The 57,671-nt window shown below is 48.1% G+C and carries 58 protein-coding genes and 1 pseudogene (2 of these 59 running past the window's edge); 2 read left to right on the forward strand and 57 right to left on the reverse strand.

What is annotated here, in order from left to right:
• The 35 genes from codY to BV455_RS03360 form a co-directional block, all read right to left on the reverse strand.
• A protein-coding gene (gene codY / locus BV455_RS03190) for a GTP-sensing pleiotropic transcriptional regulator CodY (RefSeq protein WP_218687751.1) crosses the window boundary here: on the reverse strand, positions 1-523 show its 5' portion. 257 nt of this gene lie to the left of the window's left edge; 523 of the gene's 780 nt are visible here — the first part of the coding sequence; the start codon lies at positions 521-523; its stop codon lies beyond the left edge, outside the window.
• 37 nt (positions 524-560) lie between these two features.
• A complete protein-coding gene (gene hslU, locus BV455_RS03195) occupies positions 561-1,958 on the reverse strand; it encodes an HslU--HslV peptidase ATPase subunit (protein ID WP_218687752.1) in 1,398 nt (465 codons plus the stop codon).
• A 19-nt stretch (positions 1,959-1,977) separates the two neighbouring features.
• Positions 1,978-2,520 carry an ATP-dependent protease subunit HslV gene (gene hslV, locus BV455_RS03200; protein WP_017437095.1) on the reverse strand — a complete coding sequence of 181 codons (543 nt, stop codon included), beginning with the start codon at positions 2,518-2,520 and terminating at the stop codon, positions 1,978-1,980.
• 28 nt (positions 2,521-2,548) lie between these two features.
• Positions 2,549-3,451 carry a tyrosine recombinase XerC gene (gene xerC / locus BV455_RS03205; protein WP_017437096.1) on the reverse strand — a complete coding sequence of 301 codons (903 nt, stop codon included), beginning with the start codon at positions 3,449-3,451 and terminating at the stop codon, positions 2,549-2,551.
• A 39-nt stretch (positions 3,452-3,490) separates the two neighbouring features.
• Complete coding sequence (trmFO, locus tag BV455_RS03210; RefSeq protein ID WP_017437097.1) at positions 3,491-4,810, reverse strand: FADH(2)-oxidizing methylenetetrahydrofolate--tRNA-(uracil(54)-C(5))-methyltransferase TrmFO; 1,320 nt, start codon at positions 4,808-4,810, stop codon at positions 3,491-3,493.
• 21 nt (positions 4,811-4,831) lie between these two features.
• A complete protein-coding gene (topA, locus tag BV455_RS03215) occupies positions 4,832-6,907 on the reverse strand; it encodes a type I DNA topoisomerase (RefSeq protein WP_017437098.1) in 2,076 nt (691 codons plus the stop codon).
• Positions 6,908-7,009: 102 nt separating this feature from the next.
• The gene (gene dprA, locus BV455_RS03220; RefSeq protein ID WP_017437099.1) at positions 7,010-7,891 is read right to left on the reverse strand and encodes a DNA-processing protein DprA; all 882 of its coding nucleotides are present in this window, start codon (positions 7,889-7,891) and stop codon (positions 7,010-7,012) included.
• Between the two features lie 76 nt (positions 7,892-7,967).
• Complete coding sequence (sucD, locus tag BV455_RS03225; RefSeq protein WP_017437100.1) at positions 7,968-8,870, reverse strand: succinate--CoA ligase subunit alpha; 903 nt, start codon at positions 8,868-8,870, stop codon at positions 7,968-7,970.
• 17 nt (positions 8,871-8,887) lie between these two features.
• Complete coding sequence (gene sucC, locus BV455_RS03230) at positions 8,888-10,048, reverse strand: ADP-forming succinate--CoA ligase subunit beta (RefSeq protein WP_017437101.1); 1,161 nt, start codon at positions 10,046-10,048, stop codon at positions 8,888-8,890.
• 141 nt (positions 10,049-10,189) lie between these two features.
• Positions 10,190-10,462, reverse strand: coding sequence for an EscU/YscU/HrcU family type III secretion system export apparatus switch protein (locus tag BV455_RS03235; protein ID WP_017437102.1), 273 nt, complete (start codon positions 10,460-10,462; stop codon positions 10,190-10,192).
• On the reverse strand, positions 10,459-12,048 hold the full coding sequence (locus tag BV455_RS03240) for a hypothetical protein (protein ID WP_218687753.1): 1,590 nt from the start codon (positions 12,046-12,048) through the stop codon (positions 10,459-10,461). The genes BV455_RS03235 and BV455_RS03240 overlap by 4 nt, the downstream gene beginning before the upstream one ends.
• A 19-nt stretch (positions 12,049-12,067) precedes the next feature.
• Entirely contained in the window at positions 12,068-12,850 is a 783-nt protein-coding gene (locus BV455_RS03245; protein ID WP_017437104.1) for a ribonuclease HII, read from the reverse strand.
• 80 nt (positions 12,851-12,930) lie between these two features.
• Positions 12,931-13,782, reverse strand: coding sequence for a ribosome biogenesis GTPase YlqF (gene ylqF, locus BV455_RS03250; RefSeq protein WP_017437105.1), 852 nt, complete (start codon positions 13,780-13,782; stop codon positions 12,931-12,933).
• A 21-nt stretch (positions 13,783-13,803) separates the two neighbouring features.
• The gene (gene lepB / locus BV455_RS03255) at positions 13,804-14,355 is read right to left on the reverse strand and encodes a signal peptidase I (RefSeq protein WP_017437106.1); all 552 of its coding nucleotides are present in this window, start codon (positions 14,353-14,355) and stop codon (positions 13,804-13,806) included.
• Positions 14,356-14,479: 124 nt separating this feature from the next.
• On the reverse strand, positions 14,480-14,827 hold the full coding sequence (gene rplS, locus BV455_RS03260; RefSeq protein WP_017437107.1) for a 50S ribosomal protein L19: 348 nt from the start codon (positions 14,825-14,827) through the stop codon (positions 14,480-14,482).
• A 137-nt stretch (positions 14,828-14,964) separates the two neighbouring features.
• A complete protein-coding gene (trmD, locus tag BV455_RS03265; protein ID WP_026078627.1) occupies positions 14,965-15,699 on the reverse strand; it encodes a tRNA (guanosine(37)-N1)-methyltransferase TrmD in 735 nt (244 codons plus the stop codon).
• Positions 15,699-16,217 carry a ribosome maturation factor RimM gene (rimM, locus tag BV455_RS03270; protein ID WP_017437109.1) on the reverse strand — a complete coding sequence of 173 codons (519 nt, stop codon included), beginning with the start codon at positions 16,215-16,217 and terminating at the stop codon, positions 15,699-15,701. Before rimM ends, trmD begins: the two co-directional genes overlap by 1 nt.
• Positions 16,218-16,232: 15 nt before the next feature.
• Positions 16,233-16,619 carry a YlqD family protein gene (locus tag BV455_RS03275; RefSeq protein ID WP_017437110.1) on the reverse strand — a complete coding sequence of 129 codons (387 nt, stop codon included), beginning with the start codon at positions 16,617-16,619 and terminating at the stop codon, positions 16,233-16,235.
• Positions 16,620-16,668: 49 nt separating this feature from the next.
• A complete protein-coding gene (locus tag BV455_RS03280) occupies positions 16,669-16,905 on the reverse strand; it encodes a KH domain-containing protein (RefSeq protein ID WP_017437111.1) in 237 nt (78 codons plus the stop codon).
• Positions 16,906-16,919: 14 nt separating this feature from the next.
• Positions 16,920-17,192 (reverse strand): 30S ribosomal protein S16, encoded by a 273-nt coding sequence (gene rpsP, locus BV455_RS03285; protein WP_017437112.1) that lies wholly within the window; start codon positions 17,190-17,192, stop codon positions 16,920-16,922.
• 95 nt (positions 17,193-17,287) lie between these two features.
• Positions 17,288-18,628, reverse strand: a complete 1,341-nt coding sequence (gene ffh / locus BV455_RS03290) for a signal recognition particle protein (RefSeq protein WP_017437113.1) — start codon at positions 18,626-18,628, stop codon at positions 17,288-17,290.
• Between the two features lie 14 nt (positions 18,629-18,642).
• A complete protein-coding gene (locus BV455_RS03295; protein WP_017437114.1) occupies positions 18,643-18,975 on the reverse strand; it encodes a putative DNA-binding protein in 333 nt (110 codons plus the stop codon).
• Positions 18,976-19,142: 167 nt separating this feature from the next.
• Positions 19,143-20,144, reverse strand: a complete 1,002-nt coding sequence (ftsY, locus tag BV455_RS03300) for a signal recognition particle-docking protein FtsY (RefSeq protein WP_017437115.1) — start codon at positions 20,142-20,144, stop codon at positions 19,143-19,145.
• A 20-nt stretch (positions 20,145-20,164) separates the two neighbouring features.
• On the reverse strand, positions 20,165-23,728 hold the full coding sequence (gene smc, locus BV455_RS03305) for a chromosome segregation protein SMC (protein ID WP_017437116.1): 3,564 nt from the start codon (positions 23,726-23,728) through the stop codon (positions 20,165-20,167).
• Between the two features lie 81 nt (positions 23,729-23,809).
• The gene (rnc, locus tag BV455_RS03310) at positions 23,810-24,550 is read right to left on the reverse strand and encodes a ribonuclease III (protein WP_026078628.1); all 741 of its coding nucleotides are present in this window, start codon (positions 24,548-24,550) and stop codon (positions 23,810-23,812) included.
• A 131-nt stretch (positions 24,551-24,681) separates the two neighbouring features.
• Positions 24,682-24,915: an acyl carrier protein gene (locus BV455_RS03315; RefSeq protein ID WP_003251806.1), complete on the reverse strand. Its 234-nt coding sequence runs from the start codon at positions 24,913-24,915 to the stop codon at positions 24,682-24,684.
• A gap of 64 nt (positions 24,916-24,979) precedes the next feature.
• On the reverse strand, positions 24,980-25,720 hold the full coding sequence (gene fabG, locus BV455_RS03320) for a 3-oxoacyl-[acyl-carrier-protein] reductase (protein ID WP_017437118.1): 741 nt from the start codon (positions 25,718-25,720) through the stop codon (positions 24,980-24,982).
• Positions 25,721-25,724: 4 nt separating this feature from the next.
• The gene (gene fabD / locus BV455_RS03325; RefSeq protein ID WP_017437119.1) at positions 25,725-26,666 is read right to left on the reverse strand and encodes an ACP S-malonyltransferase; all 942 of its coding nucleotides are present in this window, start codon (positions 26,664-26,666) and stop codon (positions 25,725-25,727) included.
• Between the two features lie 15 nt (positions 26,667-26,681).
• On the reverse strand, positions 26,682-27,671 hold the full coding sequence (gene plsX, locus BV455_RS03330; protein ID WP_061580214.1) for a phosphate acyltransferase PlsX: 990 nt from the start codon (positions 27,669-27,671) through the stop codon (positions 26,682-26,684).
• The gene (fapR, locus tag BV455_RS03335; protein WP_017437121.1) at positions 27,655-28,251 is read right to left on the reverse strand and encodes a transcription factor FapR; all 597 of its coding nucleotides are present in this window, start codon (positions 28,249-28,251) and stop codon (positions 27,655-27,657) included. Before fapR ends, plsX begins: the two co-directional genes overlap by 17 nt.
• A gap of 120 nt (positions 28,252-28,371) precedes the next feature.
• Positions 28,372-30,420 carry an ATP-dependent DNA helicase RecG gene (recG, locus tag BV455_RS03340; protein WP_218687754.1) on the reverse strand — a complete coding sequence of 683 codons (2,049 nt, stop codon included), beginning with the start codon at positions 30,418-30,420 and terminating at the stop codon, positions 28,372-28,374.
• 2 nt (positions 30,421-30,422) lie between these two features.
• Positions 30,423-31,301: an L-serine ammonia-lyase, iron-sulfur-dependent, subunit alpha gene (sdaAA, locus tag BV455_RS03345; protein WP_017437123.1), complete on the reverse strand. Its 879-nt coding sequence runs from the start codon at positions 31,299-31,301 to the stop codon at positions 30,423-30,425.
• Positions 31,302-31,332: 31 nt separating this feature from the next.
• Positions 31,333-31,995 (reverse strand): L-serine ammonia-lyase, iron-sulfur-dependent subunit beta, encoded by a 663-nt coding sequence (gene sdaAB, locus BV455_RS03350; RefSeq protein WP_017437124.1) that lies wholly within the window; start codon positions 31,993-31,995, stop codon positions 31,333-31,335.
• 64 nt (positions 31,996-32,059) lie between these two features.
• Positions 32,060-33,736 (reverse strand): DAK2 domain-containing protein, encoded by a 1,677-nt coding sequence (locus tag BV455_RS03355; protein WP_218687755.1) that lies wholly within the window; start codon positions 33,734-33,736, stop codon positions 32,060-32,062.
• Between the two features lie 17 nt (positions 33,737-33,753).
• Positions 33,754-34,116 carry an Asp23/Gls24 family envelope stress response protein gene (locus BV455_RS03360; RefSeq protein ID WP_017437126.1) on the reverse strand — a complete coding sequence of 121 codons (363 nt, stop codon included), beginning with the start codon at positions 34,114-34,116 and terminating at the stop codon, positions 33,754-33,756.
• A gap of 238 nt (positions 34,117-34,354) precedes the next feature.
• Between BV455_RS03360 and rpmB the strand changes: the two genes are divergently transcribed.
• Positions 34,355-34,540 (forward strand): 50S ribosomal protein L28, encoded by a 186-nt coding sequence (gene rpmB, locus BV455_RS03365; RefSeq protein ID WP_015863405.1) that lies wholly within the window; start codon positions 34,355-34,357, stop codon positions 34,538-34,540.
• A 45-nt stretch (positions 34,541-34,585) separates the two neighbouring features.
• Here the strand turns inward: rpmB and spoVM are convergent, their stop codons facing one another.
• From spoVM to BV455_RS03450, 17 genes and pseudogenes are all read right to left on the reverse strand, one after another.
• Positions 34,586-34,666, reverse strand: a complete 81-nt coding sequence (spoVM, locus tag BV455_RS03370) for a stage V sporulation protein SpoVM (RefSeq protein ID WP_017437127.1) — start codon at positions 34,664-34,666, stop codon at positions 34,586-34,588.
• 80 nt (positions 34,667-34,746) lie between these two features.
• Entirely contained in the window at positions 34,747-35,397 is a 651-nt protein-coding gene (locus tag BV455_RS03375; protein ID WP_017437128.1) for a thiamine diphosphokinase, read from the reverse strand.
• A 44-nt stretch (positions 35,398-35,441) separates the two neighbouring features.
• Positions 35,442-36,104 carry a ribulose-phosphate 3-epimerase gene (rpe, locus tag BV455_RS03380; RefSeq protein WP_017437129.1) on the reverse strand — a complete coding sequence of 221 codons (663 nt, stop codon included), beginning with the start codon at positions 36,102-36,104 and terminating at the stop codon, positions 35,442-35,444.
• Positions 36,101-36,988 (reverse strand): ribosome small subunit-dependent GTPase A, encoded by an 888-nt coding sequence (gene rsgA, locus BV455_RS03385; RefSeq protein WP_017437130.1) that lies wholly within the window; start codon positions 36,986-36,988, stop codon positions 36,101-36,103. Before rsgA ends, rpe begins: the two co-directional genes overlap by 4 nt.
• 4 nt (positions 36,989-36,992) lie before the next feature.
• Positions 36,993-38,954, reverse strand: coding sequence for a Stk1 family PASTA domain-containing Ser/Thr kinase (gene pknB, locus BV455_RS03390; protein WP_017437131.1), 1,962 nt, complete (start codon positions 38,952-38,954; stop codon positions 36,993-36,995).
• 5 nt (positions 38,955-38,959) lie between these two features.
• The gene (locus tag BV455_RS03395; RefSeq protein ID WP_017437132.1) at positions 38,960-39,709 is read right to left on the reverse strand and encodes a Stp1/IreP family PP2C-type Ser/Thr phosphatase; all 750 of its coding nucleotides are present in this window, start codon (positions 39,707-39,709) and stop codon (positions 38,960-38,962) included.
• A gap of 4 nt (positions 39,710-39,713) precedes the next feature.
• A complete protein-coding gene (gene rlmN / locus BV455_RS03400; protein ID WP_042407136.1) occupies positions 39,714-40,808 on the reverse strand; it encodes a dual-specificity RNA methyltransferase RlmN in 1,095 nt (364 codons plus the stop codon).
• A gap of 5 nt (positions 40,809-40,813) precedes the next feature.
• Complete coding sequence (gene rsmB / locus BV455_RS03405; RefSeq protein ID WP_061580216.1) at positions 40,814-42,157, reverse strand: 16S rRNA (cytosine(967)-C(5))-methyltransferase RsmB; 1,344 nt, start codon at positions 42,155-42,157, stop codon at positions 40,814-40,816.
• A complete protein-coding gene (fmt, locus tag BV455_RS03410) occupies positions 42,135-43,103 on the reverse strand; it encodes a methionyl-tRNA formyltransferase (RefSeq protein WP_026078631.1) in 969 nt (322 codons plus the stop codon). The genes rsmB and fmt overlap by 23 nt, the downstream gene beginning before the upstream one ends.
• A 10-nt stretch (positions 43,104-43,113) precedes the next feature.
• Positions 43,114-43,587 carry a peptide deformylase gene (gene def / locus BV455_RS03415; RefSeq protein WP_061580218.1) on the reverse strand — a complete coding sequence of 158 codons (474 nt, stop codon included), beginning with the start codon at positions 43,585-43,587 and terminating at the stop codon, positions 43,114-43,116.
• A 15-nt stretch (positions 43,588-43,602) separates the two neighbouring features.
• Positions 43,603-46,017, reverse strand: coding sequence for a primosomal protein N' (priA, locus tag BV455_RS03420; protein ID WP_218687756.1), 2,415 nt, complete (start codon positions 46,015-46,017; stop codon positions 43,603-43,605).
• A pseudogene (gene coaBC / locus BV455_RS03425) lies at positions 46,014-47,218 on the reverse strand (bifunctional phosphopantothenoylcysteine decarboxylase/phosphopantothenate--cysteine ligase CoaBC). The gene priA and the pseudogene coaBC overlap by 4 nt, the downstream one beginning before the upstream one ends.
• Before the next feature lie 57 nt (positions 47,219-47,275).
• Positions 47,276-47,476, reverse strand: a complete 201-nt coding sequence (gene rpoZ, locus BV455_RS03430; RefSeq protein ID WP_017437139.1) for a DNA-directed RNA polymerase subunit omega — start codon at positions 47,474-47,476, stop codon at positions 47,276-47,278.
• A 3-nt stretch (positions 47,477-47,479) separates the two neighbouring features.
• A complete protein-coding gene (gmk, locus tag BV455_RS03435; protein WP_017437140.1) occupies positions 47,480-48,094 on the reverse strand; it encodes a guanylate kinase in 615 nt (204 codons plus the stop codon).
• 14 nt (positions 48,095-48,108) lie between these two features.
• Positions 48,109-48,372 carry an extracellular matrix/biofilm regulator RemA gene (gene remA / locus BV455_RS03440; RefSeq protein WP_017437141.1) on the reverse strand — a complete coding sequence of 88 codons (264 nt, stop codon included), beginning with the start codon at positions 48,370-48,372 and terminating at the stop codon, positions 48,109-48,111.
• 56 nt (positions 48,373-48,428) lie between these two features.
• Positions 48,429-49,304 (reverse strand): YicC/YloC family endoribonuclease, encoded by an 876-nt coding sequence (locus tag BV455_RS03445; protein ID WP_026078632.1) that lies wholly within the window; start codon positions 49,302-49,304, stop codon positions 48,429-48,431.
• Between the two features lie 88 nt (positions 49,305-49,392).
• Positions 49,393-52,065 carry a calcium-translocating P-type ATPase, SERCA-type gene (locus BV455_RS03450; RefSeq protein ID WP_218687757.1) on the reverse strand — a complete coding sequence of 891 codons (2,673 nt, stop codon included), beginning with the start codon at positions 52,063-52,065 and terminating at the stop codon, positions 49,393-49,395.
• Between the two features lie 112 nt (positions 52,066-52,177).
• Here BV455_RS03450 and BV455_RS03455 point away from each other — a divergent pair, with 112 nt between their 5' ends.
• Entirely contained in the window at positions 52,178-53,890 is a 1,713-nt protein-coding gene (locus BV455_RS03455) for an Rqc2 family fibronectin-binding protein (RefSeq protein WP_042407153.1), read from the forward strand.
• 133 nt (positions 53,891-54,023) lie between these two features.
• On the opposite strand, the gene pyrE is transcribed toward BV455_RS03455, so the two are convergent.
• The 5 genes in view from pyrE to carB are tightly spaced (each overlapping or abutting the next) and all read right to left on the reverse strand, a layout consistent with a single transcriptional unit that may run on beyond the window.
• On the reverse strand, positions 54,024-54,647 hold the full coding sequence (gene pyrE / locus BV455_RS03460) for an orotate phosphoribosyltransferase (RefSeq protein ID WP_017437145.1): 624 nt from the start codon (positions 54,645-54,647) through the stop codon (positions 54,024-54,026).
• Complete coding sequence (pyrF, locus tag BV455_RS03465; RefSeq protein WP_017437146.1) at positions 54,644-55,363, reverse strand: orotidine-5'-phosphate decarboxylase; 720 nt, start codon at positions 55,361-55,363, stop codon at positions 54,644-54,646. Before pyrF ends, pyrE begins: the two co-directional genes overlap by 4 nt.
• Positions 55,335-56,276, reverse strand: coding sequence for a dihydroorotate dehydrogenase (locus BV455_RS03470; RefSeq protein WP_017437147.1), 942 nt, complete (start codon positions 56,274-56,276; stop codon positions 55,335-55,337). The genes pyrF and BV455_RS03470 overlap by 29 nt, the downstream gene beginning before the upstream one ends.
• The gene (locus tag BV455_RS03475; protein ID WP_218687758.1) at positions 56,273-57,046 is read right to left on the reverse strand and encodes a dihydroorotate dehydrogenase electron transfer subunit; all 774 of its coding nucleotides are present in this window, start codon (positions 57,044-57,046) and stop codon (positions 56,273-56,275) included. Before BV455_RS03475 ends, BV455_RS03470 begins: the two co-directional genes overlap by 4 nt.
• A protein-coding gene (carB, locus tag BV455_RS03480; RefSeq protein WP_218687759.1) for a carbamoyl-phosphate synthase large subunit crosses the window boundary here: on the reverse strand, positions 57,043-57,671 show its end. Its footprint extends 2,569 nt past the window's final position; only the last 629 of its 3,198 coding nucleotides appear in the window; its start codon lies off the right edge, out of view — the gene reads right to left on this strand; it ends in the stop codon at positions 57,043-57,045. Before carB ends, BV455_RS03475 begins: the two co-directional genes overlap by 4 nt.

Below are 57,671 nucleotides of genomic sequence, written 5' to 3' on the forward strand. Positions count from 1 at the left end.
CCATTTGCACAACTGCTTTGCTGCGCGCTTCTTCTTCAATTTCTTCCGCTTTTTCCCTTAAAATTTCCATTCCAACAACCGTTGCACCGTACTCCGCCAAAATAAGGTCGTCATCGTTAAATTCGCGATCTAACCGCGATAAAATAAGCGTTCCAAGGCGTTCGCCGCCGCCGTTGATCGGCACGATCGTCGTCAATCCCGTTTTAAATAAGTCACGATTTTCCACTGGAAGTGCGGTATATTCGCTATTAATATCGATATTAGGGGATGTTTCCGTAATGTTAAATAAGTTTTTCGTATATTCTTCCGGGAATTGACGCTCTTCGAGCATTCTTTTCATTCGTTCATTTTCAATCGATTGTTTGATGGCAAAGCCAAGCAGCTTGCCGCGGCGGCTGACGACGAATACGTTTGCTTCGATGACTTCGCAGAGCGTTTCCGCCATTTCTTTAAAGTTTACTGGTCTTCCGGCTGCTTTTTGCAGCATTGCGTTAATTTTTCTTGTCTTTTCTAATAAATTCATTGATTGATTCTCCTCCTTATTTTTTTTGTTACATTTGTTACAAAATAAATTCGCTTAAATCTTTGTTTTTGACAATGTTTCCTAATTTTTGCTCGACATACTGCGGTGTAATCACCACTTTGTCTAGCGTAATATCCGGAGCTTCAAACAATAAATCTTCGAGCAGTTTTTCCATGATCGTGTGCAGGCGTCTTGCCCCGATATTATCGGTCGTCTGATTCACTTCAAAGGCAACCTCGGCTATCTTACGAATAGCATCGTCAGAAAATTCAAGATTTATACCTTCTATTGCCAAAAGCGCCTTATATTGTTTAATCAGCGCGTTATGAGGCTCTACCAATATTCTTACGAAATCGTCCACCGAAAGTTTCGTTAACTCGACACGAATCGGGAAACGCCCCTGCAGCTCGGGGATTAAATCAGACGGTTTCGCCATATGAAACGCCCCGGCAGCGATAAACAAAATATGATCGGTCTTTACCGGGCCGTATTTGGTCATGACCGTTGAACCTTCGACGATCGGCAAAATATCGCGCTGAACCCCTTCCCTTGACACATCGGCGGAAGACGTCGATGTCCCGCTGCGGGCAATTTTATCGATTTCGTCGATGAAAATGATGCCGGATTGTTCGGCGAGGCGCACTGCCTCTTGCGTGACTTCGTCCATATCAATGAGCTTTTGCGCTTCCTCATTCGTCAGCACTTTGCGCGCCTCGCTCACTTTTAGTCTTCTTTTTTTGCGGCGCTTTGGAATAAGGCTGCTAAGCGCATCCTGCATGTTCATTCCCATTTGCTCGATTCCTGCTCCCTGCAGGAAATCAAACAGCATCGGCTGCTGCTCTTCCACTTCGATGGTCACCATTTCATCCTCTAACTGACCGTTGGCAAGCTGCCAGGCGACCTGTTTCCGCTTTTGTTCAATATGCTCGTCTTCGTGTCCGTGATTCGTCTCTTGCTGATACGATTGCCCGCCGCCAAATAATAATTCAAGAGGGTTTTTGATCGTTTGCTTTTGTCTCCCTGGCACTAACAGTTCGACAAGCCGCTTATTGGCCTGTTGTTCGGCTCGATCTTTCACTTCGTTCATTTTCCGCTCTTTCACAAGCCGCACGGAGGTTTCGACAAGATCGCGCACCATCGATTCGACGTCGCGGCCGACATATCCGACTTCGGTAAACTTCGTTGCTTCCACTTTCACAAACGGCGCCCCGACCAGCTTTGCCAGCCGTCTCGCAATTTCCGTTTTGCCGACCCCTGTCGGACCGATCATCAAAATGTTTTTCGGGACTACCTCATCGCGCAATTTTTCGTCAAGCAAACTGCGGCGGTATCGGTTTCTTAACGCAATCGCCACCGCTTTTTTCGCTTCTTTTTGCCCGACGATGAATTGATCGAGCTTCTCGACGATTTGCCGAGGTGTAAGTGTTTCCGACATCGCTGCCCCTCCTCCCGTTTTACAATTCCTCCACAATAATGTGCTCATTCGTATACACACAAATATTGGCCGCTATTTCTAGGGCCGCTTTGGCAATCTCTTTTGCCGACAATTGTTCTCCCGCGTATTGCTTCAACGCGCGCCCTGCCGCCAGTGCATAGTTTCCACCGGAGCCGATTGCTAGAATGTCATCATCCGGCTCGATGACTTCGCCCGTTCCCGATATGAGCAGCAAATGGCGCTCATCCATGACAATCAGCATCGCTTCCAGGCGGCGCAACACTTTATCGCTGCGCCATTCTTTCGCCAGCTCCACAGCAGCGCGCGGCAGGTTGCCATTAAACTCTTCCAGCTTTCCTTCGAACATTTCAAACAATGTAAAGGCGTCGGCTACAGAACCAGCAAATCCGGCCAACACTCTTCCTTGAAATAACCGGCGCACTTTTTTTGCCGTATGTTTCATGACCACCGCGTTTCCAAATGTAACCTGTCCGTCCCCTGCCATCGCCGCTTTTCCATTATGGCGGATCGCAAAAATCGTCGTCGCGTGAAACTGTTCCATTCCCTTTCCCTCCTTGCCGGCGGCAAAGTTATGCCCGCGGATGCGTATGTAAATAAATGTGTCGGAGTCTGTCTTTCGTGACATGGGTATACACTTGCGTCGATGAAAGGTGCGCATGTCCGAGCAATTCCTGGACGGTGCGCATATCCGCTCCTTCATTTAATAAATGAGTCGCAAACGTGTGCCTTAATACGTGCGGGCTAATATGCTGCGTAAGCGCCGCCTTTTTGACGATTTCATCCAAAATATAACGTGCCCCCCGAGGTGTTAACGGATTGCCGCGGGCGTTGACAAACAAATACGCATGCTCGGTTTTCGCGTTTTCAAGAAGCTCTCGCCGCCCCTGACGGATGTAGCGTTCTAACGCCTCTTTCGCAAAACGGCCGAACGGAACATAGCGTTGTTTACTGCCTTTACCATGAATTAAAATCGTTGAAACAGAAAAATCGATGTCGGAAAGCTGAATGTGACAACATTCACTAATACGGACGCCGGTTGCGTAAAGAAGCTCGAGCAACGCTTGGTTGCGCTGTCCGATTGCCGTATTTACATCATTGACATGAAAAAGGCATTCTAATTCCTGCGGGTATAAAAAATTAGGAATTTTTTGTTCTTTTTTCGGCAGCGCTGCAAGTGCGAACGGATTTTCCTTCACTTTCCGCTCCCGCAGCAAAAACTTATAAAAACTGCGCAGACTGGACATTTTCCGTGAAATGGAGCGGCTTGACTGCTTTTGGCCGTAGAGTTTTGTTAAATAAAGACGAACATCGCTATATGTTACTTCATGTAAGTGCTGAATCCCCTGCTCATTCATAAATTCGAAAAACTGTTCGATATCTTGTCGGTAACACACAATAGTATATTGTGAATAATTTTTTTCGATTTGTAAATATTCTATGAACAATTGTAACGCAATTTTCGAATTTTCCATTTTCCACACCTCACAAGGGCTACTAAATAGTAACATATATTAGTAGCCCTTGCAATCATTTTTTATAAAATTCTGAATTGTGTCCAATGCGCGCTGTGCGTAACGTTCGTTGCGCCGCTGTTTATCTTTGATCTTTTCCCCAAGCGGGGCAAATAAGCCGAAATTGGCATTCATCGGCTGAAAATGCTTTGGATCTGCCGACGTAATATAATGGGCCATGCTGCCGATGGCTGTTTCCGGTGGAAAGACGACAAGCTCTTGCCCCAATACAAGCCGCGCCGCATTGATGCCGGCGACAAGTCCGGATGCCGCCGATTCGACATATCCTTCCACACCGGTCATTTGCCCGGCGAAAAATAAATCATCGCGTCCCTTATACTGATACGTCGGCCGTAATAATTTTGGAGAGTTGATAAATGTATTGCGGTGCATCACGCCGTAGCGGACAATTTCCGCATTTTCCAGCCCCGGAATCAGGCGGATTACTTCTTTTTGCGGCCCCCATTTCAAGTGGGTTTGGAAACCGACGATATTATACAGTGTGCCCGCCGCATTATCCTGACGCAGCTGAACAACCGCGTATGGCCGTTTTCCAGTCCGCGGGTCTTCTAAGCCGACCGGTTTCATCGGTCCAAAGAGAAGCGTCTGTTTTCCGCGCCGCGCCATCACTTCAATCGGCATGCATCCTTCAAAATAAATTTCCTTTTCAAATTCTTTTAGCGGCACTGTTTCCGCCGAAATAAGCGCTTCGTAAAAGCGGTTGAACTCTTCCTCTGTCATCGGGCAGTTGATGTAGGCCGCTTCCCCTTTATCATAGCGTGATTTCACATACACTTTTTCCATATTAATGCTGTCTTTTTCAATAATTGGAGCAGCGGCATCGTAAAAGTACAAATACTCTTCGCCTGTCAGCTCTTTAAGCCGCTCCGATAATGCTTGCGATGTTAACGGTCCGGTAGCGATAATCGTCGGGCCGTTTGGAATGTCGGTCACTTCTTCGCGAATAACCGTTACGTTGGGATGGCCTTGCACAAGATTGGTGACGCGTTCGGCAAACTCGTGACGGTCGACGGCCAAAGCGCTTCCCGCCGGGACGGCGCAGGCATCCGCCGCCTGGATAATGACGGAGTTCAGGCGGCGCATTTCTTCCTTCAGTACGCCGACCGCATTCGTCAACGAATTCGCACGCAATGAGTTGCTGCAAACTAATTCGGCAAATTTATCGGTATGATGGGCAGGCGTTTGTTTCACCGGCCGCATTTCATAAAGACGAACATGGACGCCCCGGTTGGCAAGCTGCCATGCCGCTTCGCTGCCGGCCAGCCCTGCACCTACCACATTTACTGTTTTTTCGTTCACGTCATATTCCTCCTTATTCGCTTACGATTGCGGTTCTTCCTCGTAGTCACATGCCGTGCATTGCACTTGCACGCCTTTTTTCAGTTTCTTTTCCACCAATAGTCCGCCGCACTTCGGACAAGGACGGGCGAGCGGCTTATCCCATGAAACGAAGTCGCATTGCGGAAAGCGGTCGCAGCCGTAAAAAATCCGCTTTTTCTTGCTGCTGCGTTCGACAATATTGCCTTCATGGCATTTCGGACATTTGACGCCGATTTCCTTAACGATTGGCTTTGTATTGCGACATTCCGGAAAATTCGAGCAGGCGACAAACTTGCCGAAACGTCCCATTTTATATACCATTGGGCTTCCGCACACTTCGCAGTCGATTCCCGCCGGCTCGTCTTTAATCTCGACTTCTTTCATTTCCTTTTCCGCGATTTGCAGCCGTTTTTCAAATTCGCGGTAAAATTCGTCGACCACTTTGACCCATTCTACTTTGCCTTCTTCAATTTCATCCAAATTTTTCTCCATTTTTGCCGTAAACTCGACATCAATAATTTCCGGGAAAAACTCTAAAATAAGCTCCAGCACGATTTCTCCGAGTTCGGTCGGAACAAAGCGCTTATTTTCTAGCACGACGTAGTTTCGCTTTTGAATCGTATCAAGCGTCGGCGCATACGTAGACGGCCGGCCGATGCCAAGTTCCTCTAGCGTCTTGACAAGCCGCGCTTCCGTATAACGAGGAGGCGGCTGGGTAAAATGCTGCTTCGGTTCAATCTTTTTGCCGACCACCTTCTCCCCTTCCTGTAAATCGGGAAGAAACCGGTCTTGTTCTTCCGTCTGATCGTCCGTTCCTTCTACGTACACTTTCATAAACCCCGGAAATTTGACTTTGGAGCCGCTGGCGCGAAAGACGACCCCCTCATTTTCGAGCTCGACGCTCATCGTATCCAATACGGCAGCGGCCATTTGGCTGGCGATAAAACGTTCCCAAATCAGCTTATACAGCCGAAACTGGTCACGCGTTAAATACGGTTTTACCTTTTCCGGATCGCGAAACGCAGATGTCGGACGGATCGCTTCATGAGCGTCCTGCGCATTCGCACTTTTCTTTTCTTTTCGTTTTTCTTGTGTGACAAATTCCTTGCCAAATACCGATTCAATATACGTTATTGCTTCTTGCTGGGCGCTTTCGGAAATTCTTGTTGAGTCCGTGCGCATGTACGTAATTAACCCGACCGTTCCCTCGCTGCCAAGGTCAATTCCCTCATACAGCTGCTGGGCGATCATCATCGTTTTCTTCGCCCGAAAATTCAATTTGCGCGCTGCTTCTTGCTGCAAGGAGGAGGTAGTAAACGGCGGCACAGGATTTCGCTTTCTCTCCTTTTTCGTTACCGTCTTGACGGTGAAATCATTGCCATTTATTCGCTCGAGCACAGAAGAAACGTCCGCTTCCTTTTTTAAGTCCATCTTTTCCCCGTCGACACCGTAAAAAGAAGCGGTAAATGTTTCGTTTCCTTTCACAAACTCCGCTTGAATCGTCCAATATTCTTCCGGCTGAAACTGTTTAATTTCTTTTTCGCGGTCGATAATGAGGCGCAAGGCAACAGACTGAACGCGTCCCGCGCTTAATCCTTTCTTGACTTTTTTCCAAAGCAGCGGGCTGATGTTGTACCCGACAAGGCGATCTAAAACGCGCCGCGCCTGCTGCGCGTCAACAAGATTCATATTGATCGCACGCGGATGCTGAAACGACTCTTTAATGGCATCCTTTGTAATTTCATGAAAGACAACGCGGCAATCGGAATGTATGTCAAGATCAAGCATGTTCGCTAAATGCCAGGCGATCGCTTCCCCTTCGCGATCCGGGTCGGCGGCGAGAAACACTTTTTTCGCTTTTTTTGCTGCTGTTTTTAATTCTTTAATAATCTGGCCTTTTCCGCGAATCGTAATGTATTTTGGCTCATAGCCGTTATTTATATCAACGCCCATTTGGCTTTTTGGCAAATCTCGAACATGTCCCATGGAAGCTTTTACTTTATATTTTTTGCCTAGATATCGCTCAATCGTCTTCGCTTTCGCTGGCGATTCCACGATGACAAGGTAATCTGACATCCAACTTCCTCCCCTAAGAGGTAAATTTAAATCTTCATTATTATTAATGATTCTTATGATATTTGTCAAACGTGATATGAAAAAAATTGTTGTTGATTTGTCTCAAAGGTAAGGGAATTCCGCCGCTATATCGGCCGCACACTGAACTAATTTTGCTCCTTGCTGGATGAGCATGTTCGGTCCTTTCGCTTGCTCTAAAAAAATCGGTCCGGGCACGGCAAAGACCTCTCTCCCTTGCTCCAAGGCAAAGAGAGCGGTGATTAACGAGCCGCTTCTCGCTTTCGCTTGGACAACAACCGTTCCAAGCGATAGTCCGCTAATAATCCGGTTGCGTGATGGAAAATGCCATTTTTGCGGCCGAATATGCGGAGGATGCTCCGCTAAAACGAGATGTTCCTCCATTAATTGTTTTGCTAGTTTTTCATTTTGCCGCGGATATATATGATCCAATCCTCCGCCAATTACAGCGATCGTCTTTCCGCCGCTTTCGACCGCCATTTCATGGGCCATCGTATCGATTCCTACGGCCAGGCCGCTGACAATGACCCAGCCATCAGCCGCCAGCGGCGGAACTAATTGGCGCAGCGATTCGGCCCCCTCTTTTGTCGGCCGCCTTGTGCCAACGATGCTAATCATTTTTAAATTAGACAAAAGCTTCGTATTTCCTTTTGCATACAGCACCCATGGCGGCTCGTATATATGTTTTAACAAAGGAGGATAGTCTAAGTCAAAAATAGTGATGATGTGAATATTTTTGTCCCTATATGTTTTTATCATACTTTCAATCTGAGGGGAATATAAATCTTGGAAAAAGACGGTGCTCTGCTGCGGGGATAAAGACAGGTATGTTTGTAAAACATCAGGGGATAAGGCGAAGAGGGAGGAAAAGGTTGGATCCATGTCAAATAAACGGCGTATCGTTTTCCATCCCGCTCCGCGGCAATGATGCAGGTGAATGAGCCGTTCGCGAACAGAATCGTACATCTTATTCTCCTTTCTATCAATATTTTATATAAAATATCGTCCCGCATGAAAAACGATGCGGGACGATGAATATTTATTAATGAGTTTTGCATTTTTCGTAAAGTCCGCGTTCTTTTAAGACGGAAATTAGCGTTTCACCGATGACGGCCGGCGTTTCTGCCACTTTAATGCCGCATTCGTTCATTTTCTTAATTTTTTCCGCCGCTGTTCCTTTACCGCCGGAAATGATCGCACCGGCATGGCCCATCCGTTTTCCTGGAGGCGCTGTTTGACCGCCGATAAAGCCAACGACCGGTTTAGTCATGTTCGCTTTTACCCATTCTGCCGCTTCTTCTTCTGCCGTACCGCCGATTTCGCCAATCATGATGACGGCATATGTTTCTTCATCTTCGTTAAACGCTTTTAACACGTCGATAAAGTTCGTGCCGTTGACCGGGTCGCCGCCGATGCCGACTGCTGTCGATTGGCCGATGCCGGCTTGTGTCAATTGATGAACTGCTTCGTACGTTAGCGTACCAGAGCGGGAAACGATGCCGACGTGGCCTTTTTTATGAATGTATCCAGGCATGATGCCGATTTTGCATTCTTCCGGCGTGATGACGCCCGGGCAGTTAGGACCGATGAGGCGCGTTTTTTTGCCTTCCATATACCGTTTTACTTTTACCATATCCAAGACCGGAATGCCTTCGGTAATACAAACGACAAGGTCTAATTCCGCATCGACCGCTTCCATAATCGCGTCAGCGGCAAATGGGGCTGGAACATAAATAATAGACGCGTTTGCTCCTGTCGCCTTTACCGCTTCTTCAACGGTGTTAAATACAGGAACGCCTTCAATTTCCGTTCCGCCTTTGCCAGGTGAAGTGCCGCCTACAATTTTTGTTCCGTACTCGAGCATTTGTTTCGTATGGAATAACCCTGACGAACCTGTAATCCCCTGAACGATGACTTTTGTGTCTTTGTTAACAAAAATGCTCACGTTTCTCCCTCACTTTCTTAACGTACTAGCTCGACAATTTTTTGCGCGCCGTCTGCCATCGATTCAGCAGCGGTAATGTTTAGACCCGATTCTCGCAAAATCTTTTTCCCCAGTTCGACGTTCGTTCCTTCGAGACGGACGACAAGCGGAAGATTGAGACCGACTTGTTTCGTTGCTTCAACAATGCCGCTGGCAATCACGTCGCATTTCATGATGCCGCCGAAAATATTGACGAAAATGCCTTTGACGTTTGGGTCAGAAAGAATAATTTTAAACGCTTCCGTTACTTTTTCCGCGGTCGCGCCGCCGCCGACATCCAAGAAGTTGGCTGGCTCGCCGCCGTAATATTTGATAATGTCCATCGTCGCCATCGCCAAGCCGGCGCCGTTGACCATGCAGCCGATATTGCCGTCAAGCGCGATATAGTTTAAATCATATTTCGACGCTTCGACTTCTTTCGGATCTTCTTCATCTAAGTCGCGGTATTCTAAAATGTCTTTATGGCGGTACAGTGCGTTCGAATCAAAGTTCAGTTTGGCATCCAACGCCATTACTTTGCCGTCGCCGGTGACAACAAGCGGGTTGATTTCGGCGATCGAGCAGTCTTTGTCAACAAACACTTGGTAAAGCCCCATCATAAATTTGACCGCCTGATTGACAAGCTCTTTTGGAATATTGATGTTGAACGCTAAACGGCGCGCTTGAAACGCTTGCAATCCTACGGCCGGGTCAATATATTCTTTAAAAATTTTCTCCGGCGTTTTCGCCGCTACTTCTTCGATTTCGGTTCCGCCTTCTTCCGAACCCATTAAAACAACGCGGGAAGTTGCGCGGTCGACGACTAAGCCGATGTAATATTCTTTTTTAATGTCGCATCCTTCTTCAATAAGCAAGCGCTTTACTTCTTTCCCTTCCGGACCTGTTTGATGGGTGACAAGCACTTTTCCCAACAGTTCGTTCGCATATGTACGAACTTCATCCAAGCTTTTCGCTACTTTTACCCCTCCGGCTTTTCCGCGTCCGCCGGCATGAATTTGCGCTTTAACGACGCAGACAGGAGTCCCTAATTCTTTTGCCGCTTCTACCGCTTCCTCAACAGTGAACGCTACGCGGCCGTTTGGCACGCTAACGCCGTAGCTTCTGAGGATTTCTTTTGCTTGATATTCATGAATATTCATGCGCCAACCTCCTATGTATAAACTAAAAAAATTCTAGCGCTTTCATTTTATAATGACACTTTCTATATTGTCCACCATTTCGACACAAAATTGAAAAATTTAAAAACAGTAAAATCTCCCAATCCCTTGCTGGAAGCAGGTTTATTCCATTTTTGCCTGCCGGTCTAGATGATAAATAAAGGCAAACAATTCGGCAACAAGGACATATAAATCTTCGGGAATCATTTCATTTACTTCCAATTCGCTTAATAATTGGACAAGGGACGGATCTTCCTGGATCGGAATGCCGTGCTGTCTGGCCGCGGCAATGATTGCTTCCGCGACGTATCCTTTTCCTTTCGCCACTACGATCGGCGCCTCCTGCACGTTCGCGTCATAGGAAAGAGCTACCGCCTGCTTTTTTTCGTTTTTCATATGCGGTAATCCACCTCGCTATAGCGCTTGTCAAACGCAGCATCGATAGGCAGCAGCGTTTTTTTTGCTGCCACCGCTTCCACTTTCAAAGCCGACAGCGTATAGCCATGCGCGGCAAGCCGCTCTTTCAGCATCGGTTGCAAGGCGTTTGCCAGCTCGGGCAAGCGCGGGGCAGGATTGAAAACAGAAATATGAACGATCCGCTGCTGAACGCGCACGTCGACAACGGTTTCTTTTAAGTGATCAAGAAATAAGCAAAACACAATATGGCAGTAATCAGGGTCGATTTTTCCATCTCTTTGTCTTTTTCCTTGCCAATAAATCGTTGCATCCGTGTGCTGCCGGCCGAGCTGAAACGGAATTTGCACAAATAGATGCTGGATGGGTCCTTCGATGTCCGATAGCAGCTGTTGGCCATTAATATGGTGCAGAAGTGTTTGCAGCCTTTCTTTTAATGCCGGATCATTCACATCTTCCAACGCTTGCAAAAGGAGCGTCTTTAACGATGAAAACGCCGCTTCATGGAAAGTGTTTGTTTTTAATGCGCGGCGGATCTTCGCTTCATCGCCAACCCCAAGCTTTGGCAACCATTGTTTTAGCAGATGAAACATTGATAACGCAATATCTGCGTCAGCCAACACCGCAGAAAAAAGCCGCTGTTCCTCATTCGGAAGCAAACCGGCCTGATAGGAAGCGAAAACGGTTTGAAAGCGTTCTAGAAACGTTTGTTCATCAAATGGAGAGAATAATAGCTGCAACTGCTGCTTGACTTGCGGGAAATCTCTTTTTTCCATTGCTGCTTGCAGTTTGGCCAGCTCATCTGCGGCAATTTCCGGCACGGACACCCCCAGCCTGTTCAACAGTTGCTGCGCCGCGTTTGGCTCCGGCTGCTGTAGGGATTGCAGCAATTTGACAAGGCTTTCATAGGCATGAACCGGCGTGTGGAACATTTGTTGAATGTAGCGGCGCAGCGCCTCGACCGGCTCCGGCTGGTGCGGCGGCAGCGAAGCGAGGCGGCTTTCAACGTGTTGCAGCTGATAAAAAAGCGGTGGATTCGTTTTCACCGCAAGCAGCGAAAAGAAAATATCTTTTGTCATCGGGAGGCGCTGGACCAACATATATTCCAAAACAGACAATCCCTCTTTTTTATGTTCGACCTTCTCTACTAACGAAGCGATATAAAACAGTTCTTCTTTCGTAATCGGTATTTTTTCCGCCAACGCAAAACGTAATAGCGGATATAAATCTTTTGGCAACTTCCATTTTTGCAGCAAATATTGCGCCGCTTCATCGTTTTGGATGGAAGACGTCAGATGGCGCTTCGGCTGTTTGGAGATCGGCTTCCAATAAATTTCGCCATTTTCATGTCTTACCTCAAACAAATAAGAATTCCCAGCTTGTAACGACGTTTGCAGGCGTGCGGTAACGAGCTGCTCGCCGACGCGTACAAGCGCTGTTTTTCCTTTCTGCGTTTCTTCTTGTATGCTTTCAATTTTTCCGACAATCACCTGTCCGTGGCGAAAACGGTGATAGGTGGCATCAGGGGCAGGAGAAACGGAAAAAGCTTTGTCGATGCGCTCCATCATTTTTCTTGCTCCCCCCGCTTTATTTGTTCGTCTCTTCAAGCATCTCTTTTACCGGCGAGAAAGAGCGGCGATGCTCCTCAATGGCGCCGTACGTACGAATGGCTTCCAAATGCTGCCGCGTGCCATACCCCATATTTTTATCAAATCCGTATTGCGGATAGCGCTTTGCCAGCTGCTTCATAAAGTGGTCGCGCGTCACTTTGGCAATAATGGAGGCAGCAGCGATCGAAACACTGTTGGCATCGCCTTTAATAATGCTTTGCTGCGGCGTCGGGATCGGAAGTGCCATCGCATCAATGAATAAATAGTGCGGTTGCGGAGAAAGCTGCTGCACCGCCTTGACCATTGCTTTTTTTGTCGCTTCATAAATGTTGATTTCATCGATTTCTGCCGCAGTGACCACGCCGATGCCGATCGAAACAGCGCATGATTGAATCGCATGAAACAGGGTTTCCCGCTTTGCTTCCGAAAGCTTTTTTGAATCATTTAAGCCGGGAATATAGGCGTCTTTTGGCAAAATGACCGCCGCCGCCACGACCGGTCCGGCAAGCGGGCCCCGCCCCGCTTCATCAATGCCGGCAATCCACTCGATTCCTTTCTCATACAATTGCCTTTCATAGCGGGTCATTTCTTCCCATTGCCTTTTTGCTTGTTCTTCCTGTTTTTTTTGTTTCCGCCAGCGCGCCACCAGCTGCTGCACGCTTTTCCGCTCATCTTGCATGATCGCTTCAAGCAGCGGGTCATGTTCGTCATCAATTTGCCGCAACAATGCCTGTATCTCTTTGACCGTATATTGTTCCATGCTGCTTGTCCTCTCTCCTTTTTTCTATCATTTATATCGGCATTACTGCATAAAAAATAAAGCCCGGGTCAAGCGGGCTTTTATGTAGCTGGAGATTCAAAGCTAATTCTTCCTAGTTTTTCGGTGCGAATGTCATGAAGCACAATTTCCGCTACCTTGTCGTAATCAACCGCCCCGCCGCTTACAAGACAACCGCGCCGCTTGCCGATCGCATCGAACAAGGCCACAATTTCTTCAGGAATGTCGTCGAGCGAATAACGTTCTTTCAACCGCTCCGGATAATGTTCCTTCAAAAAGTTTAGCGCGTATACCGCCACATCCTGCAAATTTAAAATTGTATCTTTAATCGCACCGGTCGTAGCCAGCTTCAATCCGACTTCCTCATCTTCAAATTTTGGCCATAAAATTCCCGGCGTATCTAAAAGCTCCATCTCCTTGCCGACTTTAATCCATTGCTGCGCTTTTGTCACTCCCGGCTTATCGCCTGTTTTCGCGATATTTTTGCCGGCAAGCCGATTGATAAGCGTTGATTTCCCCACATTGGGTATACCGACGATCAGCGCACGCATCGGCCGCGGGTTTTTGATTCCTTTTGCCGCCATTTTCGCAAACTTGTCTTTCAACATTTCCTTTGCTGACGATACAATTTGCCTAATTCCCGTTCCTGTTTGCGCATCGATCGCCAGCGCACGCAACTGCTGCCGTTCGAAATAGGCAATCCATTGCTCTGTCACCGTCTCATCGGCCATATCCGCTTTATTTAGTAAAACGATGCGCGGCTTGTTGCCAAGAATTTCATGAATCATCGGATTTCTCGATGACAGCGGAATGCGGGCATCGAGCAATTCGAACACGATATCGATTAATTTTAATTTTTCTTGCACTTCTCGTTTCGCTTTGGCCATATGGCCGGGAAACCATTGAATCGTCATGTGTATCACCCATTTATCGCGTTATTTCACAACCCGTGCGTCAGACAGGGGCCAATAGATGATGCTGGCCTTGCCGACAACTTTTTCCATTGGAATAAACCCGATATGACGGCTATCTTTGCTAAAACGGCGGTTATCCCCCATCACAAACAGATAGCCTTCCGGTACAGTTTTCCGGCCGGTAATTTCTTCTAAAGTAAACGGTTCGGTCAGCGGGCCATCCATCACTTGCTTTTTATATTCTTCCAGGTACGGTTCCTCGTACGGCTTGCCGTTTACATATAACGTATCATTTTTGTATTCAATATGGTCGCCCGGCAAGCCGATGACCCGCTTAATATAGTCTTTTCCCTCTTCGGCATGAAAAACAATAATGTCAAAACGGTGAGGTGTACCAATTTTATAAGAGAGCTTATTGACAATCATGCGGTCGTGATCGTGAAGGGTCGGCATCATCGACTGGCCGTCAACAATAATCGGAGCAAAAATAAAATAGCGAATGCCTCCCGCCAGCAACACGGCAACCACGATTGCCTTCATCCATTCCCGCAGTTCACTTTTTTTCTGTTCCATCTTTTTCTCCCACCTAAACGTTTTTTTTGTTTTTAATATGTATTATGACATATGATACATATGTGAAAAAAGGAGCTTGCCATCAAGCTCCTTTTCCGTAACGAAGACTAACCCACTGCATCCATTATTGAACCGTTTCTTTAATGCGTGCTGCTTTACCGCGAAGTTGCCGCAAGTAGTACAATTTCGCACGGCGTACTTTACCGCGGCGAACAACTTCTAACTTCGCGATTTTCGGCGTATGCACTGGGAACGTGCGTTCTACGCCAACCCCGTAAGACACTTTGCGGACCGTAAATGTTTCGCTGATGCCAGCACCGCGGCGTTTAATCACTACTCCTTCAAATACTTGGATACGTTCACGGTTTCCTTCAACAACTTTCACGTGAACGCGCACCGTATCGCCAGGACGGAAGTCTGGCAAATCTGTCCGCAATTGCTCTTTCGTGATTTCTTGGATTAAATGATGCATCATTTTCCACTCCTTCCAACAGATGTTCATGACAATGCTTATCCATCATTGCAGCGGAACATCGTTTTCCTGCCTTAAGCGAACTGCTTAAGTCACACAAAAAATATACTAACATAAACTTGCATCGTGCGCAATAGTTACCGTTTCTCTTTTTTCCACTGTTCAAGCCATCGCTTTTGTTTTTCCGTTAACGGGTAGTTTTCCAGTAAATCAGGGCGGCGCAAAAACGTGCGCTTTAACGACTGCTGCTCCCGCCATTCCTCGATCAAGCGATGATTGCCCGACAAAAGTACATCAGGAACTTTCATGCCGCGAAAATCGGCGGGACGTGTATACTGCGGATATTCCAAAAGTCCCGAGCTGAACGAATCATGTACTGGGGAAGACGCATTGCCAAGCACGCCTGGGAGAAGCCGGACCACGCTATCGACAATGACCATTGCTCCCAGTTCCCCGCCCGTTAGCACGTAGTCTCCAATGGAAATTTCATCTGTCACTAAATATTCGCGAATCCGTTCATCATAGCCTTCATAATGACCGCAAATGAGCACTAAATGCTCCTCTTTTGCAAGCTCTTCCGCTTTTTTTTGCGTGTAGCGCTCTCCTTGCGGGCAAAGCAAAATAATGCGTGGATGCGGGGAATCTTTTGTGACATGATGGACAGCGTCAAAAATCGGCTGCGGTTTCAACACCATTCCGGCCCCGCCGCCGTACGGGTAATCGTCGACTGTTTTATGTTTATTGTCAGCGAAGTCGCGAAAATTGACAACATGGATGGAAACAGCTTTCTTTTCTTGCGCCTTTTTCAAAATCGACTCATTCAACACGCCTGTAAACATATTTGGAAATAACGTTAATATATCGATTCTCATCATTCCAGCAATCCTTCCATCGGGCGGATCGTAATCGTTTTCTTGTCTACATCCACCGCTTTTACGACATCTTCAATATACGGAATCAGCACTTCTTTGCCGTCGTTTCGCTTTACGACCCATACATCGTTGGCGCCCGGAGTTAAAATTTCTTTCACCGTGCCAACTACTTCGCCTTCTTCTGTCACAACCGTACAGCCAATGATTTCGTGAAAATAATACTCTCCCTCATTCAACTCGCCAAGCTGGCTTTCCGGTACTTTCAACATTGCCCCTTTAAACTTCTCGACAAGATTGATGTTGTCATATCCTTCAAAAGAAAGTAAATCAAACGATTTATGAACGCGGTGGCTTTTGACCGTCACTGCGATCGGCTTTTCGGATTGTTCGGTAAAAATATAAAGCGTATTGCCTTTTTTATAGCGTTGTTCTGGAAAATCGGTCCGTGAAATGACGCGCACTTCGCCACGGATTCCATGCGTGTTGACAATTTTGCCGACGTTAAACCATCTTTCCATCTCATCCATCCCTTCTTAACGAATTTCTTTGACAATACCGTCTTCAATGATAATCGCACGTTTGGACATGACGCTTTCCCAATTGTCACCGACCTGTACGTCGATGAGCGCCTGCACTTCGCGCTCTTTTAATTCGCTTCCTAACGGTAGGATATGTAATTGTTCAAGCTGAAAATCAAGAAGTTTGATCTTCTCCAGCCTCGCATCCATTTCTTTCGCAAAGTATTGCTTTAGAAGGGAAGAAGAATATTTTCCGGTTTTTTCAAGCCGTTTCTGCTCAAACCGCAATTGGTCACATTCGCGCATAAGCTGCTGTTTTTGTGCCATAAACGCTTTCTCGAGCGCCTGTTTGCTTTTTTCGGTGACGATTTGCCGCACTTCAATCGTTTGAATAATTTTCATAGCGTCACTCCTAACAAAAAGGATATAGAAAAAGGGAGAGGAAATGACCTCACCCTTTTTCTTTCACTCGCACAATTACTCTTTTCGGCTGCTTCGCTGCAGCAGCGTAAACGACCGTGCGGATGGCATGAATCGTGCGACCTTGTTTGCCAATCACTTTTCCGATATCTTCTTTGTGCACCGATAATTCATACGTGATGGACTGTTCATCTTCGCTGTTTGTTACTGATACCTCTTCCGGATGATCGACAAGCGCTTGAACGATCGTTTCAATTAATTGTTTCATGCGCATCCCAAACTTTATTTACCGTATTTTAAGTTATGGAATTTCTCTAAAATCCCTTGTTTGGATAGAAGATTGCGTACCGTATCGGATGGTTTTGCGCCGTTTTGCAGCCATTTCAGCGCAAGTTCTTCGTCAATTTTAATTTCCGCTGGTTCTGCAAGCGGATTATACGTACCGATCGTTTCGATGAAACGGCCGTCGCGTGGAGAACGAGAGTCCGCAACCACGATACGGTAGAAAGGTTTTTTCTTTGCACCCATGCGTTTTAAACGAATTTTTACTGCCATGTTAATTTCGCACCTCCGTAAATAGTTCACACAAGATAGTATATTAACAATAATTGTGTAGTTTGTAAAGTGTTTTTTCTTAACACATCACTTCCCTACATAAATGGGAATTTAAACCCTCTTTTCTTTCCTTTTGGCATATTGGTCATCATTTTCATCATCTTTTTCATTTCGTCAAACTGCTTTAACAGCCGGTTGACTTCCTGTACGGACGTGCCGCTTCCTTTGGCAATCCGCTTTTTCCGGCTGCCGTTAATAATTTCCGGATGCATTTTTTCTTCTTTCGTCATCGAGCGAATAATCGCCTCGACGCGGCTAATTTGTTTCTCATCGATTTGGATGTTGTTCAATCCTTTGATTTTATTGGCGCCCGGCAGCATTTTTAAAATTTCATCGAGCGGCCCAAGTTTGCGCACTTGCCCGAGCTGCTCTAAGAAATCATCGAGCGTAAATGTCGCCGTGCGCATTTTTTGCTCGAGCTCTTTCGCTTTTTCTTCGTCGACAGCGGCTTGCGCTTTTTCAATCAGCGTGAGCACATCGCCCATTCCTAAAATGCGCGAAGCCATGCGCTCCGGATGAAACGGCTCGAGGGCGTCTAACTTTTCGCCCATCCCGACGAATTTGATCGGCGTGTTTGTAACCGCCCGAATCGACAGCGCCGCCCCGCCGCGCGTATCGCCGTCCAGCTTCGTTAAAATGACGCCGGTAATGCCGAGCTGTTCATGAAAGCTTTGCGCGACGTTTACCGCGTCTTGCCCGGTCATTGCATCGACAACGAGGAAAATTTCATCCGGCTTTGCTACTTCTTTCATCTGTTTTAATTCATCCATTAACGCCTCATCAACATGAAGGCGGCCGGCGGTGTCAATGAGCACGTAATCGTAATGTTCTTCCTTGGCTTTTTCGAGCGCCTGTTTGGCGATTTCCACCGGACTGACTTGGTCGCCTAAAGAGAAAACCGGCATATTGAGCTGTTTTCCAAGCGTTTCAAGCTGTTTAATCGCCGCCGGACGGTAAATGTCGGCCGCAACTAAAAGCGGCTTGCGATTGTACCGTTTCCGCAGTAAATTCGCTAATTTCCCCGTTGTCGTCGTCTTTCCGGCGCCTTGTAACCCAACCATCATCACAACGGTCGGCGGCCGGCTGGCGACGGCAATTTTGCTTTGTTCGCCGCCCATCAGCTCGGTCAGCTCTTCCTTGACAACTTTAATGACTTGCTGCCCTGGCGTCAGGCTTTTTAACACTTCCTGCCCCACCGCGCGTTCGCTGACCCGCTTGACAAAGTCTTTGACGACTTTAAAGTTTACGTCCGCTTCGAGAAGGGCAAGGCGAACTTCGCGCATCATTTCCTTTACATCCGCTTCTGTTACTTTTCCTTTGCCGCGGATTTTGTTCATCACGTTTTGCAAACGTTCCGATAACCCTTCAAACGGCATCTGTTTTCACCTCCTTACTCTAATTCTTCTAATTGATTAATAAGAGCAAAAAGCTGCTGATCTTTCCCGTATTTTTGTAAAATATATTCTTTTAATTGATTGATAAGCTGTTTTCGTTTTTGAAACTTCTGAAAGAGCGCCAATTTTTTTTCGTATTCTTCCAGCATTGCTTCTGTTCTTTTGATATTATCGTAAACAGCCTGGCGGCTGACTTCATACTGCTCTGCAATTTCTCCGAGGGAGTAATCATCTAAGTAGTAAAGCGACATATAGCTGCGCTGTTTTGGCGTCAGCAGCGCCTGATAAAAATCATACAAATAATTCATTCGCGTCGTTTTTTCGAGCATGAAACTCCCTCCCCTTTTGTTAAGTGAAACACCTTTACAGTTGATTAGTGTAGCTTTTTTTCTTACTTCTGTCAAGATTTTATCTTTACAAAAACAAGGCCGGCTAAAAAGGCGCCATCTCGCCTTTCCGCCAGCCTATCGCATTTTTTCGCCAATCTAAACGCCCTTTATTGCTCGCTTTTCCCCTCAAATAAATCGGCAAACAGCCCGTATACATATTTTTCTGGATCAAACGGCTGCAGGTCATCCATTTTTTCGCCAAGGCCGACAAACTTCACCGGAATATGAAGCTCATTGCGGATCGCCAGCACGATGCCGCCTTTTGCCGTACCGTCGAGCTTCGTTAGCACAATGCCGGTGACGTTCGTCGCCTCTTTAAAAATTTTCGCCTGGCTCATTGCGTTCTGTCCGGTTGTCGCGTCAAGCACGAGCAATACTTCATGCGGCGCCCCCGGAACTTCCCGTTCAATGACACGTTTTACTTTTTCAAGCTCTTTCATTAAATTGACCTTGTTTTGCAAGCGTCCGGCTGTATCGCATAAAAGCACGTCAACCCGGCGCGCTTTCGCCGCCTGGATGGCGTCATAAACGACCGCTGCCGGATCAGAGCCGGCCGATTGCTTGATCACTTCGGCGCCGACGCGCTCGCCCCAAACTTCGAGCTGTTCAATCGCACCGGCGCGGAACGTATCGCCGGCCGCGAGCATCACCGTTTTCCCTTCCGTTTTCAGCTTATGGGCAAGCTTGCCGATCGTCGTTGTTTTTCCGACGCCGTTCACTCCGACAAACAATATGACCGTCAAACCGTCTTTCTGGATATTTAACGCCGCTGACTTTTCATATTCTTCGTCATCGCCGCGGTAAATCTCGACAAGCTTTTCGGAAATCACTTCTTGCATTTCTTTCGGGTCTTGTATATTGCGGCGTTTCACTTCCATTTTCAACTCATCAATTAAATCCATGACCGTCGTCACACCGACATCGGCGCTAATTAAAATTTCTTCCAGTTCTTCAAAAAACTCTTCATCGACTTTGCGATAGCGGGCGATTAAGTCGTTGACGCGCCCTGCAAACGAATCACGCGTTTTCGTAAGACCTTGCTTAAACTTTTCGGTAACCGAATCGGCTTGCTGTGTAATTTTTTCTTTCAGTTTTTTGAAAAAACTCATATCGACGCCATCCTTTCTTGTCATGACTTAACAAGTTGTTTCGAATCTTCCAAACGGACAGAAACGAGCTTCGACACGCCCGATTCCTGCATCGTCACCCCATACAGCACATCCGCCTCTTCCATCGTGCCTTTTCGATGGGTGATGACGATAAATTGCGTCTGGCTGCTAAACTGTTTTAAATATTGCGCATAGCGATACACGTTCGCCTCATCGAGCGCCGCTTCGACCTCATCGAGCACGCAGAACGGCACCGGGCGCACTTTTAAAATGGAAAACAATAAGGCGATGGCTGTCAGCGCCCGTTCCCCGCCGGAAAGCAGACTTAAATGCTGCAGCTTTTTTCCCGGCGGCTGTGCGACAATATCAATGCCAGTCTCAAGCAAATTGTTTGGATCGGTCAGGCGCAAATCGGCATTGCCGCCGCCAAACAGCTGACAGAAGACGTCGCCAAAATGGGCGCGAATTTGTTCAAACGTCGATAAAAACCGTTTTTTCATCTCTTGGTCCATCTCGTCGATCACTTGATGGAGCGTTTCTTTTGCCTGCTGCAAATCGGCTTTTTGTTCGGTTAAAAACTGATAGCGCTCCGATACCCGTTCATATTCATCAATCGCGCCTAAATTTACCGTGCCGAGCTCTTCGATCGCCCGCTTGATTAATTTTACTCGTTTGCGCGCCTCTTGGACATCGACCGTCAATGGATAGGCTGCTTTCGCCGCTTCGAACGAAAGAGTATATTCTTCGCGAAGGCGGGATAATAAATTTTCCAGTTCGACATCGAGGCGGTTTAGCTTTACTTCCTCATCTTTCACGATATCGGCGAGCTGTTTATGCTGCCGCTTCTTTTCCTTCCATTCCCGCTCTAGATGTTCCAGCTGTGCTTGGTACTGAAGCCGCTGTTCGCGGCGGCTTGCGATGAGGTCGACCGTTTTTTGCTTATCCTCTAGCTTTTTGTTCCGCAATTCTTCTAACTCTTCTTCGCTAGAATGGCTGGAATTCATCTCCTCTATTAAAACGGCAAGTTCTTGCTTGGCCGTCTGCAGCTGCTTTTTCGTATCGGCAAGCTCACTGGCAAGCTGCTCTACTTTTTCTTGCGCGTTTTTCAACCGTTGCTGCGTTTCGGCAAGGGCGATTTTTTGCTCGGTCATCGCCGTCTGCAACGCTTCTTTTGATGTTTGTTCCGTTTGCTTTTTCGTTTGCAGCTTATTGATTTCTTCATCCATTTCCCGCAGTTTCTTTTCCAGATGGTCGAGCTGCTGTGCGATGACGGCGAGCCGCTCTGTCATTTGTCTTGCTTCCTGCTCGTCATTCGCTTTTTCATGGTCATAAAGGGCGAGGCGTTCGTTCATATTTTTTTCCTGCAATTGCAGTTCGCGCAATTCGCCTTTTACTTCCTGAAGCGAAAAACGCTGCTCCTCTATTTGTTCACGGAGCGCAGCCAAATTCGTTTCTTCCTGTTGAATTTGTTTCTTTTTCGCTTGCACAAGCTGCTCGAGCTTCCCCGTTTTTTCTTCCATTTCCCGCAGTTTCGCTGCAATCGTCTCCAGCTCGCGATTTCGGCTTAACAGCGAATTCGCTTTTTTCGCAATGCCGCCGCCAGTCATCGCGCCGCCGGGACTGACGACATCGCCATCAAGCGTGACAAGACGATAGCGATAGTGAAGCAGGCGAGCCAATTCATTCGCTCCTTTTAAATCGGTTGTGATGATGACGTTCCCAAGCAAATTAGCGATGACAGAATGGTAGATGTTTTCATAATGAATCAGCTCGCTGGCGATTCCGACAAATGCCGGATGGCCTTTTATCAAGGCAAGCTGTTCGGCGGGAATCGTTTTCGCCTGTATGACATTCATCGGCAAAAAAGTCGCACGGCCGTACGCATTGGTTTTTAAATAGTGAATGGCCTTGCGCGCCACTTCTTCATTTTCGACGACAATATGCTGCATCGCGCCGCCGAGCGCAATTTCGATCGCTGTTTCATAGCGGTCGGGAACTTGAATCAGCTCCACAACTGCACCATGAACGCCCGGAAACTGCGCGCGCGCTTTTAACACTTCTTTTACCCCTTGGAAAAATCCCGCATAGTCTTGCTGCATTTCCTCAAGCAGTTCTTTGCGCGATTTCGTCTGCTGCAAATATTGGTATGCTTGGTAAAGCATCGCTTCTTTCTTTTCCAAATCTGTTTTCAGCACAGAAACTTCCTCTGTTTTTTGCCGCAACAGCGCTTCCGCCTGCTCGAGCGTTTTCTCAAGCTGTACCCGTTTTTCGTCTAACGCTGCATATTGTTGCCGCAGCTTTTGGCGTTCCTCCAAATATTTGTGGTTTGCTTCCGCAAGCGCCGCTTGTTTGGCCTGCAGCTTTTCTAGCAATGTTTGCAGATGGGCGCGCTCGTTTTTTAAGGTAGCTTGTTCATGGACTAATTCAATATAATCGCTTTTTAATTGTTCAATTTTTTCTTCAATATTCACATCATAGGCCGAAAGGGAGGCTTGCTTTTCCTTTAATTCGGCTTGCAGCGTGGCCACCGCTGTTTGCAGCTCGGCAAGCTGCGTTTGTTCACGGCTTAATACTTGTTCGATGCGCTCTTTTTTCTCGGCAAGGGAGGCAATCGCCTCTTCGAGCTGTCTCTGATATTGGACCGCATTTTTCTTGCGTTCTTTTAATACTTCTTTCTTTCCTTCGAGTTTTTCTAATTCTTCGCTCGCGACAAGCAGCACTTGCTGCAGCCCGTCAATCGATTCATCGAGCGCGGTAATGTGGTCGCGGAGCTGTTCGATGTCCGCTTCCGCTTTTTGCAGCGTGCTAGAGAGCTCGATTTCTTCGTTTTGATGCTGCTCAAGCTGCTGTTTTAGCGATGTCCACTGCTCATAAAGCTGTTCAATGTCATGCACCATCAGTGCGACTTCAAACCGCTCCAGCTCATCGCGCTTTTCCAAATAGTCTTTCGCGATCGATGCCTGCATTTTCAGCGGCTCTAGCTGTTGCTCAAGCTCGTGTAAAATGTCGCTGACGCGATGCAAGTTTTCCTGTGTTTCAGCAAGCTTTGCTTCTGCCTTTTTCTTGCGGATTTTATACTTTAGCACGCCGGCTGCCTCTTCGAAAATCGTGCGCCGTTCTTCCGGCTTGCTGCTTAAAATTTCCTCGACGCGGCCTTGGCCGATAATCGAAAATGCTTCTTTTCCAAGCCCGGAATCCATCAATAAATCGACAATATCTTTTAAACGGCAAGGCTGCTTATTAATAAAAAATTCGCTTTCCCCTGAGCGATACACCCGGCGCGTAATGCTTACTTCTTGATAATCAAGCGGCAGAAACTGGTCTTCATTATCAAGGGTAATCGTTACTTCCGCGACATTAAGCGGTTTGCGGGAATCGCTGCCGGCAAAAATAATATCTTCCATCTTCGCCCCGCGCAATGATTTTGCGGACTGCTCGCCGAGCACCCAGCGGATCGCATCGGTAATGTTGCTTTTTCCGCTCCCGTTTGGACCGACAACCGCCGTCACTCCGGGAACAAATTCGATCGATACGCGGTCGGCAAACGATTTAAATCCAATAATATCTAAACGTTTGAGGAACATTCATACCACGCCTCACAATCTTTCCTATGTTGTGCGATAAATAGCCGCAAAAAGGGCTGACTATTTTTAAGAGCCAACCCTTTATTGTTTCTCCAGTGTTCTTAATGTTTCGAGCGCCATCTGCGCCGCATGCTGCTCCGCTTCTTTTTTCGACTTGCCAACGCCGATGCCAAGCTCCTTTCCGTTTAGCGAAACGCGCGAAACAAATTCTTTATTATGCGCTGGACCTTTTTCCTCTAAAATCGTATATTCCAGCACACCGATGCCATCGCGCTGCACAAGCTCCTGCAATTGGCTTTTAAAATCCATCACATGAGAAAAAGCACCTTCATCAACTTTTGGGAAAATCGTTTGTCCCAAAAATTGGACGACCGCATCCATTCCTTGATCTAAATAGAGCGCGCCGATAAACGCCTCGAATACATCTGCTAACAGCGCCGGTCTCGTCCGTCCGCCTGTCAGTTCTTCTCCTTTTCCTAGCAGGACGAGCTCGCCGAACGACAAAGCGTTGGCAAACTTGACAAGCGAAGGCTCGCAAACAATCGCGGCCCGCAACTTCGTTAATTCCCCTTCGCTCATATGCGGAAACTTTTTAAACAAATATTGCGAAACGGTAAGCTCTAGCACCGCATCGCCCAAAAATTCGAGCCGTTCGTTGTCTTCCTGCAGCCGTCTCCGATGCTCATTCACATACGATGAATGAGTAAAAGCCTGAATGAGAAGCTTTTCGTTCGTAAAAAAAATGCCGATTTTTTCCTGCAGTTCTTTAAATTTCGCTCTTCTTTTTTCATGAATGCGCTCTTTATCTTTTTGTTTTGACATATAGAATTGCCCTCCGACTTCATTCGACGCAAAAATCAATCGTATACTTCTTTATTATATCCTTTCATCCGTGCGTTACACAGATAAAAAGCAGAGAAAGCCCCGTTTGGGCAACGGGACTTTTCTAGATATTACATGTGGCTTTTTATGTAGTTCACAGCGTCTCCTACTGTGACAATTTTTTCCGCCTCTTCATCGGAAATTTCCATATTAAATTCATCTTCTAATTCCATTACGAGTTCAACGATATCTAGGGAGTCAGCGCCAAGATCATCTTTGAAAGAAGCATCCAGCGTTACTTGCGATTCTTCGACACCTAGACGGTCTACGATGATTTTCGTTACGCGTTCTAATACGTCTGCCATTCGATTCACCTCCCTTCATGATTATAGTAGATTCGGCTAGAAAATACTAGCGGCTATTTGAAATTTACATCACCATTCCGCCGTCGACATGAAGCGTTTGTCCAGTCATGTAGCTGGCTGCGTCCGATACAAGAAAGGCTACGACTTTGGCGACGTCTTCCGGCTCGCCGAAGCGGGCGAGCGGAATTTGTTTTAACATGTCCGCTTTTAATTCGTCGCTAAGACTGTCGGTCATATCCGTCGTGATGAACCCTGGGGCGACGGCATTAACCGTAATGTTGCGGCTGGCGAGTTCCCGAGCCGCCGTTTTCGTCAATCCGATGACCCCTGCTTTAGCGGCGACATAGTTTGCTTGTCCCGGATTGCCGCTAATGCCGACGATGGAGGCGATGTTGACGATGCGGCCATAGCGTTGTTTCATCATCGGCCGCGTCACCGCCTTTATGCAATGAAATACCCCTTTTAAGTTCGTATTAATCACCTGATCCCATTCTTCCTCTTTCATGCGCATCAATAAATTATCGCGGGTAATGCCGGCATTGTTCACTAAAATATCGATGCGGCCAAACTGCTCTAGCACCGTTTTTACCATGCGCTCGACGGCTTCGGCGCTGGAAACGTCCGCTTGGATCGCCACCGCTTCTTGGCCCATCTTTTTGATTTCTTCGACCACTTCATTCGCTTTTGCTTCGCTGCCGGCGTAATTGACGGCTACTGTTGCCCCTTGGCGGGCAAGTTCGAGCGCAATCGCCCGACCGATGCCGCGCGACGCTCCCGTGACAAGCGCTACTTTCCTTTGCAACATTCTTTTATTCTCCTTTCACTGCCGCAACGGTTAATTCCAGTGTTTCTAGATCATTGACGGCGTGCACGCGCACGTTGCGGTCAATTTTTTTCACCAGCCCGGATAGCACCTTCCCTGGGCCGATTTCAATAAACGTATCCACTCCTAAAGCGATCATCGTTTGCACTGATTCTTCCCAGCGCACTGGGGAATATAACTGCTCAATTAATAGGCGCGAAATCTCTTCTTTTTTCACAACCGGCTTCGCAGTCACGTTGGCGATGACCGGAATTTTCGCATCGTGGGTAGCAATGTCGTTTAGCACTTCTTGCAATTTGCCGGCCGCCGGTTTCATTAAGGACGAATGAAACGGTCCGCTTACCTCGAGCGGAATCACCCGTTTGGCGCCGCGCTCTTTCGCCAGCTGACCAGCTTTTTCCACGCCTGCTTTCGAACCGGAGATAACGATCTGACCCGGGCAGTTTAAATTGGCCAACTGTACTGGGTCGCCTTGCGCTGATACTTCATTTGTCACCGCTTCAAGCGCCGCGGCGTCCATTCCTAATACGGCCGCCATCGTTCCTTCGCCGGCTGGCACCGCTTCTTCCATAAACTCGCCGCGTTTTCGCACCGCATATACCGCATCAGCAAACGAAAGCGCACCTGCCGCCACCAGTGCTGTATATTCTCCTAAACTATGACCGGCAACATAATCGGCTGTAATCCCTGCCTCTTTTACTTTTTCAAGCAGGGCGATGCTTGTCGTCAATAAAGCCGGCTGGGCGTTGTACGTTAACGTCAGCGTCTCCTGCGGGCCTTCGAAAATAAGCGAGGAAAGCGAAAAGCCTAAACGTTCATCAGCGGCTTGAAACAGAGCCCGCGCATTGGCATCACTTTCGGCAATATCTTTTCCCATGCCTACCGTCTGCGATCCTTGTCCCGGAAAAATAAAAGCGATTTTCCCCATACGTTTTCCCTTCCTTTACGAACGATTTTGTTCGAGCGACTCTTTGATGGTAGCGATGATGTCGTTGGCCACCATTTCCCGCGCCTGGCGTACCGCGTGAAAGATCGCGTTGGCATCAGACGAACCGTGCGCTTTAATCACCGGAGCGTTTAAGCCAAACAGCGCCGCTCCGCCATATTCGGAATAATCCATCATCTTTTTTAATTCAACGAGCTTCGGCTTTAACACGGCTGCCGCTAATTTGCTTGATAAACTGCTTGTCAGTGCCTGCTTTAACATCGAAAATACAGACATCGCCGTACCTTCGATCGTTTTGAGCGCGACGTTGCCGGTAAACCCGTCGGTGACGACGACATCAGCAACACCTTGCAATAAATCGCGCGCTTCGACGTTGCCGATAAAATGAAGGTTCGTTTCTTTTAGGAGCTGAAACGCGCGTTTGGCGACATCGTTTCCTTTTTGATCTTCTGTTCCCACGTTTAACAAGCCAATGCGCGGACGGGAGATGCCTCTTATTTTTTGGGCGTACACATGTCCCATTAACGCATACTGCAATATATGTTCCGGACGGGCATCGACGTTGGCGCCGACATCTAAAAATAAAAATCCTTCGCCGCCGACGGTCGGAAGCGTCGGCGCCAGCGCCGGCCGGTCAATTCCGGCGATCCGTCCGACGACAAACAGTCCGGCCGCCATTAATGCCCCCGTATTGCCAGCCGAGATGCACGCGTCGGCTCGTCCTTCTTTCACTTCTTGCGCCATCAGCACCATCGACGCGTTCTTCTTTCTTCTCACCGCCCGCACCGGTTCATCGGTCGCCTCAATCACTTCATCGGTGTGAATGATCGTAATTCGTTCTTCCTTCGTAAGGTGCGAGCGAATTTGTGCTTCATCGCCAAACAGCGTAATATGTACATCGGTAAAATGCTGCACCGCTTTCATTGCCCCGAGCACAATTTCTTTCGGAGCGTGGTCTCCTCCCATTGCATCAATCGCGATCTTCATAGCTGTCTCCATCCTTTTTCTCATTGTTGGACCGATACATTTCAAATGTTCCGGAAAAAACAAGCTCCTGTCCGACATAGCTGTTGACTTCAACAATCGTCCGGCCGTTAGCCTTTTTCCCAACCACTTTTGCTTTTGCAACCACCCGTTCGTTTTCTTTTACTTGTCTTGTAAAGCGGATGTTTGCTTTGGCCGTCAAGGCAAGCTCATCGTTGATGACGGCAACGGCAAGGGAATTCGCCTGGGCAAACAAATGGTGGCCGCGCGCAATGCGGTTGCGCCTAAACACATGTTCCGCTTTCACATCGAAAATGGAAATCGCGCTATGATCCGGCTCGATATCGATAATTTCGCCGATCACTTCTTCAATCGGCAACGCCCTTACTTTATCGGCCAGCGACTGCTCGGCAACATGCTTGATCCGCTCACGCAGCTCCGGTATCGACAGCTCCAGCCGGTCTAGGCGGATCGTCTGGACGCTGACTGAAAATTTTTCCGCTAATTCTTCATCGGTAATAAACGGATTTTCACGAATCGTCTCTTGCAAAAGCCGTTGTCGCTCTCGTTTGCTTTTTCTCATCTATATTTACACCGTCCAGTTTTATGACTAGGTACTAAAAGTAATATATAATATCAAAAAAAAGAATGCAAGCAAAAAAGCGGTCTGCCGCATAAAAGACAGACCGCGTATCTTTTTCTATCAATCTAATTTTTCGCCGTCCAATACGCCTGACTCTTGCAAATAAAGGCGCAGGCATTGATACGGCTCATCGTGCCAAAACGCTTTCGATTCAATCAGTTTCGCCGCATCGCTGCGGGCGACTTCTAAAATGCGATAATCATGCACGATATCCCCAAATTGAAATTCCGGCATGCCGCTTTGTTTGGTGCCGAAAAAATCGCCTGGACCGCGCAGCTCTAAATCTTTCTCCGATAGCACAAATCCGTCCGTCGTTTCCGTCATGATGCGCATACGTTCTTTTCCGACTTCCGATTTCGGATCGGCGATTAAAATGCAATACGACTGCTCGTCGCCGCGGCCGACCCGGCCCCGCAATTGGTGGAGCTGCGCCAGGCCAAACCGTTCGGCATCATAAATGACCATCACGGTGGCGTTCGGCACGTTGACCCCTACTTCGACGACCGTAGTGGAAACTAGCACTTGCACGCGGTTTTCGCTAAACGCCTTCATCACTGCTTCTTTTTCTTCCGCAGAAAGCCGCCCGTGCATCAGCCCGATGTTGTATTTTCCTCTGTAATAATGCGTAAGCATGCTATGGACATCAATCGCATTTTGCACATCCAACTTTTCCGATTCTTCAATCAGCGGGCAAATGACATAAGCCTGCCGCCCCTTTTGAATTTCCTTTTCGATAAAATCAAGCACCCGCTCGAACATATGATGTTTGACCCAATACGTCTGCACCTTTTTTCTTCCTGCCGGCATTTCATCAATCACCGACACATCCATTTCTCCAAACGCGGTGATGGCGAGGGTGCGCGGAATCGGAGTAGCCGTCATCATCAATACATCTGGCGACTGCCCTTTTTCGCGCAAAATGCGGCGCTGTTCCACACCGAAGCGATGCTGTTCATCCGTAATGACTAAACCAAGTCTCTTAAAATTCACTTCTTCTTGAATGAGTGCATGGGTGCCGATCATAATATCAATGTCGCCGGCGGCAAGCTGCTCTAAAATTTCTCTTCGTTTCTTTCCTTTCACTGAACTCGTTAAGAGCGCAACCGTGACGTCGGTGGCAGCAAACAACTGCTGCAGCGAGCGGGCGTGCTGTTCCGCCAAAATTTCCGTAGGCACCATCAGCGCTCCTTGATAGCCGGAAAGAACAGTGGCGTATAAGGCGACGGCCGCTACGACCGTTTTCCCTGAACCGACATCCCCTTGAAGCAGACGATTCATGCGGTATGGCGAGCGCATATCGGCGAGTATTTCTGCGATGACGCGCCGCTGTGCATTCGTTAGCGAAAATGGCAGCTGCCCTATAAAAGCGTCCAGCTTCTCTTTGGAAAACGAATGGGCGATTCCTTGCGAATATTCGCGTGCTACTTTGCGCAGCGCATGAATTTTTAATTGAAACAGCAAAAATTCTTCATATACCAACCGCCGCCTTGCCTGTCTCAACTCTTCATGAGAACGCGGGAAGTGGATGGCGCGAATCGCTTCTTGCTTCGAAATGAGCCGGTAGGCGCGCCTTATAGAGAGCGGAAGCGGGTCAACGATCGCCGCGCCGTATTGCGTAAGCGCCAGCTTGATGAAACGCCGCATTCCTTTCACCGTAAGCGAGCCGCGCACAGAGTAAACGGGCTCTATTTCTTTTGCTTGCGGGAGCGGACCGAGCTTTATTTCATAAGCGGTAATCGTTTGGCGGTGCTGATCCCACTTGCCGATGACCGTTATCGTATCGCCCATCGCGATTTTTTCTTTTAAATAAGGACGGTTGAAACAAACGACCGTGATTAAATACCTTCCGGCAAGAAGGCGAAAAGCCAGGCGCGATTTTTTTTTCGTATAATACGTAAGAGAAGGCTCGCTATGAACCTTCCCTTCGACTGTTACTTTTTCATCATGTTTGACCTCTGCCAAATCTTTTCGCTCATAATCTTCATAACGATATGGAGCATGCATGAGCAGTTGCTCGATCGTCGTAATTCCCATTTCCTCGAGCGCCGCGCCTGTCTCTTCGCCAATTCCTTTAATCGCTGTTACAGGCTGTTGCAACTCACGATTCACTGTTATTTCGCGGAAACGCCGAAAATTTTCGCCGCTAAAGCGCGGCCTGTCGGCGTTGCTGCTAACCCCCCTTGTGCAGTTTCCTTTAATGCGGTCGGCATCGTTTCGCCGATTCGGTACATCGCTTCAATCACTTCGTCGCACGGAATGCGGCTTTTAATGCCGGCAAGGGCCATATCGGCCGCCACCATCGCATTTGCCGCTCCCATGGCGTTTCGCTTCACACATGGCACTTCCACCAAGCCAGCGACAGGGTCACATACTAATCCTAACATATTCTTTAAGGCAATCGCCATCGCTTCCGCCGCCTGGCTCGGCGTTCCGCCAGCCAGTTCAACGAGTGCGGCCGCCGCCATTCCCGCAGCGGAACCGACTTCCGCCTGACAGCCTCCGGCAGCGCCGGAAATCGAAGCGTTATTAGCCACTACATAGCCGAACGCGCCAGCGGTAAACAAAAATTCGATCATTTCCTCACGCGTCGGTTTTAATTTCTCTTTTACGGCAAAAAGCGTGCCAGGAACAACTCCGGCCGACCCCGCCGTCGGCGTCGCGCAAATGACACCCATCGCCGCGTTCACTTCGTTCGTAGCCATCGCTTTGCTGACGGCATCTAAAATCGTTTCTCCCGATAAAAAGTTTCCTTGGCTAATATATTGTTGCAATAATACCGAATTTCCGCCGGTCAGCCCCGACCGCGAAACGACGCCGGCTAATCCTTTTTCCACCGCCTGCTCCATTACTTGTAAGTTTTTATCCATTTGTGCAAAAATGTCCTCGCGGCTTCTTCCCGTCACCTCGATTTCTTGGCGAATCATCACCTCGGCAATTTTAATGTTTTGGCTTTCCGCCAATTCCACCAGTTCTGCCACATTGCGAAACATCCGATGTCCTCCTTTTTTGCAAACGCTTTCGCTAGTCGACAAGCTTTGTTACTTGAATAATATGCGGCAATGTTTCCAGCTCGCTGATTACATGCTCGTCAAGCGGTTGGTCAACCTCGATCGTCATCAGCGCCTCTTTTCCTTTTTCTTTCCGCGACACTTCCATATGTCCGATATTAATCGCATATTTTGCCAGCACGTTGGCTACCGCGGCGATCGTTCCGTACCGGTCATTATGCATAATCAAAAGCGCCGGGTGATGGCCCGATAATTTCAGTTCAAATCCATTGAGTTCGGTAATTTCAATTTTTCCGCCGCCGATCGAAATGCCGACAAGCTCTAGTTCTCCCTGTTCATCCCCAATCTGCACCCGTGCGGTGTTTGGGTGATTCGGAATTGCATCTTCTTCGTGAAAAACGACTTCCATTCCTTCTTCTTTAGCAATTTCAAGCGAACGCGGAATTCGTTCATCAAATGTATCGAAATCAAGGAGGCCGCCGACAATGGCGACATCCGTCCCATGTCCTTTATACGTTTGCGCAAACGAGCCATAAAACGAAATATGCGCCCACTTTGGTTTTCTGCCAAATAAACTGCGCGCCACCCGCCCGATGCGCGCTGCTCCCGCTGTATGGGAGCTCGACGGCCCGATCATAACCGGTCCAATAATATCGAAAACGCTTTTATATTTCATGTTTCTCTACTCCTTCGCTTCACAATAAAATAGAAGGGAGAACCCCTTCTATTATTCTAACATATTATTCAACGGAAAAGATAAACGGATATAGCGGCTGTTTTCCGGCGTGCACTTCCACTTCTACATCCGGATACGCTCCCTCAATATAGGAAACGATCGCTTCCACTTCCTCTTCCGCCGCATCTTCCCCATAGATTATCGTAACGATTTCGCTTTCTTCATCGATTAACGCATCAAGCAATTGCTTCGTTACGGAAAGCTTGTCTTTTTCTGCGACAATAATTTTATTGTCCGCCAACCCCATGTAATCGTCTTTTTCAATTTCTACTCCGTCGATGGTGGTATCGCGTATGGCAAACGTTACTTGCCCTGTTTTTACGCGCGCTAAAGCAGCGGTCATCGCTTTTTGATTTTGCTCTTCGGAAAGTGATGGATTAAACGCCAGCAGTGCCGCCATGCCTTGCGGAACGGTTTTCGACGGAATGACGATCACTTTTTGGCTGACGACCGTCGCTGCTTGCTCTGCTGTCATAATAATGTTTTTATTATTTGGCAGCACAAATACGATTTCCGCGTTGATGCTTTCAATGGCTTTTACGATCTCCTCCGTGCTTGGGTTCATCGTTTGCCCGCCTTCAATGACGGCGTGAGCGCCGATGCTTTTAAACAACTCGGCAACGCCGGATCCCATTGCGATGGTCACAATTCCGTATTTTTCCGTCTGTTTCATCTTTTCTATACTGGAAGCGGTCTGGCGGTCTTGGTTTATAATATTGGCGTGCTGCTGACGCATATTTTCAATTTTGATGTTAATTAAACTGCCGTATTGCTGTCCGTATGTCAATACTTCCCCAGGCTGCTCGGAATGGATGTGGACTTTAACAAGCTCGTCATCTGCTATGACGAGCAATGAATCGCCGAATCGGCTTAAATCTTGGCGAAAGGCGTCTTCCGAGAACGGATGTTTCTGCAGTTTATCCGGCTCAAACCGCACCATAAATTCCGTGCAGTAGCCAAACTCAATTTCATCGGTATGAATATGGCTTTGCGCGCTTTTATGATGTTCTGCTTTCACTAATTCTTCCATGGAAACTTCCGCCGGTTTCTGTTTAGCAACGTTTTCTCCTTTTAGTCCGCTCAAAAACCCTTCATAGACGTAAACGAGGCCTTGGCCGCCACTGTCAACAACGCCTACCTCTTTTAATACCGGCAGCAACTCCGGCGTGCGCCGCAAAGACGCTTTCGCTTCCTTCACGACTTCCTCCATGACAACAGCGATATCTCGTTCTTTTTTTGCCACTTCGACCGCCCGTCTTGCTGCATCTTTCGCCACAGTCAAAATCGTTCCTTCAACCGGCTTCATCACCGCCTTATAAGCCGTATTGACACCTGCTTCAAGTGCCGCAGCGAATTCGACGCTGTTAATTTCCTTTTTTGTTTCCACCGCTTTGGCGAACCCGCGGAACAATTGCGATAAAATGACGCCCGAGTTTCCACGAGCGCCCATCAACAATCCTTTCGCCAGTGCGCTTGCGACCTTTCCTATATGGTCAGAAATATTATTTTTTACTTCCTTGGCACCGGAAGTCATCGATAAATTCATATTTGTGCCCGTATCACCGTCTGGAACTGGAAAGACGTTCAGCGCGTCGACGGCCTTTGCATTATTCGATAAATGCGCCGCCCCTTGAAAAACCATTTCGGCGAAACGTCTTCCATCAAGTGCCCTAATTGTCACCAACTAACTCCTCCTTACTACGGATTCGTCACCCGAACCCCTTGAACGTAAATATTGATCGATTGGACAGAAAGGCCCAACGTTTGATCAAGCGTATATTTTACTTTTGTTTGCACATTATGGGCCACCTCTGAAATTTTCGTGCCATAGCTGACAATAATATACATGTCGATATGTACTTCGCCGTTTTCCTCGCGGACAATCACACCTTTGGAAAAGTTTTCTCTCCGTAAAATTTCCGAAATTCCATCCCGAATTTGGTTTTTCGACGCCATCCCAACAATTCCATAGCAATCGACCGCAGCGCCGCCGGCTATCATCGCAATGACATCATTGGATATTTCAATTCGTCCGTATTTCGTTTGCAATTCGATGGACATGCTCGTTCCCCCTTTGCAATAGTTCGCATAGCTATCAACATTGTACTATAATGCTTTCCGTTTTAAAAGTTCCCCCATCGCCCACTAGTATTATTTAGCCGAAAATAATATTATATGTCAAGGATATTTTCTTGAAAGAGAAAAAGGCATCTATTGCAATCTAATCGTTTGTATGATAAATTATAATAGTGTTTTTAGACGCACAATGGAAAGCAGGACGAGTAAGGAGGGAAAAAAGATGGCAAAATGCTTTGTAACGGGAAAGAAAAAATCTTTCGGCAATTCGCGTTCTCATGCGATGAATGCAAATAAACGCACATGGAAAGTCAACTTGCAAAAAGTTCGTATTTTAGTCGACGGAAAACCGAAACGTGTTTGGGTTTCTGCGCGCGCATTAAAATCGGGAAAAGTACAACGCGTGTAATAAATCCCTTAAAACAAAAAAGCACCAAAGAATGGTGCTTTTTTCTTATCCTTTTTTAAAAGCGTTTAACATGGCACGCACAATCCCGCCGAGAAATTTCGGCAGTTTAATCGTATAAAATTTCATTCCGATTCCCTCCTCACAGCCGTCGTAACGAACTTTCCCTCACTCTTTATTAAGTATATTCTTCAGGCTGCAAATCGTACCTACAAGCAGCGGTGAAAATCGCTGCTTCTTATCATCATTAATATGCCTTCAGAAAAGGAAAAAGTACCGGAAGATTGGATAAGTTCATTACTAATACATAATGTCGAACCGCGAAAAATATGACAATTTGTTAGCGGATATTTAAATCCGGTTAACGTCAAACCCTTAATATCGCGGGAAATCGGAATGTAAGAAACGTAGCGATACCGTTCGTCATAAGAAACGGTGTACGTGCCGGGAAGATGGACGGTCAGCACATTTTGCCGGTCAATGATTTCAATGTCTCGATTGGCATATTTGATCAGCAATTGCACATTGCCAAATAAATGATCAAGCCTGCCGCCGGTCGCTCCGAAGATCCGGATTTGATCCGCTCCTTGCTCGACCGCCCATTCAAGAGCGATTTCCATATCGGTTTTATCTTTTTCCGCCGGCCATATATCCATATCGTTCAATGTTTTTTGCAGCGATGCAATTTCTTCCTCGGTCAACGAGTCAAAGTCGCCAAACGCTTTGACAGGCCGGATGCCTGCCTCAAGCAGCGTCTTTGTCCCGCGGTCCACCCCCAGCCATCGCACCTGCTTGCCGTCATATTGATGCAGAGAAGGAAGCTGTTCGCTTGGCCCGCCGCCGACAATGTGAATCCACATATATTTCTCTCCCCTCCTTCAACAGAAAGAAAAGCAGAAGGCGTCTACCCTTCCGCTTTATATGACCCGCGAAGCGCACGGATCGCCGCAGCGCGGTCTTGTTCGTTATAAATGGCCGATCCGGCCACAAGAACATTCGCTCCCGCTTCTACGCACAGGCGCGCCGTTTCTGCGTTAATCCCGCCGTCTACTTCAATTTCCACCGATAAGTTCCGCTCTTTTATGAACTCTGCTACTTGGCGAATTTTCGGCAATACGGATGGAATAAACTTCTGCCCGCCAAATCCGGGATTGACGGTCATCAGTAACACTAAATCCACATCCGCGATAATATGTTGAATCATTTCCACCGGCGTGTGCGGATTTAACACGACCCCCGCTTTGACTCCATGTTCTTTAATGAGATGGATCGTTCGATGCAAATGCGGGCACGCCTCTACATGAACGGATAAGTAGTCGGCTCCTGCTTTGGCAAAAGCAGGGATGTAGCGATCCGGCTGCTCGATCATTAAATGAACGTCAAGCGGCAATTTCGTAACCGGGCGTATCGCCTCGACAACAAGCGGGCCGATCGTGATATTCGGAACAAAATGGCCGTCCATCACATCAACATGAATATAATCGGCTCCGCCTTGTTCGACATCGCGGATTTCCTCTCCCAAATAAGCAAAATTCGCAGATAAAATGGATGGTGCAATTTTGATCATCGTTCATACCTCGGCTTTCGCTCTTTCATTTCTTCAACAAAACTTAGATAATTCTCGTACCGGTAAGAAGGGATTTCTCCCGCTTCCACCGCCTCTCTTACAGCGCATTTCGGCTCGGCGACATGCAGGCAGCCGCGAAATTTGCATTCGTCGCTGCGCTCGCGAAACTCTGGAAAATAAAGCGGCAGTTCCTCGATTTCGATATCATCGAGCTCGAGTGCACTAAAGCCGGGCGTATCGGCGACGAGGCCGCCGCCAATCTCCAACAGTTCGACATGGCGGGTCGTATGCTTGCCGCGCCCTAAATGTGTGGAAATATCGTTTGTTTTTAATTGCAAATCAGGGCGAAGCGCATTTAGCAGCGACGATTTGCCGACGCCGGATTGCCCGGCAACCACGGAAATCCGTCCTTCCAAATAGGAAAGCAGCCGCTCTATCCCTTCCTTGGTGACGGTAGAGGTTTCAATAACGTCATAGCCTATGCGCTGATAATCACGGACATATTGTTCGATCGACTGCTTTGTTTGGCTATCCATTAAATCAATTTTATTTACAACAATAATTGGTGCAATTTGCTTCGATTCAACAAGAACGAGAAAACGATCGAGGAGTTTCGGACTAAAATCCGGTTCCACGGCGGAAAACACTAAAATCGCCTGCTCGACATTGGCGATCGGCGGACGGATGAGCGAGTTTTTCCGCTCGCATATTTCCAAAATATACCCCTCGCTCTCGCCCGTCGCCTGAAAGACAACATAATCGCCGACAAGAGGGGTGATTTTCTGTTTGCGAAATACCCCCCTGCCTCGACATTGAAACACTTTCCCTTCTGACAATACATAATAAAATCCGCTTAATGCCTTAATAATCTTTCCTTCTGCCATAGCCTCACTCCTTTGCGCGATCGTCTGGATATGGAATCGTCCCCTCGTCTGTGACGACATTGTTGACGATGACGCGATAGTATGCCGTCTCCTTATACGGAATTTTAAATTCTACCGTTTCCGTAACCGGCTTCGTTAAACGGTACGTTTTATACGGCATTGTCATATTGTGATTCGCATCTTGAATATACAACTGTGCTTCCACCACCTGCCCCGCTTCTGCGGGCTCATACGGAATGACAATATCTTTGATCACCGTTTTTGTCGGAAGCGGCTCTTTGCCGCGGGAAATCACAACCGCAATCGTGTCCCCTTTCTCGACTTTTTCATTCGCTGCCGGCGTCTGCGAAATCACAAGCCCTTCCGGCACCTTGTCGGAATATTCGTATTTTACCTCCACCTGCAGCTGTTGATCTTCCGCGTAGTCGCGTACGCTTTTTTCCGTATATCCCGTCAAATCTTTTAACACAATTTGTTCCGGACCTAGACTGACGGTAAAAATGACTTCTGTTTCATCAGGCACTACTTTGTCCCCAGCATACGGGAATTGATCGATAATCGTGCCAGATGGTTTATCGCTATAACGTTCATTGCGCTTAATGTTCGTAAAACCTTCGTTGCGCAGCTGCTCTTCGGCTGTATCGATATCTTCGTCGATAAAGTTGCCAAATTCGATTTTCTTTTTGCCGATGCTTTTATAAATGATCACCCCTGAGCCTTGTTTGACGGTCATGCCCGCTTCCGGTTTCGTACGTACAACCTTTCCTTCTTCTATTTTATTATCCTCGACATCAATCGTATCTTTAATCTCTAACCCTAACGATGACAACTGCTCGACCGCTTCATCGTAATCTTTGTTGACGACGTTCGGCATCGTCACTTCTTTTGGAAAAACCAGGTCTGGAATCCACGTAACCGCACTCACTCCAGCCGCCGCGAGAAATAAAAAGACAGCCGTAAACCAGACGATCCACTTCCGTTTTGTTTTCGGCTTTTCCGCTTCTGGCTTTTCTTCCTTTTTTTCTTCGTACACGATCGTTTCCGGCTCAAGCCCGGCACTAACGGGGGCGTCTTTCATAATCGGAATCGCTTTCGTTGTTTCCTCATCATCGGCAGGAATGGTGAATTTCTCCTCATTCGCCCGTTCCGGATCTAAAGCGGTGCGGATATCTTCATTCATTTCCCGTGCCGAACGGTAGCGATAAAACGGATCTTTCGCCGTCGCTTTTAAAATAATATTCTCGACGCTTTGCGGAATGCTAGGGTTCCAGGCTTTAGGGGAGGGCGTTTCCGCCTGCAAATGTTTAAGCACAATCGACACGGCGGACTCTCCAGAGAATGGAAGCCGGCCGGTGACAAGCTCAAACATGACAATGCCGAGAGAATAGATGTCCGATTTTTCCGTTGTCACTCCGCCGCGCGCTTGTTCCGGGGACAAATAATGAACCGAGCCAAGCACGGAATTCGTTTGCGTAATGGTTGTCGAACTAAGGGCCACGGCAATACCGAAGTCGGTTACTTTCACATCGCCGTTTTCATCAATCAAAATATTTTGCGGCTTAATATCGCGATGAATAACGCCATTTTCATGAGCATGGGCAATCGCAGAAGTCAATTGCTCCATAATATGAAGCGCTTTTGGAACTGGCAAAGGGGCGTGCTGATGAATATACTGCTTTAATGTACACCCGCGCACATACTCCATAACAATGTAATAAACGCCCTCATCTTCGCCGACATCATAAATGGAGACGATGTTTTCATGATTCAAGCTCGTTGCCGCTTGCGCTTCGCGGCGGAACCGTTTAATAAACTGTTCATCGTTGGCAAAATCAAAGCGCAATACCTTTACAGCGACATCCCGCTCCAATATCATATCTCTGGCCAAATAGACGTTGGCCATGCCGCCGCCGCCGATTAAGCTAATGATTTTATAGCGATCGTTTAATCGTTTGCCGATGAGCACACGGATCACCTACTTTCACGTTCCAATGAAAAATCGATAATCACCAGCGTAATATTATCTTCTCCTCCCCGTTCATTAGCTAAATCAATTAACGCCTGTGCTTTATGCTCGAGCGGGTCGCCGGAATTTAAAATATGTAGCATCATTTGCTCGGAAACTTTGTTTGATAAACCGTCCGAACACAACAGCAGCATATCATGCTCATCGATGCTGACCGTTTTGACATCCAGCTTCACGTCTCTTTCCGTGCCAAGCGCGCGCAACAACACATTTTTCCGCGGATGGTGCTCTGCATCCTCCTTGGAAATTTGCCCTGTTTTTACCAATTCATTAACAAGTGAATGGTCTTCAGTAATTTGTTGAAACCCATTTTTATTGAAAAGATAGCAGCGGCTGTCGCCAATATGACCGACGGTAACAAATTGATCTGTACAGATCGCGCTGACAATCGTCGTTCCCATCCCTTGGCATTCTTCATGCTGCAAGGAGTGTTCAAACAAAATGCGGTTGACTGCCGCCACATGATCTTTCAGCCATTGTTCGGCGGCAGCAGGCGATGAAATATGTTCGGACTGCTCCCATTGTTGTTTTAAATACGAAATCGTCATTTCGCTTGCAACGTCGCCAGCGAGATGCCCCCCCATTCCATCGGCAACAACCGCTAAATAATGGCCATCTTTATTTTGAAAAACACCGCCGCTGTCTTCATTGTGAGCACGAATTTTACCAATATCGGTTTGAAAAACGGCTCTCATTCTTTCACCTCGTCTCTTCTTTTCGCTCCTTCGCGCGAAGCTGCCCACATGCTGCGTCGATGTCATGTCCTTGTTCGCGGCGAATAGTCACATTAATTCCATGTTTTTTTAACGCCCGTTCAAAAGCAAAAATTTGATCGCGCGGCGTGCGCACATAATTCCGCTCTGGTACGTAATTGACCGGAATCAGGTTGACGTGGCACTTTAATCCTTTAATCAGCTCCGCGAGCTGCTCGGCGTGTTCAATTTGGTCATTGACCCCGCCAAACAGTCCGTATTCAAACGTAACGCGGCGCCCCGTTTTTTCAATGTAATAGCGGACCGCCTCCATCAGCTTCGGCAGCGGATACGCCTTGTTGATCGGCATGAGCTTCGTGCGCAGCTCAGTCGTCGGGGCGTGCAATGAAATGGCAAAATTGACTTGCATTCCTTCCTCGGCAAATTGATAAATTTTCGGGATAATTCCGCTCGTCGACACGGTGATATGGCGGGCGCCAATATTCAACCCTTTTGAATGGTTAACGATTTTCAAAAACTTAATCAGTTCATCATAGTTGTCAAACGGCTCGCCGATTCCCATTACGACGATGCTGCTTACCCGCTCGCCGTGCTCATCGAGCGCTTTTTGCACTTGGACGACTTGCGCCACAATTTCTCCCGCTTCTAAATGGCGCTTCAATCCGCCGAGCGTTGAAGCGCAAAACGTGCAGCCAATGCGGCAGCCGACTTGTGTCGTCACACAAATCGAATTTCCGTAATGATGGCGCATGAGCACCGTCTCGATCGAATACCCGTCGTGCAGTTCAAACAAAAACTTGATCGTGCCGTCTTTCGAAGTTTGTTTCACAATCGTTTTTAACGTCGTGATGGCAAAATGCTCGCCTAATTGTTCACGCAGCGCTTTTGGCAAGTTCGTCATTTCCGAGAAATCGGTTACTCGTTTTTGGTAGAGCCATTCATATATTTGCGTCGCGCGAAACGGCTTTTCGCCGCGCTCAACAAGCCAATTTTTCAGCTCCTCTAACGTCAGCGAATAAATCGATGGCAAATGCGGTGTTGTTTCCTTTTGTTTGCGTACGGTCGTCTTTGTTGTTTCCAATGGAGCTACACCTTCTTTCGTAATGATGCGATAAAAAATCCGTCCGAGCCAAAATAGTGAGGAAGGAGATTCAGCTGCCCGTTGCGGACGTATGGCTGCACTTTTTCCGGCAGCCGCTCCTGCATCGTTTCATCCGGGGCAAATTCCGGATGATGCTTTAAAAACTGGGCGATGACTTCCTCATTTTCTTCCCGGTCAATCGTACAAGTGCTATATACAAGCGTTCCGCCTCGTTTTAATAGCGGCGCCACCGCCCGCAAAATTTCTTGCTGCAATTCGATGAGGGAAGGAATATCTTCTTCCGTTTTGGCGTATTTAATATCCGGCTTGCGGCGGATGACGCCAAATCCGGAACACGGCGCATCGACTAAAATTTTATCAAACGATTCTTTTTCAAACCGCTCGCCTAAACGCCTGCTGTCAAGCACATAGGTGGAAATGTTCGTCAACTGCAGGCGCTTTGCCTGCTCTTCAATCAGCTTCACCTTATGGTCATGAATGTCTACTGATATAACTTGACCCGTGCTATCCATTAATTCAGCGATATGGGTCGACTTTCCGCCCGGCGCCGCACAGCTGTCAAGCACGCGCTCCCCTTCTTTCGGGCCTAGCGCTCTTGCCACTAGCATCGAACTCTCATCTTGAATCGTGATGAGTCCTTCGCGAAACACTGCAGTGTGGGCGAGATTTCCTTTTTCCGCCCGAATCGCCTCCGCGGCAACTTCGCCGCGCGCAACTTCCATTCCTTCCTGGCGAAGCCGCTCCATCGCTTCCTCTACCGTGATTCGCGCTGTATTCACTCTTGCCGTTTGCTTTGGCGGAAGCAGGTTTGTTTCACACATCCGTTTTGTTTCAGCAAAACCGTATTGCCCGACCCAGCGCTTGACAAGCCAGTATGGATGGCTTGTCGCAACAGCCAGCCGCTTGACTTCATCTTCAATGTCCTCCAACGGCGGCACCCCTTGGCGCTGGATCGAGCGCATCACTCCGTTTACAAGCGAAGCCGTTCCTTTATGCCCGCGTTTTTTCGCGATTTCCACTGCTTCGAAAATCGCCGCACGGTCGGGAACTCGGTCTAAATATAATACTTGATAAAGGGTCAAGCGAAGCAGGATGCGGACCCACCGCTCCAGCTTGCGCGCTTTTGCCAAAAAAGGGGTTAAATAATAATCGAGTGTGTCGCGCCGCTGCACCGTCCCATATACGATTTCTGTCAGCAGCCCGACATCTCTTGCAGACAGATGATGTTCCTCAATGACTTTATTTAGTTGCAAATTGCTGTACGCTTCTTTCTCTTCGATCGCCAACAGGGTTTCTAACGCAATTTCACGCACGTTTTTCGTTTTCATGTTCCTCTCCTAGCTTCATTCCGATGGTGAGATGAGCGCCGGCACCACGCAAAAACTGCGCCGCCTCCATCCGCTTTTTGCCGGCCGGCTGCAGCTCCGTAATTTTTATTGCTGTTTCATTGCCGGTCGCCACAACGATCCCGTCATCGATAATATCGATGATCGTCCCTGGCTCTGCTTTTTTCGGTGCAGGAAGTTTTTCTCCCCACCATATTTTCCATATATTACCTTCCAGCGTCGTATAAGCCACCGGCCATGGGTTTAAGCCGCGGATATGGTTATAAATCTCTTCTCCCGATTTTGTCCAATCAATTTTTTCTTGTTCGCGCTTAATATTATAAGCAAACGTCGCTTTTTCCTCGTCCTGCTTGACCGGAGTCAGCTTCCCGGCAAGCAGCTGCGGAATTGTCTCCGATAACAGTTTTGCCCCGGCGATGCTTAATTTATCATGCAGGGTGCCGACCGTATCGGTTTCCGTAATCGGCACTTCTACCTGAGTTAAAATATCGCCGGCATCAAGTTTCTCTACCATATACATAATCGTGACGCCTGTTTTTGTTTTTCCCTGCAAAATCGCATAATGAATCGGCGCGCCGCCGCGCAATTCCGGAAGCAAGGAGGCATGGACATTAATGCAGCCGTATTTCGGGGCCTCCAGCAACGCTTTTGGCAAAATTTGTCCAAACGCCGCCGTCACAATTAAATCTGGTTTTAGCGCCAGAACTTGTTCGTATTGCTCTTTTTCACGGATTTTTGTCGGCTGCAGCACCGGAATTCCATGCTTTTGTGCCTCCACTTTCACCGGCGGCGGCGTCAGCTCCTGTTTTCTTCCTTTTGGTTTGTCGGGCTGGGTGACGACGCCGACAACATCATATCCATCGTCAATGAGTTGTCTTAATATCGGGACGGCAAAATCTGGGGTTCCCATAAATACTATTCTTGTCATTCTTGATCATCTACCCTTCTAATTCCTCGGGATCATAATAACGGATTACTTTCGAGGTAAATAATATTCCATGCAAATGATCAATCTCGTGCTGGAGCGCACGTGCCAAAAATCCTGTCGCTTCAAGCGTAAACGGCCGACCGCGACGGTCTTGGGCGCGGACTTTGACATAATCGGCCCGCTTCACTTCACCAAACAGCCCCGGAAAGCTTAAGCAGCCTTCCGGCCCTGTTTGTTCGCCGCGTGCTTCGAGAATAACCGGATTGATCAGTTCAATGCGGCCATGTTCATCACCGACATCGACGACAGCGATTTGCTTGGCAATGCCGACTTGCGGGGCGGCTAAGCCGACCCCATCGGCTTCCACCATTGTATCATACATATCATTCAACAGCTTAATAAGCTGGCGATCAAACCGTTTTACCAGCTCGCACTCTTTTTCTAAAATGTCCGCTGGATATGTCACAATCGGTAAAATAGCCAATGATATTTCCTCCATTTACATCATCATATATGGATTTGTATCGATCGTAATCGATAAATCGCCTTGCGCAGCATCATGCTGATAGCGATCAATGATCGTCTTTAACGCGCTCGTCATGTTCGCCTCCCGCTTGTATTTTATCATGCATTGGTAGCGATATCTATCATGAAGGCGGGCAATCGGGGAGGCGACAGGACCGAGAATAATCGCTTCCTTCGACAGCTGCGCCCGCAAGTACGCGGCGATTTTTTCCGTAACCGCCGCCGCTTTCGTAATTTCCTGATGCGATACGGTAATTAACGTCAAATAGTAAAACGGCGGGTAACCGTACATTTTACGAAGCATCATTTCCCGCTGATAAAAAGCATCGTAGTCGTGTTTGGCGGCAAGGGCGATGCTGTAATGTTCCGGCGTATACGATTGAATCACCACTTCCCCGGGCAGCTCATGACGTCCGGCACGCCCGCTTACTTGCGTCAGAAGCTGGAACGTTTTTTCCGAAGCGCGGAAATCGGGAAGATGGAGCATCGTATCCGCCGCCAGCACACCAACAAGCGTCACGTTTGGAAAATCCAGCCCTTTGGCGATCATTTGCGTGCCAAGCAAAATATCGGCCTTTCCTTCTCCGAATTTTGAAAGCAGCTGTTCATGGGCGCCTTTTCGGCTTGTCGTGTCGACATCCATGCGAATGACGCGCGCCTCGGGAAGCAATTTTGTTAATTCTTCTTCCACTTTTTGCGTTCCCGTTCCAAAAAAGCGGATATGTTCGCTGCCGCATGACGGACAGCGGTACATTATCGGTTCTTCATGCCCGCAGTAATGGCATTTCAGCCGCTGCCCGGCACGATGGTAGGTCAGCGAAATGTCGCAATGCGGACAGCGAATGACATGGCCGCAGTCCCGGCACATGACAAACGTCGAATAGCCGCGCCGGTTTAAAAACAAAACAGACTGCTCCCCTTTATGGAGGCGTTCCTTCAGCTTTTCAAACAACATCCGCGAAAACATGGAGCGATTGCCGCTCCGTAATTCTTCGCGCATGTCCACAATATGGACATCCGGCATTCCGTTGTCACTGATTCGTTTCGGCAACGTCAATAGTTCGTATACCCCTTTTTTCGCACGAGCAAACGTTTCAAGCGAAGGAGTAGCGCTACCGAGCACGACCGGACAGCCGTGAAGGCGGGCGCGGTAAATTGCCACATCGCGGGCATGATAGCGCGGATTTTCTTCCTGCTTGTAACTTGCTTCATGTTCTTCATCGATAATAATCATGCCTAAGTTTTCAAACGGAGCAAAAATCGCTGAGCGGGCGCCAACGACGAGCTGCACCTCTTTGCGATGAATTTTCCGCCACTCATCATATTTTTCGCCGACAGACAGCCCGCTGTGAAGCACCGCAACTTGCGAGCCGAAACGGCCTTTAAACCGCTCGACCATTTGCGGTGTCAGCGAAATTTCCGGAACGAGAACGATCGCTTCTTTTCCTTGGCGCAATACTTCTTCCATCGCCTGCATATACACTTCCGTTTTCCCGCTTCCCGTCACGCCATACAGCAAAAATACCCTGTGCTCATTGGCGCGCACGCGCTTCACGATCGCAGAAAGCGCCTTTTCCTGCTCGACGGTAAGCGGCAGCGGCTTCGTTTTCGCAAATGTGCGATGTTCATACGGGTCGCGGTACACTTCGATTTCTTTTTCTACAACGAGCCCCTTTTCGACTAACGATTTCACCGAAGCATACGAAGCGGATGTCTGTTCAATCAGCTCTTGCATCGGAACCGCCTCGTTTTTAGAAAGAAGGAACGTTAACACTTGCTTTTGCTTCACCGCCCGCGCCGGCATCGCCTCGATGGCTTGTCTGATTTGTTGCGGCGGCATGGCTAATTGAATATGTTTGATTACTTTTTTTCCCGCCTTCTCTTTGATTTGGTACACAACTTCCAAATATCCTTGCTGAATCGCTTTTTGCACCGTCCGCCATAATTTAGCCTGCTCAACTTCCTTCCATGCGATGGCGGAACGGCCGGCAAACAGCGCCTGTATTTCTTGCGGCAAAAGCGGCCGGTATTCTTCACGAATGAGGTGGATTTCCTTCTCATATTTAGCCTTCATCGCCGCCGGCAGCATCGCCTGGTAAGCGGAAATGGCAAAGCAAAGCGTCGTTTCCGTTAAATATTTTCCGAGCTCGAGCAGCTCTTCGTTTAATACCGGAGTCACATCCAAAACAGCCTCGATTGGCTTCAGCCTCTCTACTTCCGATTGTGATTTAATCCCCACCACAAATCCTTGTAAACGCCGCGGACCGAACGGAACGGTGACGCGCATGCCCGGCTTGAGAATATCTTCCCATTGTTCCGGGATTATATAATCAAACGGACGATCGGTTTGTCTGGAAGGAACATCGACGATAACAGACGCTATTTTCATCGAATCGCCTCGATATATTGATGAATTTCTTTTAAAATCTCTTCTGCCACTTGTTTTTTGGACATCAGCGGCAAGGAACGAACGGAGCCGTCGCGTTTAAAAATGGTGACAACATTTGTGTCGCCGGCAAATCCTGCTCCTTCTTGCGTGACATTGTTGGCCACGACCATATCAAGCCGTTTGCTTTCTAATTTTTGCCGGGCATATTCCTCGACATGATCCGTTTCCGCCGCAAATCCGACTAAAATTTGCGACGTTTTTCGTTCACCGAGCGTTTTTAAAATGTCGATCGTTCTCTCCATTTCTACGATATAGTCGCCTGGCTGTTTTTTTATCTTTTTCGCAAACACATGCTTTGGCCGGTAATCGGCCACCGCTGCCGATTTAATGACGATATCAACATCTGGAAACCGTTCCATCACGGCTTCATACATGTCCTGCGCCGACTCGACGCGAATGGTTTTGACATTAGCCGGTGCCTCCAATTCCGTCGGGCCGGAAATAAGCGTCACTTCCGCTCCAAAGCGCGCCGCTGCTTCCGCAATCGCATAGCCCATTTTTCCCGTCGAACGATTGGAAAAAAAGCGGACAGGATCGAGCTTTTCTCTTGTTGGACCGGCTGTAACAAGCACCTTTTTCCCTTTTAAAAGCGGATTGGCAGAGGAAAAGTAGTTCTCGATATTTTTAATGATTTTTTCCGGTTCCTCGAGCCTCCCTTTTCCAACATATCCGCACGCTAAATATCCTTCCGACGGCTCAATAAAGCGATAGCCGAAGCGGTATAGCGTTTCGATATTCGCTTGCACCGCCGGATGTTCATACATATGAACATTCATGGCCGGCGCGATCCATACCGGCGCTTTTGTCGCCAAAAGCGTTGTCGTAATCATGTTGTCAGCAATGCCATTCGCCAGCTTCCCAATCGTGTTGGCCGTCGCCGGGGCAACGAGGACAAGGTCAGCCCAATCTGCTAAATCAATATGGGCAATCACCGCCGGATTTTTTTCCGCAAACGTATCAACGTAAACTTCATTGCGCGATAGCGCCTGAAATGTCAACGGGGTGATAAACTGACAGGCGCCTTCGCTCATTATTACTTTCACATTGGCGCCACGTTGGGTTAATTGGCTCGTCAACGCGGCCGCTTTGTAAGCAGCAATCCCCCGGTCACACATAATAAAATGTTTTTTCCATATACCATGTTTGAAACACCTCGATTATACTTTTGTAAAAAAATAACAACCTAACAGCTAGGTTGTTATTTTTCTTCTTCTACTAATTCGATATGATCGGCCGCAATTTCCTCCAACGCTTGCCCGACAAATTTTTTCGATACCGGGTTTTTAATCGTTAATTCGGCATTGTCTTGAAGCTGACGCGCCCGTTTTGCAACAACGGTCACCAGTTTATATTTCGAATCCACTTTTTGCATTAATAAGTCGATGGAAGGATATAACATGCTTTATTCCACCCCCAACATTTTCTTATAACGTTTTGCAACACGTTCCCGCCGGCAATGCTCGGCGATCACGATCGCCTTAATTCGCTCGCAGGCGAGCTCAACTTTATCGTTTTCGACGACATAATCATATGCATCCATCATCTCGAGCTCTTCTTTTGCCGCCTTTAAGCGGTTGCGGACGAGCTCTTCCGACTCGGTCCCGCGCGAAATAATCCGTTTTTCCAGTTCACTTAAGCTCGGTGGGGCGAGAAAAATAAACAAACCTTCCGGAAACACTTTGCGCACTTGCATAGCGCCTTGCACTTCAATTTCCAGAAATACATCTTTTCCTTCTGCGAGCGTCTTTTCTACGTAGTCAATCGGCGTTCCATAATAATTGCCGACGTACTCTGCCCACTCGAGCAGTTTGTTTTCCCGAATCATTTGCTCAAACTCTTCGCGCGTTTTAAAGAAATAGTCGACGCCGTCGACTTCGCCTTCGCGCGGTTTCCGCGTCGTGACAGAGACGGAATAATGCAAATTAATATCCGGCTGGGAAAACAACGCTTTTCGCACCGTTCCTTTGCCGACACCAGATGGTCCTGATAAGACAATCAACAATCCTCTTTCGTTCATAAATGTCTAAAACCCTACCCTTCCTCCGATAAATCGTCGCTTCCATATAAACGATTGGCTACCGTTTCCGGCTGCACCGAAGATAGTATGACATGATCGCTGTCCATAATAATGACAGCGCGCGTTCTTCTTCCATGAGTGGCATCGACTAGCTTTCCATTTTCCCTTGCATCTTGAATAATCCGTTTAATCGGTGCCGAATCAGGGCTGACGATCGTAATAATCCGAGCGGCGGATACCATATTTCCATACCCTATATTAATAAACTTAATTCCCACGAAGCGTCCACCTGCCATAAATATTATTGTTGCCGCAATGAAACCGTTCTAAACGGCTACTCGATATTTTGCACTTGTTCTTTTATTTTTTCGAGCGCGCTTTTCATCTCGACGACTTGCGCGGCGATGCGGCTGTCATTCGCCTTTGCGCCAATCGTGTTTATTTCACGGTTTAACTCTTGTACTAAAAAGTCAAGCTTCCGACCGATTGACTCGTCTGTTTGCAACGTTGCGGCAACTTGCTGAAGGTGGCTGCGAATCCGCTTCAGTTCCTCATTAATATCCGCTTTTTCCGCAAAAATCGCCACCTCCGTCAAAATGCGTGACTCATCGGCAGGAAGTGGAACAAGCTCATGGATCCGTTTCAACAACCGCTCGCGATAATGTTCAATCACATCCGGCGCCCATTTCTCAATCGCCTGCACCCCTTTTTCAATCTGAGAAAGCTGCGCCTTGATATCAGCAAGGAGCGCCTCGCCTTCCTGCTTACGCATAAGTGCAAGTTGCTCAGCAGCCTCTTTCACTGCGGCAAGCAAAAGCTGCTCCATTTCCTCATTGACGCTCTCTTCTTCCATAATTTCCGTTACGCCTTCAAGCTGAAACAAGTGAGCAAGCGTCACGCGGTCGTGCAGGGCAAATTGCTCATTCGCCCTTTGCAAGTTATGATAATAATCCTCCATTAATTCCCAATCAATATGTAGTTTCCGCTTGACCAAACCATCGCCTTCGATATTAACAAAAACTTCCACCTTTCCTCGTTTGACGTACGGCAAAATGGCTTTTTTTATTTTATCCTCAAAAGCCATCCATTGTCTAGGGATACGGATGGAAATTTCACGAAAGCGATGGTTTACCGACTTCATTTCCACTGTAATGGCAAGCTGTTCATTTTTTTTCGTGCTGCGTCCAAAACCTGTCATGCTATAAACCACATTATCACATCCATTTATGTGAGATGCCAAAAAGAAAAGGTCATAGAGTCACCCTCTATCACCTTGGATATTATACCATATCTCCTTTTTATTTTCTCGCCAAAAACGAACCAGAAAACAAAAATGTCGGAAGCGCTGCTAAACCAATAATGAGCAGCCAATCAAACAGAGCGATCGGCATCGTATGGAAAATTCCTTGCAGCGGCGGGTAGTAAATGACGACGAGCAACAATAATATGGATACAATAACCGCACCGAAGAGATATATATTTTCGAACGGGTTGCGGTCAAAAATGGAGCGCTCGCAGCGGCAGTCAAACACATGAATGAGCTGGGCCATCACTAACGTCGCAAACGCCACCGTCTGCGCATAAACAAGATCGTTTCCGCTTCGTTCGTACGCCGTCATAAATGCCGCCAGCGTCACCATCCCGATGACAAAGCCGCGGCTGATGATTTTCCAGCCAAGTCCGCGCGCGAATACTCCCTCTTTCGGATGGCGAGGCGGACGTTTCATTACGTTTTCTTCCGCGCGGTCAATTCCGAGCGCCATCGCCGGAAGCCCATCGGTCACAAGGTTCACCCATAAAATTTGGATCGGCACAAGCGGAAGCGGGAGAGCCAGCAGCATCGCAAACAACATGACTAAAATCTCACCGACATTTGATGCTAACAAATAGCGGATAAATTTGCGAATGTTTTCGTAAATATTTCTTCCTTCTTGAATCGCCGCTTGAATCGTCGCAAAGTTATCATCCAATAATACGAGCGCGGCTGCCTCTTTCGCCACATCCGTTCCCGACTGCCCCATCGCCACGCCGATGTCGGCCGCTTTAATGGCCGGCGCGTCGTTTACACCGTCTCCCGTCATCGCGACAATATGTCCCCGACGTTGCAATGCTTTCACAATCTTTAATTTATGCTCCGGCGAAACGCGGGCAAATACATAAACATCATCGACCACTTCTTCGAGTTCATCTACCGAAAGCCGCGACAACGTCGGACCGTCCATGACTTTTCCGTTCGGCGGCAGCACTCCGAGCTGCTTTGCGATCGCTTTAGCGGTAAGTACATGATCGCCTGTAATCATCACCGTTTTAATCCCCGCTTCCCTGCATTGCCGTACTGCTTTTTTCACTTCCGGCCGCGGCGGGTCGATCATTCCTTGAATTCCGATAAACACGAGATTTTTCTCCGCCTCTTTTTCTGAAGTGATTCGCTCATGAGCTTGAAGCGGGCGATAAGCGAGCGCAATCGTGCGGAGTGCTTGGCTTGCCATTTGTTGAATAACGTCTTGTATCGTTTTTCTCCACGCCACTGTCATCGTTTGCTCGCGTCCGTTCCACCAAATTTGCTTACTCACTTGCAACAATACGTCTGGAGCTCCTTTTGTCACAATAAATCGTCTTCCTGCTTTATCTTTCACAATAACCGTCATCATTTTCCGCTCGGAATCAAACGGAAATTCTTGTTCCACGATAAATTCGTTTTCGATGCGTTCTTTCGTCAATCCCGCCTTCATCGCAGCGACAAGCAAAGCGCCTTCGGTCGGATCGCCGTCGATGTAGCGCCGTCCCTCTTTTTCTTTCAGCTGTGAACCATTGCAAAGCACGCCAAACATCAGCAGCTGTTGCAATACCGCCTCTTTTTTGATGTCGATTGGACGCCCGTTTTCATAAAATTGCCCCGATGTCTCCAAACCGGCGCCGCTTATCGTCCACGTTTTTCCATTTGCCCAAATATGCGTGACGGTCATCATATTTTCCGTCATCGTTCCCGTTTTGTCGGAACAAATGACAGAAGCACAGCCTAACGTTTCCACCGCTGGAAGCTTGCGGACGATCGCATTTTTCTTGATCATCCGCTGCACGCCAAGCGCAAGCGCAATGGTCACAATCGCCGGCAGCCCTTCCGGAATCGCGGCGACCGCTAACGAAACACCGGCTAAAAACATTTCGTATAAACCGTGTCCTTGAATGACGCCAACCACAACGACAAGAACGGTAAGAAAGAGCGCAACGACAATTAAAATTTTCCCCAGCTGCTCCAGACGGCGCTGCAGCGGAGTCATCACTGTTTCCGCTTCTTGAAGCAGATTCGCGATTTGTCCCATTGCCGTTTTCATTCCCGTTGCAATCACAATGCCAATGCCGCTTCCTCTTGTTACAAGGGTGCCCATGAAAGCCATATTATGCAAATCACCGAGCGCAGCATTTTCATTCATAAGCGAAACCGCCGACTTTGCTGTCGGCACCGACTCGCCTGTCAGCGCTGATTCTTCGATTTCCAGCCCTTTTGCATCAATTAAGCGGACATCGGCGCCGATTCTGTCCCCGCTTGAAAACTTGATAATATCGCCGACAACAAGCTCCCGAGCCGGAATTTTCAACCATTCCCCGTCGCGCAATACCGTTGCCTGCGGTGCCGATAATTGCTTGAGCGCTTCAAGCGATTTCTCGGCGCGCCGCTCCTGGAAAAAGCCTAAAAGTCCATTCATGATGACGATAACGATAATGGCAATAGCATCGACATACTCCCCAAGCAATCCGGAAATGATCGTCGCCGCAAGAAGCACAAGCACCATAAAATCTTTAAACTGATTCAAAAACAATAATAACGCCGACTGTTTTTTGGCTTCTTTTAATTCGTTATATCCAAACCGCTTCAGACGCTTTTTCGCTTCTTCCATCGTTAAGCCCTTCGTAAGATTGGTGTTTGTTTCCTTCGCCACTTCATTTGTCGCAAGCGTATGCCACTGCATCGTCGCTTCTCCTCCCTCTTTGCTTTTCTATGAAAGCTTATTCAGACATGTCCGAAAAAATGATATGATATGTTATTGATGAAGCAACAAAACAAACAGAAAGGTGTTTTTTATGTCATTCGATGGAGTGTTTACCTATGCGGTTGTAAAAGAATTACAGGAAGCGCTCGTGGGAGGACGCATCACGAAAATCCACCAGCCGGCTGTCCATGAATTGGTCCTGCAAATCCGCTCGCACGGGCGAAATTATAAATTGTTGTTGTCCGCGCATCCAAGCTATGCGCGCGTTCATTTGACGAACGAAACGTATGACAATCCGGCGGAACCGCCGATGTTTTGCATGCTGTTGCGCAAACATTTGGAAGGAAGCATCATTGAAGCGATCCGCCAAGTTGATTTTGACCGGATTATCATCATGGAAACAAAAGGACGGAACGAAATTGGCGATATTCATACAAAACAATTAATGATTGAAATCATGGGGCGGCACAGCAACATCATCTTGGTTGACAAAGAAACGAACACAATTATCGACAGCATTAAACATCTCTCTCCTGCCGTCAACCGCTATCGTACCGTGCTTCCCGGCCATGAATATATCGCGCCGCCGTCGCATGGAAAAATCAACCCGCTCGAAGCGACCGAAGAAACGATCATAAAAAAAATCGATTTTCATGCCGGCAAACTAGCGGACCAGCTCGTCGCCACATTTTCCGGCATCTCGCCGCTGTTTGCGAAAGAAGCGGTATTTCGCGCCGGACTCGCGAACCGTGCAACATTGCCAAAAAGTTTTATCGCATTGATGGACGAAGTGCGCGCCCATCGCTTTGCGCCGGCGATGTACACGAATGGCGAAAAAGAATGGTTTTACGTGCTCCCGCTCACCCATCTGCAGGCGGAAGCGAAACCGTTCGCCGCGCCAAGCGAACTGTTAGACCGCTTTTACTTCGGCAAAGCCGAGCGCGACCGCGTGAAACAGCAGGCACATGACCTTGAGCGGCTTATTGCAAACGAAAAAGCAAAAAACGAGAAAAAGCTGATCAAGCTTAAGCAAACATTAGAGGAAGCAAAACATGCGGAGCAATATCGGCTTTATGGGGAGCTGCTAACCGCTAACCTGTACGCCGTCGAGCGGGGAATGAAAGAAATCGAAGTGATCAACTATTACGACGAAAACAGCGCGACCGTAACGATTCCGCTCGATCCGCAAAAATCGCCGTCGGAAAACGCGCAAAGTTATTTTCAAAAGTACCAAAAAGCGAAAAACTCGCTAAACATCGTCCAAGAACAAATTGAGCGCACGAACGAAGAAATCGCTTATTTCGATACGCTTCTCCAGCAGCTCGAAACCGCCGCTCCGAAAGATGTTGAGGAAATTCGCGAGGAGTTAATCGAACAAGGCTATTTGCGGGCGCGCGCCACCAAACAACCGAAAAAGCAAAAACAGCGGAAAATTGAGCTGGACCGCTACGTCGCGAGCGACGGCACGGAAATTCTGGTTGGGAAAAACAACAAGCAAAACGATTATTTAACGACAAAACTAGCGCATAAAGACGAGATTTGGCTGCACACGAAAGACATCCCTGGCTCGCACGTCGTTATTCGCAGCAAAAATCCGTCCGAGCAAACGATCATCGAAGCTGCCAACCTCGCCGCCTACTTCAGCAAAGCGCGCCAATCGAGCTCCGTTCCTGTCGATTATACGCGCATCCGCTATGTGAAAAAACCGAGCGGAGCCAAACCGGGCTTTGTCATTTACGAAAACCAGCAGACGGTTTACGTGACGCCGGATGAGGATTTGGTGATTCGAATGAAAAAGCAATAGCAACGCGAAATCCCTCCCGCTATAAAGTGCGGGAGGGCATTTTTTATGAACTTCCATTCCAGGAGCAAAGGAACGGAGCGGGATCATGAAAAAAGAGCGCATTCAGCGTGCGCTCTCCCTAACCACATCCATTTTATTTCCCCCACTCTTCCGGGTTTTCCCGCCACTTGCGCAACGTTGCCAGATCTTGTCCGGTAACGAAACCTAACGCAACGGCGGTCTCGATCAGCGTGTCATAATCGGTCAACGTATAGATCGAAACGTTTTCTTCCGCAAACGCTTGTTTTGCTTTTTCCAGTCCGTACGTAAAAATAGCGACGACACCAAACACATTGCAGCCCGCTTCTTTTAGGGAGCGAACAGCCTTTAATGAGCTGCCCCCGGTAGAAATCAAATCTTCGACAACCACAACCTTTTGTCCTTTTTCCACTTTTCCTTCAATCTGCTTTCCTTTTCCGTGGCCTTTGGCTTGGCTACGCACGTAGCACATTGGCAAGTTAAGACGCTCGCTCACCCAAGCAGCATGCGGAATTCCTGCCGTTGCCGTTCCGGCGATCACTTCGGCATCTGGAAAATGGGTGTGAATGAGTGCAGCGAGCCCGTCAGCAATTGCGCTTCGTACGTGCGGATACGCGAGTGTCAGCCGGTTGTCACAGTAAATCGGTGATTTCAACCCAGACGACCAGGTGAACGGTTCATTTGGCTCTAGCGATACCGCACCGATTTCGAGTAAATGTGTGGCGATTTCTTTTTTCATTCCTTCTCTTCTCCCTTCCACTCCTGTTGCAAACGCTTGTAAGCCGCAACTGAATTTTCTGCGCGGGTAATGCTTCGGCCAACCACAATAAAGCTTGCGCTAAGCTTTCTTGCTTCATATGGGGTGACGACGCGGACTTGGTCATTTTTCTCGTCATCGGCAAAACGAATCCCTGGGGTAACGGTCAAAAAGGCTTCTCCGCAATGCTTGCGAATAAGCGGCACTTCTTTTGCCGAGCAGACGACGCCGTCAAGGCCGCTTTTTTTCGCCAGCGACGCATAATGGAGCACCGTTTCTTCCAACGGCCGGTCGATCCAAAGTTCGTTATGCAGCATTTGCTCGCTTGTGCTTGTCAGCTGCGTGACCGCAATGCAATATGGACGGCGCGCTCCGTTTGGCGTTCCCGCTTCCAGTCCCTCCAGCGCCGCTTCCATCATTCGCGTTCCGCCGGCGGCATGGACGTTGACTAAATCAACCCCTAAGCGGGCTAGTCCTTGCATGGCGCGCTTGACCGTATTCGGAATGTCATGCAGCTTTAAATCAAGGAAAATGCGGTGTCCTTGCTCTTTTAAGTAATGGATGATCGCAGGACCTTCTTGATAGTATAATTCCATGCCGACCTTTAGAAATAACGATTTATTCGGAAACGATTGTAAAAACGTTTTTGCCTCCTCTAATGTTGGAAAATCAAGCGCCACAATAAACGGATCGTTCACCTTTTTTCCAGCTCCTTCCTGTGCATTCGGAAATATGGCCGATTCCCAGCTCATCCAGCAAAGTCGGCAGCTTATCGATGATGTTCGGGCAAACGAACGGATCGATAAAATTGGCCGTTCCGACCGCGACGGCGCTGGCGCCGGCATAGAAAAATTCAATGACATCTTCGGCCGATTGAATGCCGCCCATGCCGATAATCGGGATCGAAACAGCTTGGCTGACTTCGTAAATCATGCGAATTGCAATCGGCTTAATCGCTGGTCCCGATAAACCTCCGGTTCGGTTCGCTAAAATCGGCTTGGCGGTTTTCACATCGATGCGCATGCCAAGAAGCGTATTAATCATCGTCAACCCATCCGCGCCCGCCGCTTCGATCGCTTTCGCCATCTCGACAATGTTGGCGACGTTTGGCGAGAGCTTGACATAGACAGGTACTTCGGACACTTCTTTGACAAGCATCGTGAGTTCAGCAGCAATTTCCGGAACGGTGCCAAACGCAATCCCGCCTTTTTTAACATTCGGGCAGGAAATATTGAGCTCGAGCGCGCAAACGTTTGGCGCTTTGGAAATATGTTTGGCAACCTCTACATATTCCTCCATCGTCGAGCCGGCAATGTTCGCAATAATCGGCACGTCAAACTGCGCAAGCCACGGCAGCTCTTCTTCCATTACTTTTTCCAAGCCGGGGTTTTGCAGGCCGATCGCATTCAACATCCCGCTTGGCGTCTCCGCTACCCTTGGCGTTGGGTTGCCAAAGCGAGGTTTTTTTGTTGTCGCTTTGATCATAATCGCGCCGAGCTTGCTTAAATCATAAAATTGTGCGTATTCGCGGCCAAATCCGAAACAGCCTGACGCTGGCATCACCGGATTTTTCAGTGAAAGCCCCGGCAGTTCAACCGCCAAACGGTTCATAATACCACCTCCCCAGCTTTAAATACAGGACCGTCGCTGCATACTTTTTTATACGCCGTTTCACTGTCAGGGACGCAGCAGACGCAGGCAAAACACGCACCAATGCCGCATCCCATCCGCTCTTCCAGCGAAAGATATACTTCTTTGTGCGGAAACGCTTGTTCCAGCGCCTTTAACATCGGTTTTGGCCCGCACGCGTACAGCACGTCAAATGAAATGTCTCGCTGATCGATCACATCGGTGACAAACCCTTTCATTCCGTACGAACCATCCACCGTCGCCACATATGTTTCGCCAAACATAGAAAATTCCTGTTCGTAAAAGACGGCGTCTTTTGTTTGGAATCCGAGCACATTCGTGACGATAACTCCTTTTTCGACAAGCTGTTTCGCTAATTCGTAAAGCGGAGGGACGCCGATGCCCCCGCCGACAAGGAGCGCACGCTGTCCTTTCTCTACAGCGTCAAGCGGAAATCCGTTTCCCAGCGGACCGAGCACATCGACTGTTTCCCCCGGCCGTTTTTCCGAAAGCAAGGTGGTGCCAATTCCTTCTTTCCGGTAAATGAGTGTACATTCGCTCGCGTCTTGATCGATGCGGCAAAGGCTAAGCGGACGGCGCAAAAGCGGATTGGCTTGCGGAGTCACTTTCACATGGACAAATTGGCCTGGTGCATTCATTTCCTCGACTAAATGGCCGCTTAACGTTATCTCGTAAATGTTTTTCGCAATCTGTTCGTGACGGACAACCGTCATGTGTTCACGTTTCATCACGCATGCACCAGCCCTTGCGTCATCGCCGTTGTCGAAAATGTCATCGATTCGATGACTTGCAGCATCGCCCGCGCCGTATCGAGCGAAGTTAAACATGGAATGCCGTTTTCGACCGCTTCGCGGCGGATGCGGAAGCCGTCGCTTTCCGGCTGCTTTCCTTTCGTCAGCGTGTTGATGACGACTTGCGCTTTCCCTTGGCGAATGACATCTAAAATGTTTGGTGATGCCAAATGGATTTTATTGACGACGGTTACCGGAATGTCCGCCGCTTTTAACGCTTCTGCCGTGCCGTTTGTCGCCAGCAGCTGATAGCCAATTTGATGGAAACGTCTTGCAAGTTCCACCGCTTCTTCTTTATCTTTATCTGCAACAGTCAATAAGACAGCACCGTATGGACGAATATGGATTCCCGAAGCGACTAGCCCTTTATATAACGCTTTTTCAAAGGTGACGTCTTTGCCGATTACTTCGCCGGTTGATTTCATTTCCGGACCGAGCGAAATATCGACGTTGCGTAGTTTGGCAAACGAGAAGACCGGCGCTTTCACATATACGCCTTCGCTTTCTTGTTTCAAGCCCGTTTCATAGCCAAGTTCCGCGAGCTTCGCGCCTAAAATCACTTTCG

Source organism: Parageobacillus caldoxylosilyticus (genome assembly GCF_019272935.1).
GTDB lineage: Bacteria > Bacillota > Bacilli > Bacillales > Anoxybacillaceae > Saccharococcus > Saccharococcus caldoxylosilyticus.

What these genes read in the sequence shown, in the direction of transcription:
- hslU (WP_218687752.1), bottom strand. Translation starts at nt 1,958, where the DNA reads ATGTCGGAAACACTTACACCTCGGCAAATCGTCGAGAAGCTCGATCAA.
- hslV (WP_017437095.1), bottom strand. Translation starts at nt 2,520, where the DNA reads ATGGAACAGTTTCACGCGACGACGATTTTTGCGATCCGCCATAATGGA.
- xerC (WP_017437096.1), bottom strand. Translation starts at nt 3,451, where the DNA reads ATGGAAAATTCGAAAATTGCGTTACAATTGTTCATAGAATATTTACAA.
- topA (WP_017437098.1), bottom strand. Translation starts at nt 6,907, where the DNA reads ATGTCAGATTACCTTGTCATCGTGGAATCGCCAGCGAAAGCGAAGACG.
- dprA (WP_017437099.1), bottom strand. Translation starts at nt 7,891, where the DNA reads ATGTACGATTCTGTTCGCGAACGGCTCATTCACCTGCATCATTGCCGC.
- sucC (WP_017437101.1), bottom strand. Translation starts at nt 10,048, where the DNA reads ATGAATATTCATGAATATCAAGCAAAAGAAATCCTCAGAAGCTACGGC.
- BV455_RS03235 (WP_017437102.1), bottom strand. Translation starts at nt 10,462, where the DNA reads ATGAAAAACGAAAAAAAGCAGGCGGTAGCTCTTTCCTATGACGCGAAC.
- BV455_RS03240 (WP_218687753.1), bottom strand. Translation starts at nt 12,048, where the DNA reads ATGATGGAGCGCATCGACAAAGCTTTTTCCGTTTCTCCTGCCCCTGAT.
- BV455_RS03245 (WP_017437104.1), bottom strand. Translation starts at nt 12,850, where the DNA reads ATGGAACAATATACGGTCAAAGAGATACAGGCATTGTTGCGGCAAATT.
- ylqF (WP_017437105.1), bottom strand. Translation starts at nt 13,782, where the DNA reads ATGACGATTCAATGGTTTCCCGGCCATATGGCCAAAGCGAAACGAGAA.
- lepB (WP_017437106.1), bottom strand. Translation starts at nt 14,355, where the DNA reads ATGGAACAGAAAAAAAGTGAACTGCGGGAATGGATGAAGGCAATCGTG.
- rplS (WP_017437107.1), bottom strand. Translation starts at nt 14,827, where the DNA reads ATGCATCATTTAATCCAAGAAATCACGAAAGAGCAATTGCGGACAGAT.
- trmD (WP_026078627.1), bottom strand. Translation starts at nt 15,699, where the DNA reads ATGAGAATCGATATATTAACGTTATTTCCAAATATGTTTACAGGCGTG.
- rimM (WP_017437109.1), bottom strand. Translation starts at nt 16,217, where the DNA reads ATGGAAAGATGGTTTAACGTCGGCAAAATTGTCAACACGCATGGAATC.
- BV455_RS03275 (WP_017437110.1), bottom strand. Translation starts at nt 16,619, where the DNA reads ATGAAAATTATTCAAACGATTGAAGTGCGGCAAATCGTCACCGAAAAA.
- BV455_RS03280 (WP_017437111.1), bottom strand. Translation starts at nt 16,905, where the DNA reads ATGAAACAATTAATTGAAACGATCGTTCAAGCGCTTGTCGATCATCCG.
- rpsP (WP_017437112.1), bottom strand. Translation starts at nt 17,192, where the DNA reads ATGGCAGTAAAAATTCGTTTAAAACGCATGGGTGCAAAGAAAAAACCT.
- ffh (WP_017437113.1), bottom strand. Translation starts at nt 18,628, where the DNA reads ATGCCGTTTGAAGGGTTATCGGAACGTTTGCAAAACGTGATGAACAAA.
- BV455_RS03295 (WP_017437114.1), bottom strand. Translation starts at nt 18,975, where the DNA reads ATGCTCGAAAAAACGACGCGAATGAATTATTTGTATGATTTTTATCAG.
- ftsY (WP_017437115.1), bottom strand. Translation starts at nt 20,144, where the DNA reads ATGAGTTTTTTCAAAAAACTGAAAGAAAAAATTACACAGCAAGCCGAT.
- smc (WP_017437116.1), bottom strand. Translation starts at nt 23,728, where the DNA reads ATGTTCCTCAAACGTTTAGATATTATTGGATTTAAATCGTTTGCCGAC.
- rnc (WP_026078628.1), bottom strand. Translation starts at nt 24,550, where the DNA reads ATGTCAAAACAAAAAGATAAAGAGCGCATTCATGAAAAAAGAAGAGCG.
- BV455_RS03315 (WP_003251806.1), bottom strand. Translation starts at nt 24,915, where the DNA reads ATGGCAGACGTATTAGAACGCGTAACGAAAATCATCGTAGACCGTCTA.
- fabG (WP_017437118.1), bottom strand. Translation starts at nt 25,720, where the DNA reads ATGTTGCAAAGGAAAGTAGCGCTTGTCACGGGAGCGTCGCGCGGCATC.
- fabD (WP_017437119.1), bottom strand. Translation starts at nt 26,666, where the DNA reads ATGGGGAAAATCGCTTTTATTTTTCCGGGACAAGGATCGCAGACGGTA.
- plsX (WP_061580214.1), bottom strand. Translation starts at nt 27,671, where the DNA reads ATGAAGATCGCGATTGATGCAATGGGAGGAGACCACGCTCCGAAAGAA.
- fapR (WP_017437121.1), bottom strand. Translation starts at nt 28,251, where the DNA reads ATGAGAAAAAGCAAACGAGAGCGACAACGGCTTTTGCAAGAGACGATT.
- sdaAA (WP_017437123.1), bottom strand. Translation starts at nt 31,301, where the DNA reads ATGTTTCGCAATGTGGCAGAACTGGTGGAATTGGCGGAAAGCCAAAAC.
- sdaAB (WP_017437124.1), bottom strand. Translation starts at nt 31,995, where the DNA reads ATGAAATATAAAAGCGTTTTCGATATTATTGGACCGGTTATGATCGGG.
- BV455_RS03360 (WP_017437126.1), bottom strand. Translation starts at nt 34,116, where the DNA reads ATGTCCATCGAATTGCAAACGAAATACGGACGAATTGAAATATCCAAT.
- rpmB (WP_015863405.1), top strand. Translation starts at nt 34,355, where the DNA reads ATGGCAAAATGCTTTGTAACGGGAAAGAAAAAATCTTTCGGCAATTCG.
- spoVM (WP_017437127.1), bottom strand. Translation starts at nt 34,666, where the DNA reads ATGAAATTTTATACGATTAAACTGCCGAAATTTCTCGGCGGGATTGTG.
- BV455_RS03375 (WP_017437128.1), bottom strand. Translation starts at nt 35,397, where the DNA reads ATGTGGATTCACATTGTCGGCGGCGGGCCAAGCGAACAGCTTCCTTCT.
- rpe (WP_017437129.1), bottom strand. Translation starts at nt 36,104, where the DNA reads ATGATCAAAATTGCACCATCCATTTTATCTGCGAATTTTGCTTATTTG.
- rsgA (WP_017437130.1), bottom strand. Translation starts at nt 36,988, where the DNA reads ATGGCAGAAGGAAAGATTATTAAGGCATTAAGCGGATTTTATTATGTA.
- BV455_RS03395 (WP_017437132.1), bottom strand. Translation starts at nt 39,709, where the DNA reads ATGAGAGCCGTTTTTCAAACCGATATTGGTAAAATTCGTGCTCACAAT.
- rsmB (WP_061580216.1), bottom strand. Translation starts at nt 42,157, where the DNA reads ATGAAAACGAAAAACGTGCGTGAAATTGCGTTAGAAACCCTGTTGGCG.
- fmt (WP_026078631.1), bottom strand. Translation starts at nt 43,103, where the DNA reads ATGACAAGAATAGTATTTATGGGAACCCCAGATTTTGCCGTCCCGATA.
- priA (WP_218687756.1), bottom strand. Translation starts at nt 46,017, where the DNA reads ATGAAAATAGCGTCTGTTATCGTCGATGTTCCTTCCAGACAAACCGAT.
- rpoZ (WP_017437139.1), bottom strand. Translation starts at nt 47,476, where the DNA reads ATGTTATATCCTTCCATCGACTTATTAATGCAAAAAGTGGATTCGAAA.
- gmk (WP_017437140.1), bottom strand. Translation starts at nt 48,094, where the DNA reads ATGAACGAAAGAGGATTGTTGATTGTCTTATCAGGACCATCTGGTGTC.
- BV455_RS03450 (WP_218687757.1), bottom strand. Translation starts at nt 52,065, where the DNA reads ATGCAGTGGCATACGCTTGCGACAAATGAAGTGGCGAAGGAAACAAAC.
- BV455_RS03455 (WP_042407153.1), top strand. Translation starts at nt 52,178, where the DNA reads ATGTCATTCGATGGAGTGTTTACCTATGCGGTTGTAAAAGAATTACAG.
- pyrE (WP_017437145.1), bottom strand. Translation starts at nt 54,647, where the DNA reads ATGAAAAAAGAAATCGCCACACATTTACTCGAAATCGGTGCGGTATCG.
- BV455_RS03470 (WP_017437147.1), bottom strand. Translation starts at nt 56,276, where the DNA reads ATGAACCGTTTGGCGGTTGAACTGCCGGGGCTTTCACTGAAAAATCCG.